At 71.8% G+C, this 56,987-nt stretch carries 50 protein-coding genes, 1 tRNA gene and 1 pseudogene (1 of these 52 running past the window's edge); 20 read left to right on the top strand and 32 right to left on the bottom strand.

Going from position 1 to position 56,987, the window contains the following annotated elements; translation table 11 throughout:
• Positions 1-1,111: the 5' portion of a protein kinase domain-containing protein gene (locus AC07AB_RS02815; RefSeq protein ID WP_478558906.1), read on the bottom strand. The gene continues 518 nt to the left of window position 1, outside the view; 1,111 of the gene's 1,629 nt are visible here — the first part of the coding sequence; it begins with the start codon at positions 1,109-1,111; the stop codon falls past the left edge of the window.
• Between the two features lie 268 nt (positions 1,112-1,379).
• Here AC07AB_RS02815 and AC07AB_RS02810 point away from each other — a divergent pair, with 268 nt between their 5' ends.
• Positions 1,380-3,200: a Stk1 family PASTA domain-containing Ser/Thr kinase gene (locus AC07AB_RS02810; RefSeq protein ID WP_478558903.1), complete on the top strand. Its 1,821-nt coding sequence runs from the start codon at positions 1,380-1,382 to the stop codon at positions 3,198-3,200.
• 192 nt (positions 3,201-3,392) lie between these two features.
• On the opposite strand, the gene AC07AB_RS02805 is transcribed toward AC07AB_RS02810, so the two are convergent.
• The 11 genes and pseudogenes from AC07AB_RS02805 to pdhA all read right to left on the bottom strand — a co-directional run bounded on the left by AC07AB_RS02805 (position 3,393) and on the right by pdhA (position 19,050).
• Entirely contained in the window at positions 3,393-3,959 is a 567-nt protein-coding gene (locus tag AC07AB_RS02805; protein ID WP_478558900.1) for a bacterial proteasome activator family protein, read from the bottom strand.
• A gap of 227 nt (positions 3,960-4,186) precedes the next feature.
• The gene (locus AC07AB_RS02800; RefSeq protein ID WP_478558897.1) at positions 4,187-7,162 is read right to left on the bottom strand and encodes an FtsX-like permease family protein; all 2,976 of its coding nucleotides are present in this window, start codon (positions 7,160-7,162) and stop codon (positions 4,187-4,189) included.
• Between the two features lie 215 nt (positions 7,163-7,377).
• A pseudogene (locus AC07AB_RS02795) lies at positions 7,378-8,019 on the bottom strand (ABC transporter ATP-binding protein); the annotation flags it as partial.
• Between the two features lie 473 nt (positions 8,020-8,492).
• Positions 8,493-9,437: a hypothetical protein gene (locus AC07AB_RS02790; RefSeq protein ID WP_478558894.1), complete on the bottom strand. Its 945-nt coding sequence runs from the start codon at positions 9,435-9,437 to the stop codon at positions 8,493-8,495.
• A 399-nt stretch (positions 9,438-9,836) separates the two neighbouring features.
• On the bottom strand, positions 9,837-10,814 hold the full coding sequence (locus tag AC07AB_RS02785; RefSeq protein WP_478558891.1) for an NAD(P)H-quinone oxidoreductase: 978 nt from the start codon (positions 10,812-10,814) through the stop codon (positions 9,837-9,839).
• 87 nt (positions 10,815-10,901) lie between these two features.
• Positions 10,902-11,993 carry a potassium channel family protein gene (locus AC07AB_RS02780; protein WP_478558888.1) on the bottom strand — a complete coding sequence of 364 codons (1,092 nt, stop codon included), beginning with the start codon at positions 11,991-11,993 and terminating at the stop codon, positions 10,902-10,904.
• A complete protein-coding gene (locus AC07AB_RS02775; protein ID WP_478558885.1) occupies positions 11,990-14,197 on the bottom strand; it encodes a molybdopterin molybdotransferase MoeA in 2,208 nt (735 codons plus the stop codon). The genes AC07AB_RS02780 and AC07AB_RS02775 overlap by 4 nt, the downstream gene beginning before the upstream one ends.
• The gene (locus tag AC07AB_RS02770; protein ID WP_478558882.1) at positions 14,194-15,018 is read right to left on the bottom strand and encodes an NTP transferase domain-containing protein; all 825 of its coding nucleotides are present in this window, start codon (positions 15,016-15,018) and stop codon (positions 14,194-14,196) included. The genes AC07AB_RS02775 and AC07AB_RS02770 overlap by 4 nt, the downstream gene beginning before the upstream one ends.
• Before the next feature lie 257 nt (positions 15,019-15,275).
• Positions 15,276-16,832 carry a dihydrolipoamide acetyltransferase family protein gene (locus AC07AB_RS02765; protein ID WP_478558879.1) on the bottom strand — a complete coding sequence of 519 codons (1,557 nt, stop codon included), beginning with the start codon at positions 16,830-16,832 and terminating at the stop codon, positions 15,276-15,278.
• On the bottom strand, positions 16,832-17,878 hold the full coding sequence (locus AC07AB_RS02760) for an alpha-ketoacid dehydrogenase subunit beta (RefSeq protein WP_478558877.1): 1,047 nt from the start codon (positions 17,876-17,878) through the stop codon (positions 16,832-16,834). The genes AC07AB_RS02765 and AC07AB_RS02760 overlap by 1 nt, the downstream gene beginning before the upstream one ends.
• On the bottom strand, positions 17,875-19,050 hold the full coding sequence (gene pdhA / locus AC07AB_RS02755; protein ID WP_478558874.1) for a pyruvate dehydrogenase (acetyl-transferring) E1 component subunit alpha: 1,176 nt from the start codon (positions 19,048-19,050) through the stop codon (positions 17,875-17,877). The genes AC07AB_RS02760 and pdhA overlap by 4 nt, the downstream gene beginning before the upstream one ends.
• Before the next feature lie 188 nt (positions 19,051-19,238).
• Between pdhA and AC07AB_RS02750 the strand changes: the two genes are divergently transcribed.
• On the top strand, positions 19,239-19,736 hold the full coding sequence (locus AC07AB_RS02750; protein WP_478559716.1) for an Lrp/AsnC family transcriptional regulator: 498 nt from the start codon (positions 19,239-19,241) through the stop codon (positions 19,734-19,736).
• A 25-nt stretch (positions 19,737-19,761) separates the two neighbouring features.
• Here the strand turns inward: AC07AB_RS02750 and AC07AB_RS02745 are convergent, their stop codons facing one another.
• Both AC07AB_RS02745 and AC07AB_RS02740 read right to left on the bottom strand, forming a co-directional pair.
• Positions 19,762-20,349 carry a TetR/AcrR family transcriptional regulator gene (locus AC07AB_RS02745; RefSeq protein ID WP_478558871.1) on the bottom strand — a complete coding sequence of 196 codons (588 nt, stop codon included), beginning with the start codon at positions 20,347-20,349 and terminating at the stop codon, positions 19,762-19,764.
• Between the two features lie 2 nt (positions 20,350-20,351).
• Positions 20,352-21,869 carry a 3-hydroxyacyl-CoA dehydrogenase gene (locus AC07AB_RS02740; protein WP_478558868.1) on the bottom strand — a complete coding sequence of 506 codons (1,518 nt, stop codon included), beginning with the start codon at positions 21,867-21,869 and terminating at the stop codon, positions 20,352-20,354.
• A 210-nt stretch (positions 21,870-22,079) separates the two neighbouring features.
• Between AC07AB_RS02740 and paaN the strand changes: the two genes are divergently transcribed.
• Positions 22,080-23,771 carry a phenylacetic acid degradation protein PaaN gene (paaN, locus tag AC07AB_RS02735; RefSeq protein ID WP_478558865.1) on the top strand — a complete coding sequence of 564 codons (1,692 nt, stop codon included), beginning with the start codon at positions 22,080-22,082 and terminating at the stop codon, positions 23,769-23,771.
• A 49-nt stretch (positions 23,772-23,820) separates the two neighbouring features.
• Here the strand turns inward: paaN and AC07AB_RS02730 are convergent, their stop codons facing one another.
• Genes AC07AB_RS02730 through AC07AB_RS02720 form a run of 3 tightly spaced genes read right to left on the bottom strand, consistent with a single transcriptional unit; the run spans position 23,821 to position 26,634 of the window.
• Positions 23,821-24,600 carry a TrmH family RNA methyltransferase gene (locus tag AC07AB_RS02730; RefSeq protein WP_478558862.1) on the bottom strand — a complete coding sequence of 260 codons (780 nt, stop codon included), beginning with the start codon at positions 24,598-24,600 and terminating at the stop codon, positions 23,821-23,823.
• Between the two features lie 55 nt (positions 24,601-24,655).
• Positions 24,656-26,032 carry an HTTM domain-containing protein gene (locus tag AC07AB_RS02725; RefSeq protein WP_478558860.1) on the bottom strand — a complete coding sequence of 459 codons (1,377 nt, stop codon included), beginning with the start codon at positions 26,030-26,032 and terminating at the stop codon, positions 24,656-24,658.
• On the bottom strand, positions 26,029-26,634 hold the full coding sequence (locus tag AC07AB_RS02720) for a DUF5819 family protein (RefSeq protein WP_478558857.1): 606 nt from the start codon (positions 26,632-26,634) through the stop codon (positions 26,029-26,031). Before AC07AB_RS02720 ends, AC07AB_RS02725 begins: the two co-directional genes overlap by 4 nt.
• 319 nt (positions 26,635-26,953) lie before the next feature.
• Here AC07AB_RS02720 and paaA point away from each other — a divergent pair, with 319 nt between their 5' ends.
• The 6 genes from paaA (at position 26,954) to AC07AB_RS02690 (ending at position 31,755) form a co-directional block, all read left to right on the top strand.
• Positions 26,954-27,919 carry a 1,2-phenylacetyl-CoA epoxidase subunit PaaA gene (gene paaA / locus AC07AB_RS02715; protein ID WP_478558854.1) on the top strand — a complete coding sequence of 322 codons (966 nt, stop codon included), beginning with the start codon at positions 26,954-26,956 and terminating at the stop codon, positions 27,917-27,919.
• A complete protein-coding gene (gene paaB / locus AC07AB_RS02710; RefSeq protein ID WP_478558851.1) occupies positions 27,916-28,209 on the top strand; it encodes a 1,2-phenylacetyl-CoA epoxidase subunit PaaB in 294 nt (97 codons plus the stop codon). Before paaA ends, paaB begins: the two co-directional genes overlap by 4 nt.
• Entirely contained in the window at positions 28,206-28,922 is a 717-nt protein-coding gene (gene paaC / locus AC07AB_RS02705) for a 1,2-phenylacetyl-CoA epoxidase subunit PaaC (RefSeq protein ID WP_478558848.1), read from the top strand. Before paaB ends, paaC begins: the two co-directional genes overlap by 4 nt.
• Entirely contained in the window at positions 28,916-29,407 is a 492-nt protein-coding gene (gene paaD, locus AC07AB_RS02700) for a 1,2-phenylacetyl-CoA epoxidase subunit PaaD (RefSeq protein ID WP_478558845.1), read from the top strand. Before paaC ends, paaD begins: the two co-directional genes overlap by 7 nt.
• Positions 29,408-30,541: a 2Fe-2S iron-sulfur cluster-binding protein gene (locus AC07AB_RS02695; protein WP_478558842.1), complete on the top strand. Its 1,134-nt coding sequence runs from the start codon at positions 29,408-29,410 to the stop codon at positions 30,539-30,541.
• A gap of 77 nt (positions 30,542-30,618) precedes the next feature.
• The gene (locus tag AC07AB_RS02690; protein ID WP_478558839.1) at positions 30,619-31,755 is read left to right on the top strand and encodes an acyl-CoA dehydrogenase family protein; all 1,137 of its coding nucleotides are present in this window, start codon (positions 30,619-30,621) and stop codon (positions 31,753-31,755) included.
• 153 nt (positions 31,756-31,908) lie between these two features.
• On the opposite strand, the gene AC07AB_RS02685 is transcribed toward AC07AB_RS02690, so the two are convergent.
• The 4 genes from AC07AB_RS02685 to AC07AB_RS02670 all read right to left on the bottom strand — a co-directional run bounded on the left by AC07AB_RS02685 (position 31,909) and on the right by AC07AB_RS02670 (position 36,235).
• Positions 31,909-32,253: a rhodanese-like domain-containing protein gene (locus tag AC07AB_RS02685; RefSeq protein ID WP_478558836.1), complete on the bottom strand. Its 345-nt coding sequence runs from the start codon at positions 32,251-32,253 to the stop codon at positions 31,909-31,911.
• Between the two features lie 122 nt (positions 32,254-32,375).
• Entirely contained in the window at positions 32,376-33,332 is a 957-nt protein-coding gene (locus tag AC07AB_RS02680) for a hypothetical protein (RefSeq protein ID WP_478558833.1), read from the bottom strand.
• A gap of 257 nt (positions 33,333-33,589) precedes the next feature.
• On the bottom strand, positions 33,590-34,993 hold the full coding sequence (locus AC07AB_RS02675) for a DUF2252 domain-containing protein (RefSeq protein ID WP_478558830.1): 1,404 nt from the start codon (positions 34,991-34,993) through the stop codon (positions 33,590-33,592).
• An 84-nt stretch (positions 34,994-35,077) separates the two neighbouring features.
• Entirely contained in the window at positions 35,078-36,235 is a 1,158-nt protein-coding gene (locus AC07AB_RS02670) for a YhgE/Pip domain-containing protein (RefSeq protein ID WP_478558827.1), read from the bottom strand.
• 91 nt (positions 36,236-36,326) lie between these two features.
• On the opposite strand from AC07AB_RS02670, the gene AC07AB_RS02665 reads away from it, so the two are divergent.
• Positions 36,327-36,761 carry a MarR family winged helix-turn-helix transcriptional regulator gene (locus AC07AB_RS02665; protein ID WP_478558824.1) on the top strand — a complete coding sequence of 145 codons (435 nt, stop codon included), beginning with the start codon at positions 36,327-36,329 and terminating at the stop codon, positions 36,759-36,761.
• Positions 36,762-36,788: 27 nt separating this feature from the next.
• Here AC07AB_RS02665 and AC07AB_RS02660 read toward each other — a convergent pair whose 3' ends face one another.
• Positions 36,789-37,148, bottom strand: coding sequence for a winged helix-turn-helix transcriptional regulator (locus AC07AB_RS02660; RefSeq protein WP_478558821.1), 360 nt, complete (start codon positions 37,146-37,148; stop codon positions 36,789-36,791).
• 120 nt (positions 37,149-37,268) lie between these two features.
• On the opposite strand from AC07AB_RS02660, the gene AC07AB_RS02655 reads away from it, so the two are divergent.
• Both AC07AB_RS02655 and AC07AB_RS02650 read left to right on the top strand, forming a co-directional pair.
• A complete protein-coding gene (locus AC07AB_RS02655; protein ID WP_478558819.1) occupies positions 37,269-37,940 on the top strand; it encodes an FMN-dependent NADH-azoreductase in 672 nt (223 codons plus the stop codon).
• A 175-nt stretch (positions 37,941-38,115) separates the two neighbouring features.
• Positions 38,116-38,442 carry a helix-turn-helix transcriptional regulator gene (locus tag AC07AB_RS02650; RefSeq protein WP_478558817.1) on the top strand — a complete coding sequence of 109 codons (327 nt, stop codon included), beginning with the start codon at positions 38,116-38,118 and terminating at the stop codon, positions 38,440-38,442.
• A 199-nt stretch (positions 38,443-38,641) separates the two neighbouring features.
• Here AC07AB_RS02650 and AC07AB_RS02645 read toward each other — a convergent pair whose 3' ends face one another.
• Positions 38,642-39,466: a hypothetical protein gene (locus tag AC07AB_RS02645; protein ID WP_478558814.1), complete on the bottom strand. Its 825-nt coding sequence runs from the start codon at positions 39,464-39,466 to the stop codon at positions 38,642-38,644.
• Positions 39,467-39,828: 362 nt separating this feature from the next.
• Positions 39,829-39,912, bottom strand: a tRNA-Leu gene (locus AC07AB_RS02640).
• A gap of 335 nt (positions 39,913-40,247) precedes the next feature.
• Here AC07AB_RS02640 and AC07AB_RS02635 point away from each other — a divergent pair.
• The 6 genes from AC07AB_RS02635 (at position 40,248) to pknB (ending at position 48,363) form a co-directional block, all read left to right on the top strand.
• Positions 40,248-41,108, top strand: coding sequence for an FhaA domain-containing protein (locus AC07AB_RS02635; RefSeq protein WP_478558812.1), 861 nt, complete (start codon positions 40,248-40,250; stop codon positions 41,106-41,108).
• 10 nt (positions 41,109-41,118) lie between these two features.
• The gene (locus AC07AB_RS02630; protein ID WP_478558809.1) at positions 41,119-41,655 is read left to right on the top strand and encodes an FHA domain-containing protein FhaB/FipA; all 537 of its coding nucleotides are present in this window, start codon (positions 41,119-41,121) and stop codon (positions 41,653-41,655) included.
• A gap of 75 nt (positions 41,656-41,730) precedes the next feature.
• Positions 41,731-43,287: a PP2C family protein-serine/threonine phosphatase gene (locus AC07AB_RS02625; protein ID WP_478559713.1), complete on the top strand. Its 1,557-nt coding sequence runs from the start codon at positions 41,731-41,733 to the stop codon at positions 43,285-43,287.
• Between the two features lie 22 nt (positions 43,288-43,309).
• Positions 43,310-44,731: an FtsW/RodA/SpoVE family cell cycle protein gene (locus AC07AB_RS02620; RefSeq protein WP_478558806.1), complete on the top strand. Its 1,422-nt coding sequence runs from the start codon at positions 43,310-43,312 to the stop codon at positions 44,729-44,731.
• Positions 44,728-46,194, top strand: a complete 1,467-nt coding sequence (locus tag AC07AB_RS02615; protein ID WP_478558803.1) for a peptidoglycan D,D-transpeptidase FtsI family protein — start codon at positions 44,728-44,730, stop codon at positions 46,192-46,194. Before AC07AB_RS02620 ends, AC07AB_RS02615 begins: the two co-directional genes overlap by 4 nt.
• A gap of 165 nt (positions 46,195-46,359) precedes the next feature.
• Positions 46,360-48,363, top strand: a complete 2,004-nt coding sequence (pknB, locus tag AC07AB_RS02610; RefSeq protein WP_478558800.1) for a Stk1 family PASTA domain-containing Ser/Thr kinase — start codon at positions 46,360-46,362, stop codon at positions 48,361-48,363.
• A gap of 142 nt (positions 48,364-48,505) precedes the next feature.
• Here the strand turns inward: pknB and AC07AB_RS02605 are convergent, their stop codons facing one another.
• The 6 genes from AC07AB_RS02605 to AC07AB_RS02580 form a co-directional block, all read right to left on the bottom strand.
• On the bottom strand, positions 48,506-49,216 hold the full coding sequence (locus AC07AB_RS02605; protein WP_478558797.1) for a class E sortase: 711 nt from the start codon (positions 49,214-49,216) through the stop codon (positions 48,506-48,508).
• A 94-nt stretch (positions 49,217-49,310) separates the two neighbouring features.
• Complete coding sequence (locus AC07AB_RS02600; protein ID WP_478558794.1) at positions 49,311-50,954, bottom strand: class E sortase; 1,644 nt, start codon at positions 50,952-50,954, stop codon at positions 49,311-49,313.
• Positions 50,951-51,589 carry an aminodeoxychorismate/anthranilate synthase component II gene (locus AC07AB_RS02595; protein WP_478558791.1) on the bottom strand — a complete coding sequence of 213 codons (639 nt, stop codon included), beginning with the start codon at positions 51,587-51,589 and terminating at the stop codon, positions 50,951-50,953. Before AC07AB_RS02595 ends, AC07AB_RS02600 begins: the two co-directional genes overlap by 4 nt.
• Positions 51,586-51,765, bottom strand: coding sequence for a hypothetical protein (locus AC07AB_RS02590; protein WP_478558788.1), 180 nt, complete (start codon positions 51,763-51,765; stop codon positions 51,586-51,588). The genes AC07AB_RS02595 and AC07AB_RS02590 overlap by 4 nt, the downstream gene beginning before the upstream one ends.
• 105 nt (positions 51,766-51,870) lie before the next feature.
• The gene (locus AC07AB_RS02585) at positions 51,871-52,593 is read right to left on the bottom strand and encodes a class E sortase (RefSeq protein WP_478559710.1); all 723 of its coding nucleotides are present in this window, start codon (positions 52,591-52,593) and stop codon (positions 51,871-51,873) included.
• Between the two features lie 52 nt (positions 52,594-52,645).
• A complete protein-coding gene (locus tag AC07AB_RS02580; protein ID WP_478558785.1) occupies positions 52,646-53,410 on the bottom strand; it encodes a DUF881 domain-containing protein in 765 nt (254 codons plus the stop codon).
• 143 nt (positions 53,411-53,553) lie between these two features.
• Between AC07AB_RS02580 and crgA the strand changes: the two genes are divergently transcribed.
• On the top strand, positions 53,554-53,811 hold the full coding sequence (gene crgA, locus AC07AB_RS02575; RefSeq protein WP_478558782.1) for a cell division protein CrgA: 258 nt from the start codon (positions 53,554-53,556) through the stop codon (positions 53,809-53,811).
• A gap of 401 nt (positions 53,812-54,212) precedes the next feature.
• Here crgA and AC07AB_RS02570 read toward each other — a convergent pair whose 3' ends face one another.
• Positions 54,213-55,076, bottom strand: a complete 864-nt coding sequence (locus tag AC07AB_RS02570) for a rhomboid family intramembrane serine protease (RefSeq protein WP_478558779.1) — start codon at positions 55,074-55,076, stop codon at positions 54,213-54,215.
• A gap of 128 nt (positions 55,077-55,204) precedes the next feature.
• Positions 55,205-55,738, bottom strand: a complete 534-nt coding sequence (locus AC07AB_RS02565; RefSeq protein ID WP_478558776.1) for a peptidylprolyl isomerase — start codon at positions 55,736-55,738, stop codon at positions 55,205-55,207.
• Positions 55,739-56,056: 318 nt separating this feature from the next.
• Here AC07AB_RS02565 and AC07AB_RS02560 point away from each other — a divergent pair, with 318 nt between their 5' ends.
• A complete protein-coding gene (locus AC07AB_RS02560; protein ID WP_478558773.1) occupies positions 56,057-56,710 on the top strand; it encodes a DUF5324 family protein in 654 nt (217 codons plus the stop codon).
• Positions 56,711-56,987 lie beyond the last annotated feature (277 nt).

Raw genomic sequence — 56,987 nt, 5'->3', positions numbered from 1 at the left:
CCCCGCCGCCCATGCCCGGCGGCAGGATCCGCTGCTGCGAGGTGTCGCCGTGCTGGGCGTGCGGCATGGCCGTGGTGCCCGCCATGCCCATACCGGGCGTCCCGGACGCCATGTGGGCGACGGGGCCGGTGTCCCAGGTGCCGGTGTGGCCGCCCGCGTCGTTCAGCATCTGGAGCCCGTACTGGACCAGCCCGCGCATCTCCTCCGCGCTCTGGAACCGGTCGTCCGGGTCCTTCGCGAGCGAGCGCATGACGAGCCCGTCGAGCTCCGGCGGCACATCGGCGGAGACCTGCGACGGCGGCACCGGGTTGTCCTGCACGTGCTGGTAGACCACCGACAGCGGCGTCTCGCCGGTGAAGGGCGGGCGCAGCGCGAGGAGTTCGTAGAGCAGGCAGCCGGTGGCGTAGAGGTCGGAACGGGCGTCGACGGTCTTGCCGAGCGCCTGCTCCGGGGAGAGGTACTGCGGCGTGCCCATCACCATGCCGGTCTGGGTCATCGTGGAGGCCGCGCCGTGCAGGGCACGGGCGATGCCGAAGTCCATCACCTTGACCGCGCCGCTGTGCGTGATGATCACGTTGGCGGGCTTGATGTCGCGGTGCACGATGCCGTGCTGGTGGCTGTAGGCGAGGGCTTCGAGCACGCCGGAGACGATGATCAGCGCCTGCTCCGGCGGCGGGGCCTCCGCGTTGAGCAGCAGCTCCCGGATGGTGCGGCCCTCGACCAGCTCCATGACGATGTACGGCACGACGCTGGGGCCGCCGGCGCCGTAGCCGCCCTGCGTGGTGACCGTGTCCTCGCCGGAGTCATAGACGGCGACGACGGCGTGATGGTTCAGTCCTGCTACGGACTGGGCCTCGCGTGTGAAGCGCGCTTTGGAGACCGGGTCCTCGGCGAGATCGGCGCGGAGCAGCTTGACGGCGACCGTACGGCCGAGCCGCACGTCCTCCGCGGCGAAGACCTCCGCCATGCCGCCGCGGCCGAGGCGGCCGGTCAGGCGGTACCGGCCGTCGCCTACGAGCCCACCGTTGCCCCACAACTCCGGCGAATCAGGCAGGCCCGCCCCGGTGGCGTCCGGGTCGGACGGCTCCTGGGCGTTATGCGTCTGTGCCATCAGTCCTCGCCGTCGATATCTGCCCGCTCGCGTGGGGGGCGGTACGGTCTTTCGTTAAGGCACGCTACAGGCTTCGCGCCGCCCGCCGATCCCTGATGGGCGGGTCATCCGACCTGTCGCGGCCCGGGCGAGGCAAATCTCGTGACGGCTTCTCGCACATCCGGTCACGGAACGGGCACGTGGCTTGACGTGTCGGTGGCCTGGGGCAGACTTGGCCGCGGTACAGAGGATCAGTACATCAGGCAGTGCGCCAAGGGGGAAGTCGACAATGAGCCAGGACGGCGCACGGGGCCGCTATACGCACCGCGCGATCGCGGGCGGCCGTTACCAGCTGCGCGACCTGCTCGGCGAAGGCGGCATGGCCTCTGTGCACCTGGCGCACGACACGGTGCTGGACCGGGATGTCGCGATCAAGACCCTCCACACCGAGTTGGGGCGCGAGGCGTCCTTCCGCGAGCGGTTCCGCCGCGAGGCGCAGTCGGTGGCCAAGCTCACGCACACCAACATCGTCTCGGTCTTCGACACCGGCGAGGACGAGTTGGACGGTTCGACGATGCCGTACATCGTCATGGAGTACGTCGAGGGCCGGCCGCTACGCTCCGTGCTCGACGCGGATGTCCGGCAGTACGGCGCGATGCCCACCGAAAAGGCGCTCAAGATCACAGCCGATGTGCTGGCCGCGCTTGAGGTCAGCCACGAAATGGGCCTGGTCCACCGGGACATCAAGCCCGGCAACGTGATGGTGAACAAGCGCGGCATCGTCAAGGTCATGGACTTCGGCATCGCGCGCGCCATGCAGTCCGGCGTCACCTCGATGACCCAGACCGGCATGGTCGTCGGCACCCCTCAGTACCTCTCCCCCGAACAGGCGCTGGGGCGCGGCGTCGACGCCCGTTCCGACCTCTACTCGGTCGGCATCATGCTCTTCGAGCTGCTGACCGGGCGGCTGCCCTTCGACGCGGACTCGCCGCTGGCCATCGCGTACGCGCATGTGCAGGAAGAAGCGGTGGCACCCTCCGCCATCAACCAGTCGGTCCCCCCGGCCGTGGACGCGCTGGTCGCCCGCGCCCTGAAGAAGAACCCGAACGAGCGCTTCCCGAGCGCCGAGGCGATGCGCGACGAGTGCGCCCGGGTGGTCGGCACGGCGCAGGCCGGCAACACCCCGCTGATCATCTCGGGCGGCCCGCCGGCGCACAGCGGCGCCGGTGTGGGCTCGGCGGTCTTCCCGCCGGTCGGCGGGCCGGTGCCGCCCGCGCACGGCGTGCAGACGCCGTACCAGCCCGCTCCGCCCACTCCGCCCGTACAGCACGGGCAGCACGGGCAGCCCGCGCAGCAGTACGGAGGCGGCTTCGGGCCCACCGCGCCGCCGCCCGCGCACCCGGCGCAGGCCGCGCACCCGCAGCAGGGCTACGGCTACCCCGGCCCGCCCACCCCGCCGCCGTACACGATGAGCCCGCAGCCCCCCGCGCCGATCCCGGCGGGCGGCGGGCGGCGCGGCGGGAGCCGGGGACTGATCGTCGCCGTGGCCGTGGTGGCGGCGCTGGCCGTCGGCGGCGTGTTCGTCGCGATGTCGATGAACAAGGAAGACGGCAAGGGGAACCAGGCCGGGCACAGTGACGGCGGTGGCAACGGCGGCAGCAACGGCAACAGCGGCGGCAACGGTGGCGGCGACAGCGACAGCGGTGGCAACGGTCCCGGGACGAACAATTCCGGCGCGAACGGAAACGCGAACGGGAACGGAAACGGGAACGGCGGGGGCTCCGACGCGGGCCCTGACGGGGCCGACACCGCGGTCAAGCAGGGCGACCAGACCAAGACCATCAACAAAGAGAAGTGCACAGCCGCGTACGGCTACTTCAACGACAAAAAGAAGAAGACCGCGCCCGACCTCAAGTTCGCCTACATCAACTCGGTGAAGGACTGTCTCACCGCCGCGGGCTGGCGCTACCGCGTCGAGTACACGGACGAGAACACCTGGGGCAAGGGCACCGTGATGAGCCAGACCCCCGCCAACGGCGACCCGTTCGACCCGAATTCACCCAGCGAGCGGTTCGTCCTCACGGTCTCCACGGGCAAGGCCGCGCAGTAGGGCGGAGGGGCGCGCGGCGGGGACGCGGCTGCGCCTGCGTGTGAGGCCCGGCGGGCCGGACATCACAGGCAGGCGCAGTACTGGCGGTAGCGGTCGTCGCTGGTCAGCTGATCGCAGTTGTTGAGCGTTGAGCTGCTGAGCTGCTGAGCTGCTGAGCTGCTGAGCTGCTGAGCTGCTGAGCTGCTGAGCTGCTTAAAGATACGGGCCGGAGCGCGCACCGCCGCCCTGCTGGAGGCCGCTCTCCTCTTCCTCACCGAGACTCACACCGGGCGGCAGCGCGCGGCGCATCTGCTCCAACTGGGCGCGCGCCGCCATCTGCTGGGCGAACAGCGCGGTCTGGATGCCGTGGAAGAGGCCCTCCAGCCAGCCCACCAGCTGGGCCTGGGCGATGCGCAGCTCCGCCTCGGTGGGGATCGTGTCGTCGGTGAAGGGCAGCGAGAGCCGCTCCAGCTCCTCGACGAGCTCGGGCGCGAGCCCGTCCTCCAGCTCCTTGACCGAGCTGGCGTGAATGTCCTTGAGCCGGACCCGGCTCGCCTCGTCCAGAGGTGCCGCCCGTACCTCCTCCAACAGCTGCTTGATCATGCTGCCGATGCGCATGACCTTCGCGGGTTGTTCCACCATTTCCGTCACCGGGACCTCGCGCGACTCGTCGTCGCCCTCCCCGCCGCCGGGGTTGGCGCTGCCGAGAGCCATCCCGTCCGGGCCTACCACCAGGACCTGCGGGCTCTCCTGCGACCGTTCACTCCTCGGCATATCCATGCCGCCATTCTCTCGCACCCGAACCTCCCCACATTGGTGCCCCCGAATGCGCCTGATCCACCACCGTGCGCCCCTCTATGTCAATTTTCGTCGCTGCTGCCCCAGGCCGCACGCCACGGCGCCTGTCCGAGGCCGCGCGCCGCGGCTGACTCCGGTCCTTCCCGGTCGCTTCCGGTCCTCCCCGGTCGTCCCACATCCCTCCCCGGCCGTCCCACATCACCGCCGTCTCAGGTCGCGCGCCGCGGCGCGAGCAGGCGTGAGCGCGTGCAGAGGGCCGCGAGCAGCCCGGCCAGCACCGGGACGCCCACCGCGAGGGCCGCGAGCGTCGGCCAGGGCAGTTCGATGGGGGTGTACGAGGAGGACATCGGGTTCTTGCGCAGGTGCGCGAGGGCGTGCTGTCCGTCGGCGAGCCGCAGCGCGACGGCGGGCAGCACCCCGGTGACCGTGCCCAGCAGTACGCCCATCCCGGCGACCACCGCGCACTGGAGCCCCGTATACAGCCGCCGTACCCGGGGCGGCGCCCCGACCGCGCCGAGCGTGGTCAGGTCGGCCTCGGCGTCGGCCTTGGCGAGCCCGGTGGCGATGGCGGCGGCGCCGATGGTGACGATGCCCGCGAAGACGGCGAGCATGAGCAGGGCCGCGTCGTCCTCGCCCGGGTAGCCGCGCTCGACGTAGAGGTTGGTGGCCGCGTCGCCGTGGGCCAGCTCGGTGTCGGCCCGCTGCTGCTCGGCCCTGGTCGGGGTGCGGCTGACGGGGTAGAAGGAGCCCGCGGGGGCGGTGTGCAGGCCCAGCCGGTGCGCGAGGGAGGCGGGCAGCACGAGCCGGATGCCGGGCGTGGCCGCGTAGGAGGCGGGGGCCGTGTACGTGGCCAGGGAGACGTGCGTCGGCTTCTGGCCCTCACGCGGCCCGGCCGGTCCGCTGTGCAGCCCGGTGATCTTCAGCGTGAGGCGGCCGTTCCGTGCGTACGCGGGGTTGAGCAGCACCGGCCGGCCCTCGGCCAGCGCCCGTTCGGCCACCGGGTCGCGCAGTCCGATGTAGTCGCGCAACAGGCGCGCGTCCCCCACGACCATGCGGTCGTCCATGTCGCCGACCATCGAATACGGACTGTCGGAGTCCACGCACCGCGGGGTCCGCATCAGCTCCCGGTGCTCCGCCGCGCTCAGCCCGGCGGCGATCCGCGCGCCGTCCGGGCCGCGCAGCGGACACTCGTTGCCCCTGGGCCGGACCAGCTCGATGGAACCGCACTCCACCCTCTCCCGCGCGTAGCAGTCGCCGCCCGCCCACACGCGCTCGACGTCGGCGCGCTCGCCGGAGACCGGAAGAAGGTGTTCCACGGTCCGTCGCAGCGCGGGCAGCGCCTTCTCCGGGTGACCGCCCTGATCGGCGTACGCGTCCACCATCAGCGCGACCGTGCGGGGCTTGAGGCTCGGCACATAGCCGAACCGTTCCTCCGCCTGCTGGCTCACCGAGTACGTGGCCACCGCGACCGTGCCCGCCACCGCGGCCATCACGGCGGACACGGCGGGCGCGGTACGGCCCCGGTTGCGGGCCGCGTCGCGCAGCGCCAGCCGCGGCGTCAGCGGCAGCCCGCGGCCGATCCGCCCGCAGGCCCCGACCAGCGTCGGCACCAGCGCCAGCATCCCCAGCTCGGCGATCACCGAGCCCGCCGCCACGACGAGCGAGTCCAGCCCGGTCAGCGCGGCTACGACGGCCAGCCCCGCGCCCAGCAGCAGCGCCGCGAGCCCGAGCACCGGGAGCGTACGAGAGGACCGGCGCACCCCGCGCCGGTCCGTCAGCGAGGCCAGCACGGACTGCCGGGCCGCGACGACCGCGGGTGCCAGCGCCGCGAGGACGCCCGTCAGCAGCCCGGTCGCGCCGATGGCCAGGAGCTCCAGCGGACGGATGTCGATCACCCCGAAGCGCCGCCCCGACCACTGCTCGATCACCGGTCGGCACAGCGCGGTCAGCCCGAGCCCGCCGGCCACCCCGAGCGCGGCCCCCACCGCGCCCAGCACCACGCCGCCGGCCAGCACCACCGCCCGTACCTGCCCGCGGTCCCCGCCGCACACCCCGACCAGCCCGAGCTGGCGGCGGGAACGGCGCGCGCCGACCGCGAAGGCCGGCCCCGCGAGCAGCACGATCTCCAGCAGGGCCAGCGCGCCGACCACGGCCAGGTACGCGTTGCGCCAGGTGACGATGCCCGTCTCCCCGTACGAACCGTCGTAACCGGAACCCGATCCGAGGTCCATGATCCGCGCCGCCGGGACCTCGGCCTCCGGCGGCGGGTCCAGGGCCACCTGGCGGGAGTAGACGACCGCGCCGCGCCGGTTGGCGGCGAGCACGTCGCCCCACGCCACGCCGTGCCCCTTGGCCGTGACGTAGTACTCCTTGTCCGAGGGGTGCGGCGGCGCGGCGACCGCGTCGCGCTTCGCCTGCGCCCGCCAGGGGGCGATGACGGCGCCCGGGTCGGCGAAGAGCAGTTCGTTCTTCAACCCGCCCGGCAGCTCCAGTTCCCCGGTGATCCGGAACACCCGGTTCAGTCCCTTGACCTTGGTCCGCGAACCCACATGCAGTCCCGACGCTTCGAGATAGGCGCCGGTGGCTGCCATCTCGTCCGGCCCGGAGGGGAAGGTCCCTCGGTTGAGACGGACTTTGCCGCGCATCATCGCGTCGGCGACGCGCAGCTCGCGGATGGTGGAGCGCTTGAGGCCGTGGGCGCTGTGGACCATCCCGTCGACGTCCTGCGAGGTGAGGACGCGGGCGCCGGGGGGCAACGCGGCGGGGACGTCGACGGGGCGGGGGTCTATGGGGGCGATGGTGCTGTCGGTGCCGTCGTCAGTGTCGTCGCCGGTGTATTCGTCGTCGCCGTCGTCGCTGCCGTCGTCGCTGCCTTGGTGGTGGTAGTCCGAGGGCCTGCCGTACCGCTGCGCGTTCGGCGTCTGGATCAGGGGGACGGGCCCGAGTCCTCCATCGGTGAACCGCGCGTCGGCCGCGCCCAGCGACCGGTCCACCGTCTCCGCACGCGTCGGGGTGCCGCTGCGGTAGACGACGTCGGCCGCGGTGACGGCGAGGACGGGCAGCGCGATCATCGCCACGACCAGGGCGCTACGGGCCTTGGCCCGCAGCGCGTCCCGGCGGGCGATGCGCAGGGCGGCGCGCCAGGCGGGGAGGTTGGGGAGGCGCAGGGCGGGGAGCCGGATCACCGGGCGGTCCTGCGGGTGGGCGGCTGGTCGGTCGGGGGCTGGCCGGTGGTGGGGTGGGCATCCGGCGACTGGTCGGCCGCGCGCTGGGCCTCTGCGGGCTGGGCCTCGCTCCGCTTCCCTTCGCCACGGCCGTATCCGCCGCGGTCGGCGCGGTCGGCGCGGTCGGCGCGGTCGGCGCGGTCGGCGCGGTCGGCGCGGTCGGCGCGGTCGGCGCGGTCGGCGCGGGCCGTCAGCGTCTGATCGACCATCGTGCCGTCGCGCAGATACACGACCCGGTCCGCCCAGGCCGCGTACCGCGGCTCATGCGTCACCATCACCCCCGCCGCGCCCGCGTCGCAGCGGGCCCGGAGCAGGGCGAGCACGGCCTCTCCGGTCTGGGAGTCCAGAGCGCCCGTCGGCTCGTCGGCCAGGACCAGCCGGCGGTCGCCCACCAGGGCGCGCGCGATGGCCACCCGCTGCTGCTGGCCGCCCGACATCTCGTCCGGGAAGCGGTTGGCGACCTCGGTGAGGTTCAGTTCCGCGAGCGACTCCATGGCCTCCCGCCGGGCCTTGCGCAGCGGCAGTCCGTCGAGCTCCCGGGGGAGGGAGATGTTCTCGGCGGCGGTGAGCGCCGGAATGAGGTTGTAGTCCTGGAAGACATAGCCGATGGAACGGCGCCGGGTGGCGGCCAGCGCACCCCGGCTGAGCTGCGCCAGGTCCTGCCCCTCGACGAACACCTGCCCGGTGGTCGGCGCGTCCAGCCCCCCGGCGAGGGTCAGCAGCGTCGACTTGCCGGAGCCGGACGGGCCCATGACGGCGACGAGTTCGCCGGGCATGACACTGAGGTCCACACCGCGTAGGGCGTGGACCTCGGTCATACCGGTGCCGTGGATTCGGGTGAGCTCCTTGAGCTCCAGAACGGCGTCGCGCGAGGAGCGCTCACGCCGCGCGGCCCGCGCGCCTCGGGAGAGCCGCGTGCCTCGGGAGAACCGCGCGCCTCGGGAGGGCTGCGGCCGGGCCGCCTGTCCCTTCCCTGGCTCTTGTCCCCGCCCTCTCTTCTTCCCCCCTCCGCTCTGCTCCCTCGCCTTCGGTGTCGCCTTCGATATCACCCTCGATATCGCGTTCGGCTCTGGTGGCTGAGCGGACATGGTGCGGTGTTCCCCTTGGGTGGGTCGGACCCGCCGCGCAGGCCACCTGGTCAGAGCGGCCGCGGCGGGTCGGTATACCACGCATGTATACCCGCTTTGCGCTGTTCGAGGTAGATCCGATCCACCGCCCCTCGGCCGGGCGCGGCCGCCGCCGGTCCGGCGCGGTCACCGCCGTCGCGAACGCTGCCCCGGCGGTCGCACGGTCAGTGCCGCCTGAGCCGCAGGCCGATGAAGGCCAGCCCGAGCCCGGTGAAGGCCATGCCCGTGCCGAGCGGCAGTACGCGCATCACACTGCCGGTGGGCGAGGGTGCGGCCGCCGTGTCCTGCGAGGCGTTGGCGGCGGGGCCGGGCGCGTACGGCGGGCGTACCGATGGCGACAGAGCAGGCGTCGACGGCCCGACCAGCGCGTACTGCTCCCGCGGCGGCCCATGCGGCCGCCACCCGGCCCCGGCGTGATCGTCCCTGGTGAGCGGGGGTGTGGGGCTGGGCGACGGCTTGTCGCGGGTGGGGGTGGGGGAGGGGGAGGCGGTCGGGGTACGGCTGGGGGTTGAGGTGGGGGTGGGGGGCGCGGACGTCGGCGAGGCCGTGGAGGCTGTGGTGACCGAGGACGTGGGAGTGCCGGGTGTACTGGGGGAGGCTGGAGTGCTCGGGGAGGTTGGAGCCTCCGGGGTGCGGCGGGCGTCGTCCGGCGAGGACGAGCGTCCCGGGTGCGTACGGCCCTCCCCGGCACGGCCTCCCGCGAACCGCCCGTCGCCGGGGGTGGGCACGGCGACGGGCGAGTTGGCGGAGGGGCCTGGTCCGTAAGGGCGTATCGCCGCGTCCGGAGGTGCCACCGCGTCTGGCCGTACCGTCACCGAGCGCCGGTCCCCCGCGCCCGTCGGCGCCGCCTCGCGGGGGCGTCCCGTCGCGCCCGTACGTACCGCCGTACTCGCCCGTACCGTCCGTACTGTCCGCACCGCCACGCTCGTACGTACCTCCGTACTCGTACGCACCGCCGTGCCCGTACGTACCGCGGCCGGGGTCGACGACCGTTCGGCGGCGGGCGCGGCGGAAGCGGCGAGTGCGGCGGGTCCGAGGAGCAGCGCGGCGCAGAGCCCTCCGACGTTCAACAGGCCGACCGCGGGGAGCGAACGAAGTGCTGGAGCCACGGCTGTACGCCTCCCGTGCCGGGCCGTCATGTCCGGTCTCAGAGTCACATGTCGCGACAGAACCGGCATCTCGGACGCACCGTCCGCCCCCCGGCAATCGACCGGTTCCCCACTGCCCGGCCACGCGTACCTCGTGGCTTCGGCGCGGTGTCTTCAGAACGGGCCCCAGCGCGAGTTCGGGCCGGCCGGCGGGCTCACGCGCAGGTCTTCGGCGCGAGTCCGGGCCGGCCGGCCCGGGTTCAGGTCGTCAACGCGAGCCCGGGCCGACGGGCCCGCGCTCAGGTCTCCAGCCGCGGGTTCAGGACGACCGGCCCGCGCTCAGGTCTTCAGCGCGAGCTCAGGCCGACCGGCGCCCGCGCTCAGATCGCCCGCCGCGAATTCCGGCCGACCGACCAGCGCTCAGGTCGTCAGCAACAGCTTGCCCACGTGCGAGCTGGCCTCCAGCACCTCGTGCGCCTGGGCCGCCTCGCTCATCGGAAGCGTGCGGTCCACCACCGGCTTCACGCGGCCACCGGCGATCAGCGGCCACACGTGTTCGCGGACGGCCGCGACGATCTCCGCCTTCTCCTCGTGCGGCCGGCCGCGCAGCGACGTCGCCGTGACCGAGGCCCGCTTGGTGAGGAGCGCGCCGAGGTTCAGCTCGCCCTTGCGGCCGCCCTGGAGGCCGATGATCACCAGTCGGCCGTTGACGGCGAGGGCCTGTACGTTCCGGTCGAGGTACTTCGCGCCGACGATGTCGAGGATGACGTCCGCGCCCGCGCCTCCGGTCGCCTTCGCCAGTTCCTCGACGAAGTCCTGCTCCCGGTAGTCGATGAGGATGTCCGCGCCCAGTTCCCGGCAGCGCTCCAGTTTCGCCGCCCCGCCCGCCGTGACGGCGACGCGCGCGCCGACCGCCTTGGCCAGCTGGATGGCCATCGTGCCGATGCCGCTGGAACCGCCGTGCACGAGGAGCGTCTCGCCGGGCCGCAGGTGGGCGGTGAGGAAGACGTTCGACCACACGGTGGAGGCGACCTCCGGCAGCCCGGCGGCCGTGACGGTGTCGACGCCCTCGGGCACGGGCAGCAGTTGCCCGGCGGGTACGCACACCTTCTCGGCATACCCGCCGCCCGCCAGCAGCGCGCACACCTCGTCGCCGACCGCCCAGCCGCCCACGCCGGGACCCAGCGCGGCGATCCGGCCCGAGCACTCCAGGCCCGGGTAGGGGGAGGCGCCGGGCGGCGGATCGTAGAAGCCCTGCCGCTGCATCACATCGGCGCGGTTGACCGCACTGGCCACGACCTCGACCAGCACTTCGCCCTCGCCGGGCACGGGGTCCGGAACCTCGGCCCAGACCAGGGCCTCGGGTCCACCGGGTTCAGGAATGGTGATCGCATACATGCTCGCGAGGCTACTCCGGGGCGGCGGGCGCGTCCTGGGACCCGCTCCACGCGCCCGCGACGCCCCGCGCCGACCCCCGGCCGGCGGCTACCGCAAGGCTCCCGGCCGGGCCCGTACGATCGTGATCAAGCGGTCCGTGGCCTTGAGCGGGCTCGCGTCCGGGTCGTCGTAGCCGAGCAGCCGGTGGCCGCGCAGTACGGACACGACGAGGTCGTCCATATCCCGTACGGACCTGCCGACCTCGGCCTTCACCACCGGCCGTTCCACTATGTCGAGGCCGCTGCCCTGCTGGATCAGGTCCTCCATGACCGTGCCCGCGCTCGGGCTCAGCACGGACAGCCCCAGCAGCCGCCCGGCCGCGCTCGCGCTCGTGATCACGGAGTCCGCCCCGGACTGGCGCAGCAGCGGCGCGTTCTCCTCTTCACGCACGGCGGCGACGATGTTCGCGGCGCGGTTGAGCTGACGCGCGGTGAGCGTGACGAGTACGGCCGTATCGTCGCGCTGCGTCGCGATGATGATCTGCCGCGCCTTCTCGACCTCGGCGCGCAACAGCACGTCGCTGCGCGTCGCGTCGCCGACGACGCCCGCGTAACCGTGCCCGATCGCCGACTCGATCGCCTTCGGACTCGGGTCGACGACCACGACCCGCTCCTTGGCCAGCCCGGTCGCGCATATGGTCTGCACGGCCGACCGGCCCTTGGTGCCGAAACCGACGACGACGGTGTGATCGCGCAAGGCGGACCTCCAACGGGTAAGACGCCACTGCTCACGGGTGCGCTCGGTGAGGACCTCAAGGGTGGTGCCGACCAGAATGATCAGGAAAAGGACCCGGAGCGGCGTCACGAGCAGCACGTTGGAAAGCCGGGCGCTGTCGCTGTACGGGACGATGTCGCCGTATCCGGTGGTGGAGAGGGTGACGGTGGAGTAGTAGACGGCGTCGAGGAAATCGACGCTGCCGTCGGCGTTGTCGTGGTAGCCGCCGCGGTCCGCGTAGACGATGAAGACCGTCGCGACCATCACGAGCAGCGCCATGAGCAGCCGGCGTACGACCTGCCGCAACGGCCCCACGGGCTGCCGGGGGAGTTGGACCCGGTAGCCCGTGTTCTGGGCATCGGGGTGCGCGGCGTGGGGCTCACTGGGGTCCTGCCGGGCGGCCGCGTCGTGGGCGGGCAACTTCACGAGAGGGCTCCGGAGTCGGGGCCGAACGACGGCGGGGCGTTCAGTCGGCCCGGGGCGTCCAGCCTGTTGCGTTCTTCGCTCGGCCGTTCATACGGCCGCTCGTACGGCTGTTCATGCGGCTGTTCATGCGGCTGTTCATGCGGCTGTTCCTGCGGTCGTTCGGTCGGCCGTTCACATTGCCGTTCCTGCGGGCGTCCACCTAGCCATTCTCGCGGCCGCTCCTGCGACCGTTGCCGCGGGTCCGGCTCGTACGCCCAGCCCAAGTCATCCGCAGCGTCCTGCCGCCCCTGCCCGCCCGGTTCCCCCGGGCCGCCCGACCCGCCCGGTCGCCCAGGTCTGCTCGTACCGCCCGCCCGATCCTGCCTGTCGGGACCGCCGGAAACGCCCTGCCTGTCGGGCCCGCCCAAAACGCCCTGCCTGTCGGGCCCGTCGAAGGTGCCCTGCCAGTCCGGCGCGCCCAGCCCGCCGGACCCGCTCGCCTCGCCCGCCTCGCCCGAACCACTGACAGCGAAATGGGCATCGACGACAGCCACAGTGCCGTCGCCCCCCACACCCCACGGCAGATCCAGCGTCTCGACCGCGGCACCGCGCTCCGCCCCGCCCGGCGGGATGACCGCGAGCGCGTCGGCGGCGGCGATGCCGCGGAGCATGGCGGGGCCGTGGAACCGCAGCGGCCGCACCTCGTCCTGCTGATAGACGACGGGGAGGAGGCGCGTGTCATCGGGGTGGCCGTGGACGGCTTCGGTGAGCGGCGCGCGGTACGGGGCCGGGGCCACGCGGCCCGCGAGCGTACGCAGCAAGGGGTCGGCGAGGGTCAGCAGGCCGGAGACGGCGGCAAGGGGGTTGCCGGGGAGGCCGATGAGGAGGCGGTGCGGTACGAGACGGGAGAGGAGCATGGGGTGCCCGGGACGTACCGCGACGCCGTCCACGAGGGGCTCGGCGAAGACGCGGCGCAGCGTCGGGTGAACGTAGTCGACCGGCCCGGAGGCGGTGCCCCCGGTGGTGACGATCACGTCGGCGCCGGAGGCCGCGACGGCCTCGTACAGCGCTTCGGAGTCGTCCTTGAGATGGCGGGTGGCGATGACCTCCGCGCCGAGCGACCGCAGCCAGGGGGCGAGCATCGGGCCGAGGGCGTCGCGGATGCGGCCCTCACGGGGCAGGCCCTCGTCCAGCAGTTCGTCACCCAGTACGAGCACCTCGACCCGAGGCCGCGATACGACGCGCAGCGCGTCGTACCCGGCCGCCGCCGCCATCCCCACTACGGCCGGCGTCACGAACGTATGCGCCGGCAGGAGATGGTCGCCCCTGCGGCACTCCTGGCCGCGCGGGCGGATGTCCTGACCGGTGGTCACGGACCCGGTCGCGTGGAGCCAGGCCGCCTCGCCCGCCGCGCCCGGCCCCGAGACGGTGCCGTGCTCGCTGCGCAGGACGGCGGTCGCGCCGGGCGGTACGCGGGCGCCGGTGGCGATACGGACCGCACGGCCGTCGGGGAGCGGTTCGGTACGGGCGTGACCGGCGAGGATGCCGGGGCCGTCGGCGGCGATCCGCCAGGGGCCGGGGCCCGCGACGGTCCAGCCGTCCATGGCGGAGGTGTCGAAGGAGGGCAGGTCGGTGAGGGCGGCGAGGGGTTCGGCCAGTACGTGGCCGAGCGCGTCGGCGAGGCCCTTCACCACTGGTTCCAGGACGTGCGCCGCCCGTACCGCACGGGTACGGGCTTCGGACCAGGGCAGGTTGGCGGGCGGAGCGGGGGTGTGCCGGTCGTCGGTGAGGTCGGTGAGGTCGGCGAGATGGGGGAGGTCGGTGAGGTCGGCATAGTCGGCGTGGTCGGCGCCGGGGTCGCCTCCTGACGCGGGGTCAGGTGCGGTATGCGGACGCGTACGGGCCTCGGAGCCGGTCTCCGTAGCTGTAGTAGCGCCCCCCTCCGTCCCACTGGTTCCGCTGATCTCACTGGCCTCACTGGCCTCACTGGCACCGTCTTCGGTGCTGGTGCCGGTGTTGAGGCCGCCCTGCCAGGGGCCGCCGGAACCGCCGGAACCGCCTGAGCTGTCGGAACCGCCTGAGCTGTCGCGAACTCCACAGGCGGGCCCTCGCTGGCCCTCCCCGCTCCCGCCCGCCGCCCTCCGGCCGTCCCGGTCGTCGGACAGCAGGGCCAGTGCCTCATCCGCGGCACGGTCCAGTGCGGCGTCGGCCTCCCGGTCGCTCATTCCGGCTCTTCGGCCCAGCGCGTCGCGAGCGCCGACGCCTTGCGCGTCGCCTCGGCGAGCGCTTCGGCCCCGCCGCCCTGCTGGGCGGCGGCGTAGCCGACGAGGAAGGTGGTCAGCGGCGCGGCGGGGCGGGCCACGCCGTGCGCGGCGTCACGCGCGAGATCGAGGAGGGCGACCGTGTCGACATCGAGTTCGATGCCCAGCTCGGCCTTGACTGCGGCAATCCATTCATCCAACACATTCCCATCGTCCCTGATCCGCGCGCGTGCTGCGGTGATGTCCTCCCAGGTGTCGCAGTCGAGTGAGGCCGTGGGGTGCGGCAGTCGGGTGAGCGCGAGCCCGGCGGTGAGCAGCCGCAGCGGCAGCCCGACGAGCGAGCCGTGCTCGGCGGCGAGCAGCGCGAGCCCCTTGCGCAGGGGTTCGGCACGGTAGGCGGCGACGAGCGGCTGATCACGCCCGTCCGGGTCGGCGAGCAGCGCGCCTTCGTGCCCGTCGACGGCGGCGAGCAGCCCGCGTACCGTCTCGCCGTCCAAGAACGGCAGATCGGCGGAGAGCACGACCACGGTCTCGGCCCGTACGCACCGCAGCCCGGCCGCGAGCGCCGCGACGGGCCCGCCGCCGGGCGGCTCTTCCCGCGTCCATGTCACCGCGGCGGGGGTGGGCCGCGGAGGACCCACGACGACGACGCTCCCGGCGTCCGCGCAGGCGCCGAGCACCCGGTCCAGCAGGGTCCGCCCGCCTACGCGCACCGAGGGCTTGTCGACCCCGCCCAACCTCCGCGCCGCGCCACCGGCCAGCACTACGGCGTCGTAACCACTCATACCCCGAGTATCGCCACCCCCGAGCCTCCCCCGGCCCCTGTCCCCCACCAACCCGGAACTTTCCCCCTTCCCCAGGCCGGAACGCCGCCCCGCCGCTTCACCGGAGGCCGGCGCCACCGGACGGCAGCGGCGCCGGAGGCCAGCGGCCGGAAGGAAAGTGCCGGACGGCAGCGGGGCCGAAGGGGAGCGGCGGAGGAAGGTGATGGAGGTGGAGGTGGAGGTGGAGGAAGGCGATGGAGGTAGAGGAAGGTGACGGCTCAGAGCGACCGCAGCAGCACCGCCGGACGTTCCACGCAGTCGGCCACGTACCGCAGGAAGCCCCCGGCGGTGCCCCCGTCGCAGACCCGGTGGTCGAAGGTGAAGGACAGCTGCACCACCCGCCGGACCGCCAACTCGCCGTCCGCCACCCACGGTTTGGCCGCTATCCGGCCCACGCCCAGCATCGCCGCCTCGGGGTGGTTGATGATCGGCGTGGAACCGTCCACCCCGAACACCCCGTAGTTGTTCAGCGTGAACGTCCCGCCCGTCAGCTCCGCCGGGCTCAGCGAACCGGACCGGGCCGCCTCCGTGAGCCGGGCGATCTCCTCGGACAGCGACACCGCGTCGCGCGCCTGCGCGTCCCGCACGACGGGTACGACCAGCCCTCGTTCCGTCTGCGCGGCGAACCCCAAGTGCACGTCCGGCAGCCGCACGATCTCCCGCGCGTCCGAGTCCACCCGGGCGTTGAGGTCGGGGTACCGCGCGAGCCCTGCCGTGCAGATACGGGCCAGAACGGCGAGCAGCGAGACCTTGGGGCCGTCGGCCGCGTTCATCGCGGCCCGCGCGGCCAGCAGTTCGGTCGCGTCCGCGTCGACCCAGCACGTCGCGTCGGGGATCTCCCGGCGGCTCCGCGCCAGCTTCTCCGCCACCGCTCCCCGCACCCCCCGAAGCGGTACGCGCTCCACATCCCTACGGGGCGCCGCACCCGAAGCACCCGGAGCAGCCGCAGCACTGCCCACCGGCCGCGCGCTCTCCCGCGCCGCCGTCTCCTGTTTCTCCTGAACCGCGCCCTCGACATCCGAGCGCAGGATCAGCCCCTCCGGCCCGGACCCGGCCACCTCCCGCAGGTCCACTCCGCGCTCCCGCGCGATGCGCCGCACCAACGGCGAGATCACCGCCACAGGACCGGTCGCCGAGACGGGGGCCAAGCCGGTAGCGGAACCAGACTCCGAGCCCGTAGCGGAACCCGCACCCGTACCCCCATCCGCACCCGCACCCACACCCGCACCCACGCCCGTATGGCTGATGGCGCGCTCAGGGCCACCGTCCGCCGGAAGTTGTCCGGCCGGGAGCTGACCGGCCGAGGACTGACCGGCCGAGGGCCGTCCGGCCGAGGGGCGGAGTCGGCGGCGACGTGCCGCCGGGGCCGCCGTGCCGTATCCGACGAGCACATTGCCCGACCCCTCACCGCCGCCCGGACGCCCACCGGCGTCCGCTCCGGCCGCTCCCACGGCCGCCCCCTTCGCCGCCCCCGCACCAGCGCCCGTACGAGCGGAACCGCCCCCGGAACCGCCCCCGCCCCCGGCCCGCTCCCCCACCGCGACCGTCAACAGGGGTGCGCCCACCGGCCGTTCCGTGCCCTCGTCGCCGAAGCGGGCCGTCACCACGCCGCCGTACGGACACGGCACCTCGACCATCGCCTTGGCCGTCTCCACCTCCACCACCGGCTGGTCCACGGCGACCACGTCGCCGACTTCGACGAGCCAACGGACGATCTCCGCCTCCGTGAGCCCCTCGCCGAGGTCCGGCAGGGTGAACTCGCGCACCACGGCCATCACCGAACACCGTCCTCGGTCCACTCGGACTCCCACTGCAACCGGGCGACGGCGTCCAGCACCCGGTCCACTCCCGGCAGATGGTGCCGCTCCAGCATCGGCGGCGGATACGGGATGTCGAACCCCGCCACCCGCAGCACCGGCGCGTCCAGATGGTGGAAGCACCGCTCCGTGATCCGCGCGGCGATCTCCCCGCCCGGCCCGCCGAATCCGGGCGACTCATGGACGACGACGGCCCGCCCGGTGCGCCGTACGGACGCGCACACCGTCTGCTCGTCGAAGGGCACCAGCGAGCGCAGGTCGACGACTTCCAGGTCCCAGCCCTCGGCGGTGGCCGCCTCGGCCGCCTCCAGGCACACGGGTACGGACGGGCCGTAGGTGATCAGCGTCGCGGACGTACCGGGCCGCCGTACGGCCGCCCGGCCGATCGGGTCCACCGGCTCCGGCCGGTCGGCGGACCAGTCGGCCTTGGACCAGTAGAGGCGCTTCGGCTCCAGGAAGACGACCGGGTCGTCGGAGGCGATAGCGGCTCTGAGCAGCCCGTACGCGTCGGCGACGGTGGCGGGGGCGACCACGTGGAGGCCCGGTGTGGCCATGTAGTACGCCTCGGAGGAGTCGCTGTGGTGCTCGACCCCGCCGATGCCGCCGCCGTACGGCACCCGAACGGTGATCGGCATCGGCAGCGCGCCGCGCGTCCGGTTGCGCATCCGGGAGACGTGGCTGACCAGCTGCTCGAACGCCGGGTAGGCGAAGGCGTCGAACTGCATCTCCACGACGGGCCGCAGCCCGTACATCGCCATGCCCACGGCGGCCCCGAGGATGCCCGCCTCCGCCAGCGGGGTGTCCGTACAGCGGTCCTCGCCGAACTCCTTGGCCAGTCCGTCCGTGACCCGGAAGACCCCGCCGAGCGTGCCGACGTCCTCGCCGAGCACATGGACGGTCGGGTCCTCGGCCATGGCGTCCCGCAGCGCCCGGGTAAGCGCCTGCCCCATCGTGGCGGGCTTGCGGGCGGTGCCGCGCGCTGTCTCCACTGCCGTGGTCGTCATCGTCGCTCCCCCTCTGACGGCTCCCCGGACGGCTGCTCCGCCGGATCGGACGGCTGCTCGGCTGCCAGCTCGTCCCGCAATTGGGCTGCCTGCTCGCGCAGTTGCGCGGTCTGTTCCGCATAGACGTCCGCGAAGAGGTCCATCGGGTCGAGCGCGGGGTCGTCGTTCATCCGGTCACGCAGGTCGGCGGCCATCCGCTCGGCGGCGTCCCGTTCGGCCTGTATCCCCTCGTCGTCGATCAGGCCGCGCCTGGTCAGCTCCCCCTCCAGCAGCGCGATCGGGTCGTGCGCGCGCCACGCCTCGACCTCGGAGTCGGCGCGGTAGCGGGTGGCGTCGTCCGCGTTGGTGTGGGCCTCCACGCGATAGGTGACGGCTTCCACCAGGGTCGGGCCGCCACCGCCGCGGGCCCGCTCGACGGCCTCGCCGAGCACCGCGTGGACGGCGGCCGCGTCGTTGCCGTCCACGAGCCGGCCGGGCATGCCGTAGCCGACCGCCTTGTGGGCGAGGGAGGGGGCCGCGGTCTGCTTGGCGAGGGGCACGGAGATCGCGAAGCCGTTGTTCTGCACGAAGAAGACGACCGGGGCCCGCCAGACCGCGGCGAAGTTCAGCGCCTCGTGGAAGTCGCCCTCGCTGGTGCCGCCGTCGCCGACCATGGCGAGCGCCACGACCTCGTCCCCCGCCAGCCGCGCGGCGTGCGCGAGCCCCACGGCGTGCGGCAGCTGGGTGGCCAGCGGCGTGGAGAGCGGGGCGACGCGCTGCTCGCGCGGGTCGTACCCGGTGTGCCAGTCGCCGCGCAGCAGCGTCAGCGCCGCCACGGGGTCCAGGCCCCGGGCGACGACGGCGAGGGTGTCGCGATAGCTGGGAAAGAGCCAGTCCTGGTCACGGAGCACGAGGGCCGCCGCGACCTCGGACGCCTCCTGGCCGGTGGAGGAGGGGTAGACCGCGAGCCGGCCCTGCCGGGTGAGGGCGGTGGCCTGGGTGTTGTAGCGGCGGCCGCGCACGAGCTGCCCGTACAGCCGGCGCAGCAGCTCCGGGTCCAGGCCCTCGGCGGCGTCGGTGCCCAGCAGGCGGTACGGCTCCGCGTCGGGCAGCAGGGGCGCGGGGTCGGTGCGAGGCTGCCAGGCGGGCGGCGGTGTGGGCCGGTAGGAGCCGGGCTGCTCAAGGACCGTCATGTCGAGCACCTCCTCGTATGGGCGGGCTGGGAGCACGCTGAGGGCCGGGCCGAGTAGCCGCCCCGCTCTCCCTACCGATTGTTCGGTCGTCGACGCATTTTGGCTACAGGCGACCCGAGCCTGTGGACAAACGGTTCTCCACAGCCTGAGATATGAGCAGTACGTCCATCGGCGGGAGGCGCGACGGCATGCGGGAGGAACAGATGGCCGGATCAGGCGGGAGGCCGCCCGCCCGGCCCCTCGACGGCATCGACCGCGACATCCTGCGCATGCTCCAGGCCGACGGCCGCGCCTCGATACGGTCGGTGGCCGAGCGGGTGCACATCTCGCGCGCCAACGCCTACGCGCGTATCAACCGGCTGATCGACGACGGGGTCATCCGGGGTTTCAGCGCCCGCGTCGACCAGGAGCGCGCCGGGCAGGGCGCGTCCGCGTACATCACCTTGAAGATCGTCCAGAACTCGTGGCGGAGCGTGCGCGAGAAGTTGCAGGCCCTGCCGGGCGCCACCCATATCGCGCTGGTCAGCGGGGATTTCGATGTGCTGCTCCTCGTCCACACCGAGGACAACCGGGCCCTGCGCGAGCTGGTCCTCACCCGCCTCCAGTCGATGGAGGAGGTCCTGAGCACCCGCACCCTGCTGGTCTTCGAGGAGACCGACCTCCAGGAGAACCAGGGCCTCCTGTAGGCGCGCGGAACACCGAGGAGCGGGTCTACCTGCGCAACCCCGCGAAGGCCATCCGTACCACCGCGTCCGCCACCTGCTCGCCGTCGGTCGTCACGCCGTTGTGCGGCCGGTACCACTCGACGATCGAATTGATCATCCCGAAGAGCAGCCGGGTCGCGAGCCGGACGTCCACGTCCGCCCGCAGATCGCCGTCGGCCGCGGACCGCTTCAGCAGCGCGGCGACCTCCTGGTCGTACTCGCGCCGCCGCTCCATCGCCCACCGCTCGGTGTCCGTGTTGCCCCGTACGCGCAGCAGCAGCGTGACGTAGGGCAGCTCGGCCATCAGCACCTCGGCGGTGCGCCGGGTCACGTACTCCAGCCGCTCGACCGCGCGCCCCTCGGCCGCGCCCGGCTCCTGGAGGATCCCGAAGAGGCCGTCCAGCGCGCGGGCTATGGCGAGGCGGAGCAGCTCCTCCTTGCCCTTGACGTGGTGGTAGATCGAGGATTTGGAGATTCCGGCCGCCTTGGAGAGGTGCTCCATGGAGGTGCCGTCGTAGCCGCGCTCGTTGAACACCTGGACGGCGACCGCGAGCAGCGATTCGGGCGTGTAGGTGTCGCGCTTGGCCATGGTCATGATTAGAGCACCTGTTCATCGGCGGACGCACGGCGGCGCAGCGCCGCGGACGGCGCGTAGCGGCCGGTCGGGATCTCCTCGTGCAGCGCGTCCAGGACGCACGACAGCCACGTCGCGCCGAGCCGCTCGGCCCACTCCAGCGGCCCGCCCGGGTAGTTCACGCCGAGCCGCATGGCGGTGTCGACGTCCGCGGGGCTCGCCACTCGGCGGGCGACCGCGTCGACCGCGAAGTCCACGATCATGGCGACCGTGCCGGCCACGATCATGCCGGGGATGTCGTCGATCACACTGACCTGCTTGCCGAGCGCCTGAAAGAGGCCGATCGCCTCGTCGAGGTCCTCGGGTGCGGCGGAGTCGGCGGGCGCGAGGACGATGCGGGTGGCGGCCCGGTAGTCGAGCGCGAGGTCGAAGTGGATGTACGTGCCGGACGTGTGGCCCGTGGCGGTCCCGCCGCCGGTCAGCCGCAGCAGCGCCCCGCCCGGAAGGACGATATGGCCCTCGTACCCCGTCGGGTCCCCAGCCGGCAGGACCTCGATCCCCGCCTCCTCCATCAGCTCGCGGAGCACGTCCGCGGGGCCCAGCGAGCCCTCGATCGCGACCTCGCGCGGGGCCTGGCGGGGTTCGGCGGTGTGTGGCGCGGGGCGGGTGGCGCCCGCGCTGTGGTCGTACCAGCCGCGGCCCGACTTGCGTCCGTGCAGGCCGGATTCGACGAGGCGGCGCTGGGCGAGGGACGGCGTGAACTTCGGATCGTGGAAGAAGGACTCCCATACGGACCGGGTGACGGCCTCGTTGACGTCCTGGCCGATGAGGTCGGTCAGTTCGAAGGGCCCCATCGTGAAGCCGCCGCTCTCGCGCAGCGCCGCGTCGATGGTGGCGGGGTCGGCGGCGTGCTCCTCGTAGGCGCGGAACGCCTCGGCGTAGAAGGGCCGGGCTATGCGGTTGACGATGAAGCCGGGGGTGTCCGCGCAGCGCACGGGGGTCTTGCCCCAGGCGGCGGCGGTCGCGTGCGCGCGGTCGGCGGCGGCTTCGTCGGTGGCGAATCCGCGGACCACCTCGACGAGCGGCAGCAGCGGCGCCGGGTTGAAGAAGTGCAGGCCGACGAAGCGGCCGGGCGCCCGCAGCGCTCCCGCGACGGCGGTCACGGAGAGGGAGGAGGTGTTGGTGGCGAGCAGGCAGGCGTCCGATACGACCTCTTCGAGGTCGGTGAACAGCTTCTGTTTGACAGCCAGTTGTTCCACTACCGCCTCGACCACCAGCTCGGCGTCGGCGAGCTCGGCGAGCGCCGCCGCCGGGTGGAGCCGCTCGCGGGCCGCGTCGCGGTGGGCGGCCCCGAGCCGGCCCTTCTCGACGAGGCGGTCGAGGCGCGCCGCGATGGACGCCGCCGCCTCCGCGGCGCGGCCGGGCACGGCGTCGTACAGCCGGACCGGGTGGCCGGCGACCAGCGCGACCTGGGCGATTCCCTGGCCCATGGTGCCGGTCCCGACGACGGCCACGGTGCTGCTGCGGTCGATTGCGATCATGCCGCTGATCCTCCCCGATGACTTGTCCACAGGTTTGCCAGGCCCCCTTGCCCCGACCGATCGTTCGGTTAATCTAGCGGTGTTGTCTCCGCTCCGCGTCCCCGCGGTCTTCCCACGGGGCCGCTGAACCGCCCGCCCGTCTCCACTACCGCCCGCTGAGGGGGCGTACCCACGCCCCTTACCACCGGCTCGACGAGGAGTTGGTCAGTCGTGACCGCCGAGCTCACCTCCGCGCAGTTGATCGAGAAGCACCGACCCACCCTCGACCAGGCTCTGGACGCGATCCGCAGCCGCGCCTACTGGTCGCCCCACCCCGAGCACCCGAAGGCTTACGGCGAGGGCGGCAGCCTGAGCGCGGCCGACGGGCAGGCGGCCTTCGACGCCCTGCGGGGCGCGCGCTTCGAGCTGGACCAGCCGGGCACCGACGGGTGGGCCGGCGCCGAGGTCTCGCCGTACGTGCTGGAGTTGGGCATCGAGTACCCGCACGCCGACCTGGACGCGCTGCTGCCCGCCATGCGCGCCGGCATGGCCGCCTGGCGGGACGCCGGGCCCGAGCTGCGCGCCGCGGTCTGCCTGGAGATCCTCGCGCGCATCAGCGCCCGTACGCACGAGTTCGCGCACGCGGTCATGCACACCAGCGGCCAGGCGTTCATGATGGCCTTCCAGGCGGGCGGGCCGCATGCCCAGGACCGCGGCCTGGAGGCCGTGACCTACGCGTACGAGGAGCAGACCCGCACACCGCACACGGCCGACTGGTCCAAGCCGCAGGGCAAGCGCGAGCCGCTCAACCTGCGCAAGGAGTTCACGGCCGTGCCGCGCGGCATCTCCCTGCTGGTCGGCTGCAACACCTTCCCCACCTGGAACGGCTACCCGGGTCTCTTCGCCTCGCTCGCCACCGGCAACCCGGTGCTCGTCAAGGCGCACCCGCGCGCGGTGCTGCCGCTCGCGCTCACCGTCCGCATCGCGCGCGAGGTGCTCGCCGAGGCGGGCTTCGACCCCAACCTGGTCGCCCTGGCCGCCGAGCGGGACGGCGAGGGCATCGCCAAGCCCCTGGCCCAGCGGCCCGAGATCCGCATCATCGACTACACCGGCTCCACCGCCTTCGGGGACTGGCTGGAGAGCCACGCTCCCCAGGCCCAGGTCTTCACCGAGAAGGCCGGCGTCAACACCGTCGTCATCGACTCCACCGACGACTACAAGGGAATGCTCGCCAACCTGGCCTTCTCCCTGTCGCTCTACAGCGGCCAGATGTGCACCACCCCGCAGAACCTCCTCATCCCCCGCGGCGGCATCGCTACGGACGCCGGGCCCAAGACGTACGACGAGGTGGTCACCGACCTCGCGTCCGCCGTCGACGGGCTGCTGGGCGACGACGCGCGGGCCAACGCCCTGCTGGGCGCGATCGTCAACCCCCAGGTCAAGGAGCGCGTCGAGGCGGCGGCCGGGCTGGGCGAGGTCGCGCTGGCCTCGCGGACGGTCACCAACCCCGACTTCCCGGGCGCCACGGTCCGTACGCCCGTCATCGTCAAGCTCGACGGTGCCAAGCCCGACGCCGAAGCCGCCTATCTCTCCGAGCACTTCGGCCCGGTGTCCTTCGCCGTCGCCGTCGACTCGGCGGCCGACGCGGTGGAGCTGCTGCGCCGCACGATCCGGGACCGGGGCACGATGACGGTGGGCGCGTACACCACCTCGCCGGACGTCGAGGGCCTGATCCAGGAGGCGTGTCTGGAGGAGTGCGCCCAGCTGTCGCTCAACCTGACCGGTGGGGTGTACGTCAACCAGACCGCGGCGTTCTCCGACTTCCACGGCTCGGGCGGCAACCCGTCGGCCAACGCGGCGCTGTGCGACGGGGCGTTCGTCGCCTCCCGGTTCCGTACGGTCGAGGTGCGCAAGCCCGCCTGAGCCGCCCGGAGCCCGGCGCGTTCCTCGCTCCGGGCCCCTGGTCCGGCCGCTACGCGGCGGCGGTCTCCGGGGCCCGGGGCGAGGTGCCGCCCCAGTGGAAGAGCGCCATGGCCACGCTGGTGGCGAGGTTGTAGCTGGAGACCTGCGGCCGCATCGGCAGCGCCACGAGGTGCTGGGCGCGATCACGCAGCTCCGGTGAGATCCCGTGCCGTTCGGAGCCGAAGGCGATGAGCGCGTCATCGGGGATGGCGAGGGACCGGATGTCGTCGCCCTCCGGGTCCAGTACGTACAGGGGGCCGGGGGGCAGGTCGTCGAGCGGCAGCTGTTCGACGGCGGTGGCGTAGTGGAGGCCCGCCCCCGCCCGTACGGCGTTGCCGTGCCAGGGGTCGAGGTCCCCGGTGGTCACGACACCGGTGGCACCGAAGCCCGCGGCGAGCCGGATCACGGCGCCGACGTTCCCCAGGTTCCGGGGGTTGTCCAGGACGACGACCGGCGAGGGCCGGGGCAGCGTGGCGAGCCGGTCCAGGTTGGCGCGGCGCTCGCGGCGGACCGCCAGCGCCGCCACCCCGGTGGGGTGGACCCTGGGCACCAGTTCGCGCAGGGTGGCGGCGGGCACCTCGATGACGGACCGGCGGATCACCTCGGTGAGGTCGTCGGCCAGCTCGTCCGCGAGGGCCAGGACGGAGTCCTTGTCGGCGGCGAGCGCCAGGGGCACGTCCGCGCCGAACCGCAGGGCGTGTTTGAGCGCGTGGAAGCCGTCGAGCAGCACGGCGCCGGGCGCGCTGGCCCGCCACTGCCCCGCGGCGGCGGGCGCCTCGTCTTCGATCATTCCCTCAGCCTACGGATGCGGCCTCATGAGGCGCCGGGCGACACTGCGCCCCCACTCAGCCCACGAGCGTACGGGGCGACGCCTCTCCGTCGCCCGCGCGCTGGGCGGGCAGCCCGGCACCGCGAACGGCGGGCAGCCGACCGCGGAGGCCGCCGATCCGGCGCCCCACCGCTCGCAGGAAGTTCGTCGGCAGGAAGACCGCGTCCGCCGTGATCATCGCGAGGGAGAAGAAGGGCAGCCCCAGGAAGAACGCGATGGAGAGGTGTTCGACGATCATCAGGGCCAGCAGCACGTTCTTGATCCGCCGGTTGAAGAGCGTGAAGGGGAAGGCGACCTGCACGATGACCGTCCCGTAGGTCACCGCCATGGTGATGGCTCCGCTGCTGGTCAGGGCGTCGGACAGGGCGGGCCACGGCGAGAAGTAGTCGAGGTGCATCGGGTAGAAGAGCGCGGTGCCGTCCTGCCAGCGGGAGCCCTGGACCTTGTACCAGCCGGCGGTCGCGTAGATCAGGCAGACCTGAACCATGATCACCAACAGCGCGCTGTTGTGCGCGAGATGGGCGAACGCGTCCAGTACGGTCCGCGGCTCCCCCGGCGCGTACCGCCGCACCAGCCACCACGCGCAGTGCACGAGCCACAGGCCCCACAGAACCGTCGCCCAGCCGAGGCCCGGGAACGGGCCGTTCGCCGTCCAGGACAGGTGAGAGCCGCCGAGGAGGTGGGCCGTCAGCAGGGCGAGGCCCGCGACCGCCCACAGCACGACGCCGGTCGCGTCCCGGGCCGGCCCCCGCTCGCCGCCGCGCCGGGCGCGCCGGGCGTCCAGCGACCACACCTGCCCGCAGCGGGTGAGGACCAGATACATCGACATCAGGTGGATGACGTTGTCGCCGCCGTCGCCCACGAAGACGCTGCGGTTCTGCATCGACAGCACGCCCAGCATGAACAGCACGGACATCGTGCGGGTGCGCCAGCCGAGCATCAGCAGCGCGCTGGAGGCGATGGCGAGGCAGTAGACGGCCTCGAACCAGAAGTGGCCGTCCGACCACATCAGAGCGGTGAAGGAGTGGTTGTCCTCGACCAGTTGCCGGGCCATGCCCCAGTCCCACGTCCCGTCCGGCCCGTACAGCTCATGGCGGTTCGGCCACTCGCGGAGCAGGAAGAACAGCCAGGTGAAGGCGTAGCCGATCCGCAGGACGGCGGTCTGGTACGGGCCGATGGAGGTTTTGGTGGCGCGGGCGAGGCCGCTGGTCAGCGCACGGTCGAGACGGGCGGCGAGCGTCGCGGCAGCCGCCTTCTCGGGGGCGGACGGCTGGGATGCCGACTTCTTGGCGGCGGACGGTTGGAGCGGGGGCTTCTCGGCGGCGGATGTCTGGAGCGGGGGCTTCTCGGCGGCGGACGGCTGGGGGGCCGGTTTCTCGGGGGAGTCGGTCACCGGTTCTTCGCCTCCGGGAGGTCGGCGGTGGTCACCGGCCACCAGCGCAGTTCGTGATAGGCGGTCTTGAGGTCGGTCTTCTCATCGCTCCAGGGCGGCGGAGCGACGTTCGACGTCGCCGACCGCAACTGGACGCGCTGCACCTTGCCGCCGTCGCGCTCGCCGCCGAAGCGGAACATCACCACGCGCCGGAGGTACTGCTCGGACAGCCGTCCCCGCAACCCGTTCGGCCGATCCTCCTCATCATGGTTGGCGACGTAGGAGTCCCAGGCCCGGCGGAGTTCGTTCTGCTGCGTGTGGCTGGGGAGCGGGTTGTGCCGGATGGCCGCGCTGTCCTGGGCGGTGAGGTCGATCCAGCCGCCGGTCGCCAGGCGGCCGTCCGCGCGGCGCACCTCGGCCCGTGCCTGCACCGCGATGTTCTGCTGGAGGGGGTTGGGCGCGAACAGCTTCCAGTTCTGCTCGAATTCCGGGTACACGTAGTCGTCGATCGCCGCGCCGTGCTTCTTGGTGACCGTGTTCGGGGGTGTGACCTGCAAGAACATCATCGCGATATGGATGGCGACGGCAACGGCCGCGACCGCGACGCCGAGGGCCACGGCCATGCGAGAAGGCAGGGAGAGCGCGGCGATTCCGCGTGATCGCTCATCGTCGTCCGGCTCCACACCCGCCCCGATCCCGCGTACGGCCCGCTTCTCGTGTCTTCTCGCGTCTTTCGCGTCTCCCCGTGCCACGGAACCGTACCCACGCCACTCTGCCGAGCACAGCGCTCCTCCAGTTATCCACAGGCTTGACACCTTACGAGCGCTCGGCACACCATTGAACCGAACGATCGGTCGGTTGGCTGAAAGCGCGGACGCGCGAATTTCCGCCCGCCGCCCAGTGACCCGACGACACAGCCAGTGGAGAGCCAGGGGGCACCGCATGACGACGATGGCGCCGGACACCGAAGCGGCGTACGACCCGGCCCTGGAAGCGGCATTCGACGCCACCGTGGCCGCGGAAGAGCGCGTCGAGCCGCGCGACTGGATGCCCGACGCCTACCGCGCCTCGCTGGTGCGGCAGATCGCGCAGCACGCCCACTCCGAGATCATCGGCATGCAGCCGGAGGCCAACTGGATCACCCGCGCGCCGTCCCTGCGGCGCAAGGCGATCCTGATGGCCAAGGTCCAGGACGAGGCCGGCCACGGCCTCTATCTCTACAGCGCGGCGGAGACCCTCGGCACCAGCCGCGACGAGCTGCTCGACAAGCTCCACGCCGGCCGCCAGCGCTACTCCTCGATCTTCAACTACCCCACCCTGACCTGGGCCGACGTCGGAGCCATCGGCTGGCTCGTGGACGGCGCCGCGATCACCAACCAAGTGCCGCTGTGCCGCTGCTCGTACGGGCCGTACGCCCGCGCGATGGTGCGGATCTGCAAGGAGGAGTCCTTTCACCAGCGCCAGGGGTATGAGCTCCTCCTCGCCCTGAGCCGGGGCACCCCGGCCCAGCACGCCATGGCGCAGGACGCCGTGGACCGCTGGTGGTGGCCGTCCCTGATGATGTTCGGCCCACCGGACGACGAGTCCGCGCACTCCTCCCAGTCCATGGCCTGGAAGATCAAGCGGCACTCCAACGACGAGCTGCGCCAGCGCTTCGTGGACATCTGCGTCCCGCAGGCCGAAGCGCTCGGGCTCACTCTCCCCGACCCGGACCTCGTGTGGAACGAGGAGCGCGGGGCGCATGACTTCGGCGCCATCGACTGGGCCGAATTCCACGAGGTGCTGCGCGGCAACGGGCCGTGCAACGAACAGCGCATCGCACAGCGGCGGCGCGCCCACGACGAGGGTGGCTGGGTCCGTGAGGCAGCGAGCGCGTACGCCGCCAAGCACGGGAAGGCACGGGCATGACGACATCCGAATCGAGCTGGCCGCTGTGGGAGGTGTTCGTGCGCAGCCGCCGCGGGCTGTCCCACACCCACGCCGGCAGCCTGCACGCACCGGACGCCGAGATGGCCCTGCGCAACGCGCGCGATCTGTACACCCGTCGCTCGGAGGGCATCTCGATCTGGGTGGTGCCGTCCACCGAGATCACCGCCTCCTCGCCGGACGAGAAGGACCCGTTCTTCGCCCCGTCCGCCGACAAGCCCTACCGCCACCCGACGTTCTACGAGATCCCCGAGGGGGTGCGGCACCTGTGAGCAGCCCACCCACGGCGGCCGCGCTCGCCCTCGGCGACGACGCCCTCGTCCTCTCGCACCGGCTGGGGGAGTGGGCCGGGCACGCACCCGTGCTGGAGGAGGACGTGGCGCTGGCCAACATCGCGCTGGACCTGCTGGGCCAGGCGCGGCTGCTGCTCTCCCTCGTCGGCGACGAGGACGAGCTGGCCTACCTCCGCGAGGAGCGCGCCTTCCGCAACACCCAGTTGGTCGAGCAGGAGCGCGGCGACTTCGCGCACACCATCGCCCGGCAGCTGTACTTCTCCACCTACCAGGCACTGCTGTACGGGCAGTTGACGGACGGCGAGGGGCCGCTCGCGCCGATCGCGGCGAAGGCCGTCAAGGAGGTCGCCTACCACCGGGACCACGCCGAGCACTGGACGCTGCGGCTCGGCGACGGCACGGCCGAGAGCCGCGAGCGGATGCAGCGCGGCCTGGACTCCCTGTGGCGGTTCACCGGCGAACTCTTCGAGCCCGTGGAGGGGTTGGAGGTGGATGCCGACGCGCTGCGGGACGGCTGGCAGGCGGGCGTCACCGATGTCGTGGAGCGCGCGACGCTGACGGTGCCGACGGGTCCGCGGCGGGGAGGCTGGAGCGCGGGCGCCGGACGGCAGGGCATCCACACCGAGGCGTTCGGCCGGATGCTCGCCGAGATGCAGCATCTGCACCGCAGCCACCCGGGGGCGACATGGTGACCGCCACCGCCCTCGAAGCCGAGCTGCGCGAGCTCGCCGGCTCGGTGCCGGACCCCGAGCTGCCCGTGGTCACCCTCGCCGAGCTGGGCGTGCTGCGCGATCTGCATGTGCTCGGCCCCGGGCGGGTCGAGGTGGAGCTGACCCCCACCTACAGCGGCTGCCCGGCCATAGAGACGATGTCGTCGGACATCGAGCGCGTGCTGCACGACCACGGCATACCGGAGGTCGAGGTCCGTACGGTGCTCTCCCCGCCCTGGACCACGGACGCGATCAGCGCCGAGGGCCGCCGCAAGCTCGCGGAGTTCGGCATAGCGCCGCCGAGGCCGGACGCGAGCGGACCCGTCGCACTCCGGCTGGCCATCCGGTGCCCGCACTGCGGCTCGACGGACACCACCCTGCTGAGCCGCTTCTCGTCCACGGCCTGCAAGGCGCTGCGCCGCTGCGAGTCGTGCCGCGAACCCTTCGACCACTTCAAGGAGTTGTAGATGGCCGGGGCCCGCCACGGCGCCTTCCACCCGCTGCGCGTGACAGCGGTCGACCGCCTCACCGATGACGCGGTCGCCCTCACCTTCGCCGTGCCCGAAGCGCTTCGCGCCACGTTCCGCTACACCCCGGGGCAGCACGTCGCGGTGCGTCTGTTCGTCGACGACGCGGAGGTCCGGCGCACGTATTCGATCTGCGCGCCCGTCACCGACCCGGACGGGCCGCGGACGCTGCGGGTGGGGGTGCGGCGGGTCGAGGGGGGCGAGTTCTCGACGTACGTGCTCAAGGAGCTGGCCGTCGGGGACACGGTGGACGTGATGGCACCGGCCGGGCGCTTCGTCCTGGAGCCGAGGGCGGGCCGTTTCGCGGCCCTGGTCGGCGGCAGCGGCATCACGCCCGTGCTGTCCATCGCCGCGACCCTGCTCGCGCGCCGCACCGACGCGAGCTTCTGCCTGATCCGCAGCGACCGTACGGCCGCGTCGACGATGTTCCTGGAGGAGGTGGCCGACCTCAAGGACCGCTACCCCGACCGCTTCCACCTGGTGCACGCGCTCTCCCGCGAGGAGCAGCAGGCCGGTCTGGCGTCCGGGCGGCTGGACGAGGAGCGGCTGTCGTCGCTCCTTCCCGCGCTGCTGCCGGTGGGCGAGGTGGACGGCTGGTTCCTGTGCGGTCCGTACGGGCTGGTGCAAGCGGCCGAACGGTCGCTGCGCGGGCTCGGGGTCGACCGGCACCGGGTGCACCAGGAGATCTTCCACGTGGACGACGGGACGGTCGCGGTGCCGCTGGACGCCACGGCCGCGACCGCTCGGGCCGCCGCAGCCGCCGGGGCCGCCGGGGCCGCCGGGGCGCGGTCGCCCGCGCGCAGTTCGGTCACCGCGACGCTGGACGGCCGCAGCGGCGACTGGCCGGTGCGGGACGGGGAGTCGCTGCTGGACGCGGTGTTGCGCAACCGCGCGGACGCTCCGTACGCGTGCAAGGGCGGGGTGTGCGGCACCTGCCGGGCGTTCCTGGTCTCGGGAGAGGTGCGGATGGACCGGAATTTCGCGCTGGAGCCGGAGGAGGTCGAGTCGGGGTATGTGCTGGCCTGCCAGTCGCATCCGGCGACGGAGAGGGTGGAGTTGGACTTCGACCGCTGAACCCCATTCCCAATTCCTGCAACCTGTTCTACCTTGACGACCCATCAGGTCAGTCAGGGTGTGCGGGAGGACAGGCAGTGGACTTCACCTTCACCGAGGAGCAGCAAGCGGCCGTCGAAGCGGCGCAAGCGGTCTTCTCCGGCGTCGCCCCCGACAGCGTGCCCAGCCCCGCGCTCACCGCGGGCGCCGTCGCCGACGACTTCGACCGGCCGCTGTGGCGCCGCCTCGCCGAAGCCGACCTGCTGAGCCTTCTCCTCACGCCCGAGCACGGCGGGGCGGGGCTCGACGCCATCGCGCTCTGTCTTGTGCTGCGCGAATCCGCCAAGGTGCTCGCCCGAGTGCCGTTGCTGGAGACGAGCGCCGCGGCGCTGGCCCTGGAGACCTACGGCAGTGACGTGACGCGCTCCGAACTCCTGCCCCGGGTCGGCCGCGGGGAGGTCGTCATCACCGTCGCGTCCAACGGCCGTTCCGGCCACGACCCGGCCGAACTCTCCGTGGAGGCGCGCCAGGAGGGTGACAGCTGGGTTCTCGACGGCGTGCACACCGCCGTCCCCTGGGCCCAGGCAGCGGATCTGGTGCTACTGCCCGCTCACACCGGCGAGGGCCGCGCCGTCCTCGCCCTCGTCCCCCGCGCCCACGAAGACCTCACACTCGCCGACCAGGTCTCCACCAGCGGCGAGCGGTACGCGCGACTGCGCCTCGACGCCCTACGCGTCCCGGCCCAGAACATGATCACAGCCGATGGCTGCTGGGAGTTCCTGCGCCGCCTCCTAGCCACCGGCACCTGCGCGCTGGCGCTCGGGCTCGGCGAGGCCGTGCTGGCCATGACGAGCGACTACGCGGGCAAGCGCGAGCAGTTCGGCTTCCCCATCGCCACGTTCCAGGCCGTCGCCGTCCAGACCGCCGACCGCTACATCGACCTGCGCGCCATGGAGGCCACCCTCTGGCAGGCCGCCTGGCGCATCGGCAACCCCTCGGCCGGCGGCCCGCTGCCGGCCGCCGCGGACATCGCCGTCGCCAAGATCTGGGCAGCGGAGGGCGTGCGCCGCGTCGTGCAGAGCGCGCAGCACCTGCACGGCGGATTCGGCGCGGACACCGACTACGCGCTGCACCGCTACCACGCCTGGGCCAAGCAGCTGGAGCTCTCGCTCGGCCCGGCCGCCGCCCACGAGGAGGCGCTCGGCGACCTCATCGCGGCCCACCCCCTCGGGTAGCCGCCGCGGGCCGACGCCCCTCGGGAGCCGCCGCGGGCCGACAGCTCGGCGGAGAACCGGCCGCCGTGCGGCACGACGCCCCGCGGCCCTCCCGGGCCCCGGCCGGTCGCAGCCGGTCGCAGCCGGTCGCAGCCGGTCGCAGCCGCCCGAAGGCTAGATGACGGTGCCGGGGCCGCCCGTGCCGTCCGCGACCGGGCGGCCGGCGGACTCCCAGAGCTGCATGCCACCGGCGACGTTCACGGCGTCCAGCCCTTGTTGCAGCAGGTACTGCGCGACCTGGGCGGACCGGCCGCCGGAGCGGCAGATCACATACACCTTGCCGCCGTCCGGCGCCCGCTCGGTCAGCTCGCCGTAGCGGCCCACGAAGTCGCTCATGGGGATGTGCAGCGCGCCCTCGGCGTGACCGGCGGCCCACTCGTCGTCCTCCCGGACATCCAGCAGGAAGCCGTCGGACGGCACGGCCGCCGCGTCCACCTCGGGGACCTGGGCGAAGTTCATGAAAGCCTCTCTCGGTTCGCGTATCGGGCACCGCGGATCGCATCTCGCGGACCGCGTGTCGGGAATCGCGTGTCGGGAATCGCGTGTCAGGGGTCGGGGTTCGTGTGTCGGGCCGAACGAAGCTACCCGACCAGCGAGGCCAGATACGCCTCCCGCTCGGCGACCTGCGCCGAGAGCCGCTCCGCGATCTCCTCCAGCAGCCGGTCCGGGTCCTCCGGCGCCATCTTGATCATCGCGCCGATCGCGCTGTTCTCCAGCTCCGCCGCCACCGCCGCCAGCAGCTCCTTGCGCTGGGCGAGCCACTCCAGCCGCGCGTACAGCTCCTCGCTCCGGCTCGGCCGCCGCTCCTCGGCCACCGGTCCGGCCGCCCACTCCTCGGCGAGCGTGCGCAGCACCTTCTCGTCGCCGTCCCCGTACGCGGCGTTGACCCGCACGATGAACGCCTCGCGCCGCTCCCGGTCCGCCTCGTCCCGCGCCAGGTCCGGGTGCGCCTTGCGGACGAGCTCCCGGAAGACGCGCCGCGCCTCCTCGCTCGGCCGCACCCGCTTGGGCGGCTGCACCGGCCGCTCCGTGAGCATCGAGGACGCCTCGGGCGACAGCCCCTCGGAGTCCATCCAGCCCCCGAAGAGCTCGTCCACTCCGGGCATCGGCTGCACCAGTGACCGCGCCTCCCGCGCGCGGCGGATGTCCTCCGCGTCGCCCGTACGGGCCGCGACGGCCTCGGCGACCAGCGCGTCCAGCTCATCGAGGCGGGAGTACATCGGACCGAGCCGCTGGTGGTGCAGACGGGAGAAGTTCTCCACCTCCACCCGGAACGTCTCCACCGCGATCTCGAACTCGATCAGCGCCTGCTCGGCCGTCCGCACCGCCTGCTCCAGCCGGTCCGTCGCCCGCTCCCCTGCACCATCACCCGAGCCGCCGGCACCATCGGCGCTACCGCCCGGGCCGTCGGCACCGTCGGCCGGGCCGCCGACGCCAGGAGCCGGGCCGCCCCCCGCACCGTCCGCCGGCCCGGCGGACGAATCTGCGGAGTGGTCTTCGGTTCGTGGCCGTGTCTGTTCGGCTTCCGGGTTCGTCACCCGTACAGCGTCTCAAACGAGGCGGGGTTTTCCCGGGCCGGGCCGATTTTCCGGACGCCGGGCCCCGCGGTCCGGTCCCCACCAGGCCCGTACCCACCCGCAGACGACAGCCCCGTCCCCAGCCACAGCCCCGTAGCAACCCCGAACCCCGGCCCGTACCGGCTCGCACCAGCCCGTACCGCCCCGGCCCGGCCCACCGTTCCGGCGACGCCGCCCCGGAACCAACCCCGTCGCGCGCCCCCTCGCACCCCCTCCCCTCACACCCCCGTCTCGGCCGCGATACGGCCGTCCCGTACCGCCTCCACCAGCTCCGCGTGGTCCGCCTCCGCACGGTCCGCGTACGCCACCGCGAACGCGGCCAGCGCCTCGTCCAGCTCCTCGCTCTTGCCGCAGTAGCCGCCGATCAGCCGCGGGTCCACGCTGTGCGCGTGCGCCCGCGCCAGCAACGCGCCCGTCATCCGTCCGTAGTCGTCGACCTGGCCCGGTTCCAGCGCGGACGGGTCCACGCTCCCCTTGCGATTGCGGAACTGCCGGACCTGGTACGGCCGCCCCTCGACCGTCGTCCACCCCAGCAGAATGTCGCTGACGGCCTGCATCCGCTGCTGCCCCCGCACGATGCGCCGCCCCTCGTGCGCGGCCTCGGGTATCACGAACCCGGCCTTCTCCACATGCGGCAGCAGCGCCGACGGCCTGGCCTCCTTCACCTGGAGCACCATCGCCTCGCCCCGGTGGTCCAGGAGCAGCACCACGTACGAGCGCAGCCCGACGCTCCCCGTCCCCACCAGCCGGAACGCCACGTCGTGCACCGCGTACCGGCCCAGCAGCGGCAGCCGGTCCTCCGGCAGCGACCGCAGATACCCGCCGAGCGCCCCGGCCACGGACGCCGCCTCGGCGTCCGCCACCCGCCGCAGCACCGGCGGCGCGTCCACGAACCGGCGCGCGCCGTCCGGCAGCCGCCGCGTCGACTTCTCGGCGAAGCGCGCCCCGGTGTTGCGCCGCGCCTTGTCGGCCACCCGTTCCAGCGTGCCCAGCAGGTCCCGCGCGTCGGCGTGCGAGACGAACTCCTCGTCGGCGACGGCGTTCCACGCGTCGGCGACGGGCAGCTTGGCCAGCAGCCGCATCGTGTGCCGGTACGCGCCGACCGCGTCCCGCGCGGCGTCCCGGCAGGCGTCCTCGTCCGCGCCCGCCTCCCGGCCGGCGAGCACCAGCGAGGCCGCGAGCCGCTTGAGGTCCCACTCCCACGGGCCGTGCACCGTGTCATCGAAGTCGTTGAGGTCGATGACGAGTCGGCCCTGCGCGTCCCCGTACAGACCGAAGTTGGCGGCGTGCGCGTCCCCGCATATCTGCGCTCCGGCGCCCGTGACGGGCGTGGTCGACAGGTCGTACGCCATCAGCCCGGACGTGCCGCGCAGGAAGGCGAACGGGGAGGCGGCCATTCGCCCGACCCGTATCGCCACGAGCTCCGGCAGCCGCCCCGCGTTCGACTCCTGGACCGCGTCGACCGCACCCGGGCGGCCGGCCCCGATCTCCAGAGCGGCGTGGTCGCGACGCGCCACGCGCCCCCGCAGCGCCTTCCCGGCCGCCTTCGGCGACCCGGCGCCGCCATCGCGGCCCTTGGCTCCCAGCCTGGCGAACCCCGGTACGTACGGCAGTCGCGACACCGCGGCCACCTCCCCCTTCACCCCATGGCACAACGTCACGCAACGTCAACTGCCCATGACCGTACCGCTCCCCACCGACAACGGTCAGACCCCGACCGCCTCCTCCATTTCCTCTTCCTGCTCCCGATGCTCCCGCGCCCCCTCGGCTCCGTCCCGTACCCGCTCCAGCGGCTCCTCGGCCGGTCCCGCCGGGGAACCGGACCCGGCGGCGGCAGGCGCGGCGGAGGCCGCGGCCCGCCCGGCGCGCCGGGACTCGACCGACCCGGCCGCGCCGAGCACCGCCAGCGCGGCGACGAACCACAGCGCCAGCGTCCACACGTGACCGCCCAGCCCGGCGCCGTCGAAGTAGACGAGGCCGCGCGTGCCCTCCACGAAGCCGGCGCCGTTCCAGAAGGAGTGCAGCGCGGCGAAGAACCCGTTCTGCAGCTCGGGCCGGAACACCCCGCCGGAGCTGGTGAAGTTGAGCATCACGAACAGCGCCATCACCCCGAGCGTGGTCCACCGCTTGAGGAAGACGTGCAGGCCGGTGCCGATGAGCAGGATCCCCGCCGAGTAGAGCCAGGCCATGCCCCACACCCCCCACAGCCCGCGGTCGACGAGGTGGAAGACCGGGCCCGCGAACAGCGCGCCGATGACGCTGACCACGAGCGACATGCCGGCCGCCAGCAGCGCCCGCAGCCGCATCGGCAGCGCGGCGCCCGCCCCGCCGATCACGGCGACCGAGGCGTACGAGCCGATGCTGACCGCGACGAGCAGGAAGAAGACGCCCTGCCCGGTCGGGTCGCCGGGAGCCGACGGCACGACGTCCGTGACCTTGAGCGGCTCGCCCTGGCCTGCGGCGATGGGTGTGAAAACCTTCTCCACGACGGAGGCGGTGGTGTCCGACCCGGCCGTGGCGACCAGCAGCTCCGGCGCCGCGCCCGCGACATACGCGCCGAAGACGTCCTGCCCCTTGAGCTGCCGCTCCGCCTCGCCCCGGTCGGCGACCGTACGGACCGTGAGGTCGCCGCCCGACTTGTCGTTGATCGTCTGCGCCAGCACCTGGGCGCTCGGCCCGGAACCGACGACCGCCACGGGCAGCTGGTGCGGTTGCGGATGCGCGAAGGCGCCCAGATAGGCGAATCCCATCCCCACGCACATCAGCAGCGGGGTGATCAGGTGGGTGAGGACGTGGCGCAGGGCGGCGGCGTCGCCGGAACGGCGGGCAGGACCGGCCGGATCGGCACGGTGGGCGGAACTCATGGGCGGCCTTCTCGGACTTCTCTGATGGTTGGCTTCTACAACTCTCACTTCAGGTTGTACTATACAACCAGTTGAACGGAAAGGCAGCACCGTGTCCCATCGAGACGACTCCGTCGAGACGATCCAGCGCGAGATGACCGCGTTCGCCCGCCGGGCCCGCGCCACGGCCGCCCGGATGCACCCCGAGCTCTCGCTCGTCTCCTTCACGCTCCTGGCCCACCTGGAGGACCGGCGAGGATGCCGCGCGACCGACCTCGCCGCGCACTATCTGCTCGACAAGTCCACGGTCAGCCGCCAGGTCTCGGCGCTGGAGCGGCTCGGCTTCGTCGAGCGCCGCGTCGACCCGGACGACCACCGCGTCCAGGTGCTGCATCTCACCGCGGCCGGCGCCGAGATGCTCGGCAACGTCACCGCCAGCCGCCGCGTCGCCTTCCATGAGCGCCTGGCCGACTGGGACGAGGACGATCTCGACCGCTTCGCCTCCTACCTGCTGCGCTACAACGCCGCACAGGAGGCCATGGAGTGAGCGGCGGACCGGAGCGCCCGCACGGCGCTACCGCGGTCCCCCCGGACACCCGCCCCCATCGGCCAGGTACTGCTCCGCCCACCGCCCCAGCTCCTTGAGCGCGGGCTCCATCGCCTCGCCCGCGGCGGTCAGCCGGTAGGCGACGCGCAGCGGCGGACCCGCATCGACCTCCCGCAACACCAGACCGGCCCCGGCCAGCTGCGTGAGCCGGTCCGACAGCATGCGCTCGCTGATCCCCGGGATCGCCCGCCGCAACTCGGCGAAGTGCACCGCCCCCGGCATCAGCGTGGCCACGATCAACCCCGTCCAGCGCTTGCCGAACAGCTCGAAGACGCGCGTCATCCCCGCGTCGACGCTCTTGCACCCCTGCTCATCGTGGTCCGCCATACGGCCAGGGTACTGCTTTCCCGTGTGGAACTATAAAAAAGTAAGCTGCTGTGCTAACAATAGCTACGTACGTAAAGCCACGTAAGCGCCGCCATCATCGACGTCCACTCTGGAGCCACCATGGCCACACTGCTGCACCTCGACTCGTCCGTCTTCCCCGCCGAGTCCTCGGCTTCCCGCGCCGTCACCGCCGCCTTCCGTGACGCCTGGCTGGCCCAGCACCCCGAGGGCACCGTCGTCTACCGCGACCTCGACGCCGACCCGCTGCCGCACTTCGACGCCATCGCCGCGTCCGCCCGCTTCGGCGACCCGGCCGCGCAGACCCCCGCCCAGCAGGCCGCCGCGGCCCTGCGCGCGGAGCTCGCCGACGAACTCGAAGCCGCCGACGCGGTCCTCATAGGCGCGCCCATGTACAACCTCTCGATCCCCTCCACGCTCAAGACCTGGCTGGACCAGGTGATCATCATGGGCCGCACCGCCGGCCAGGAGCCGTCCGTCGCGGGCACCCCGGTCACCGTCGTCACCAGCCGCGGCGGCGCGTACGGCCCCGGAACCCCGCGCGAGGGCTTCGACTTCGTGCAGAACTACCTGGAGAAGGTGTTCACCGTGCTGCTCGGCGCCGAGGTCGACTTCATCGTCCCGGAGCTGACCATGGCCGCCGTCAACCCGGCGATGGCCGAACTCGTACCGCTCGCAGAGGCCTCCCGCGCCGCGGCCCTCGAAGCCGCCGCCGCGAAGGGCAAGGAGCTCGCCGCCCGCCACGCCGACTCCGCTGCGCTGTCGCAGAGTTGAGATTGACCGAAAACCGTCGGTCACCCCGTAGCCGCTGGTCAGCCCGGGGTGGCAGACGGTGTTCGGTGACGATGGCTCAATCTTTAGCTGAAACTAAGCTTTTAGCCATGCCTAAAGGTGGCATCCTTCTAGAGGTAAGGACGCCAGAGTCCACCTAGCCTCTTGGGGGTACGCCATGGCCTGGCGAAACAGTGCCGAGCACGGTCGTACCGCGGAGTTGGCGGGTGCCCGGCTGGCAAGACAAGCGACAGCGTCCCTTGCCGGACTGCTCGCGGAGCGCGGCATGACCCGCAAGGACCTGGCCGACTGCCTGGGAGTATCCCCCGGACGGGTCAGTCAGATCCTGTCCGGCGACGAGAACCTCACGCTGCGGTCACTGGCCGCGGTCGCGGAGTCTCTCGATGCCCGCGTGGAGATATCGTTCGGCGATCCTTCCGCGGCCGATCCCCCGGAGACCGCCGAGGCCGATTCGGCACGGCACTTCGCGCCGACCTACCGCTGACCGCCTGCCGCTGACCGCACCGGCGCGGCCGTACGGATTCGCTCAAACTCCAGCTCACGCCCCCTGCGGCCGCAACGCGCCGCGAGCTCCCCCGGACCGCCCGTACGAGCCCAGGACAGCGGTCCCACACCCGTACGGGCGACCCGAGGCGCGTGGCCACACGGCCGTAGGCATCCGTTCGAGTCTCCCGCGCGCTGGTCTAGCGACGGTGCCACAGCAGACCGGCCAGGCTCCGTCTGCGGGGCGCCGGGATGCCGGGGGCGGCCGCCGGGCGCCGCAGCGGCAGATGCTGCGCCCTGAGTTCGGCGATCTTTCTGTCGCTGCTGCGCTTCCCGTGCATGTGCGCGAGTTCCAGCAGGTGCCGGCAGTACTGCTCCGCCTCCCCGAACGCCCGCTTCGCGCGCCGGTCCTCCTCGCGGGTGCGCGGCCGGCACTGCTGAAGACAGGACTTGCCGATGTCCGTCTCGGCCTTGGCCCACTTCTGCGCCGCCGTCTGCACGTCCTTGTAGCGGTCGGTGATCTCGCGCCGGATGCTGCTGCGGCTCCGGCTCGTACGCCCGGGCACATCGACCCGCATCAACAGATGCCGCTTGACCTCTTCGGAGAAGACGTCGATGTCCCACCAGTCGTGGAAGCCGCCGACCAGGCGGTCGCACCACTCGGCCCGGTCCTCCTGCAGCCGGCGCGCGAGGCTGGCGAGCAGCAGCGAGTCGCCCAGCGTCAGTACGGCCATCAGGGCGCGCCCGCTCGTCTGCTCCCCCCGGCCCCTGGGGACCACCCCGGAACCGGCCACCGCGCCCACCGCGATCGGTGGCACGCTCGACGCGTGCGGCAGCAGAAAACCGCTGGCCAGCGCCGCCACTCCGGAGGTCCACAACACGACGGAGACCGCCAACGCCGCCGACCGGACCGTACCGAGCAGGCGCCCGTCCTCCCGGAAGCGGTAGACCAGACCCACCCACGCCACCCCCGCGCACACCGCGGCGGGCAGGGCCCACTCAGTCAGCCAAGACGCCTGGCCCAACGCCACATCGTCCCCCACTCCGGTACTCCGGTCACAGACGACGAGGCTCTCCACGCACCCGAATCGGCGAAGTCCGAATCAGCGGCGCCCCAACCGCACACCCAACGCGACGTGGCGCCTCGGCACGCAGCGCCTCAGTGCGACTACAGCACGATGCTCCCATCGCGGCCCCGCCGACGTGCGGCGATCCGGCCAAGCCCCCGCAGGAGAGAAAGATTCCCGCCAACAATGAAAGCGATACGGTCGCGAGCGCCCCCGCCCCCGCCGCGGCGGGTCAGCGGCGCCACCGCCTGCCCCCGGACAACGAGAAACGGGCCCCACCGGCGACTTTCGTCACCGGTGAGACCCGTCTCACTGATACGTGCGCGAGGGGGGAGTTGAACCCCCACGCCCTTTCGGGCACTGGAACCTGAATCCAGCGCGTCTGCCTATTCCGCCACCCGCGCATGGGTGCTGTCCTCCGACTCTCCCACAGCTTCCGAACTGGCCTGTTCGGGTCTGGTGCGAGCGCCTTCCGACATCCAGAAGATTAGCACGCCGGTGGGGGTGGGTTCACACCCCTTGTCGAGCGCCCACCCCGTCGGCGACCACCCCGGTTGCGGGACACTGACTTGGGACCGCCTCTACGATCCGTAGTGGAACCTCGCGGAGACGCCCCCGGAACGCGACACTCGTCACTCCTGGCTCCAAAGGGGAACCAGCCGTTTCCACGACGCGTGGATACGATCAGTAAGCAGTATCAGGACGACACTCGGCACGACACCGAGGAAGGAGGTGCCCGGTGGGAGTTATGAAGCGCTTCGAGCAGCGTCTCGAAGGTCTCGTGAACGGCACCTTCGCCAAAGTATTCAAGTCCGAGGTGCAGCCCGTCGAGATCGCGGGCGCGCTTCAGCGTGAGTGCGACAACAACGCCACCATCTGGAACCGCGACCGCACCGTCGTACCCAACGACTTCATCGTCGAGCTCAGCACCCCGGACTTCGACCGGCTGAGCCCGTACTCCGGCCAGCTCGGCGACGAGCTCTCCGGGATGGTGCGCGACTACGCCAAGCAGCAGCGCTACACCTTCATGGGCACCATCAAGGTGCACCTGGAGAAGGCCGACGATCTCGACACCGGCCTCTACCGCGTCCGCAGCCGCACCCTCGCCTCCAGCGAGAGCCAGCAGCCGTCGACCGACAACAACCACCACGCGGAGCGCTCCACGGCCCCGCGTTCCGGACCCGGCCCGGGCCCTGGCGGCGGATACCCCGCGCAGCCCGCCGGTCCGCCCCCCATGCCCTCGGCACCGCCCCCCGGAGCCGCCCGCCCCGTGCCCCGTACGGGCGCACCCGGCACCGGTGGCCCCCTGCCGAGCGCGCAGACCCGCCGCTGGATCGAGATCAACGGCACCCGCCACCAGATCTCCCGGCCCACCCTCGTACTGGGCCGCAGCACCGAGGCGGACGTACGTATCGACGACCCGGGCGTCTCCCGCAGGCACTGCGAGATCCGGGTCGGCACCCCCGCGACAATTCAGGACCTGGGGTCCACAAACGGCATCGTGGTGGACGGGCAGCACACCACCCGCGCTACGCTCCGCGACGGCTCGCGGATCGTCGTGGGCAGTACCACCATCGTTTACCGGCAAGCCGAAGGGTGAAGCGGGGGCAATGTCAGAGCTGACCCTCACGGTCATGCGGTTGGGTTTCCTCGCCGTACTGTGGCTGTTCGTCATCGTGGCCGTACAGGTCATTCGCAGCGATTTGTTCGGCACGCGGGTGACCCAGCGCGGTTCGCGCCGCGGCGGCCAGGAACGGCCGCCGCAGCGAGGGGCCGCGGCGCAAGCCGCCGCCACGCCGCCGCAGCAGCGCCAGCAGTCCGGCGGCCGACGGGCCAAGGGGGGCGGCCGTGGTGCCCCCAGCAAGCTCGTCGTCTCCGAAGGGACCCTGGCCGGCACCACCGTCGCGCTCCAGGGCCAGACCATCTCGCTGGGCCGCGCCCACGACTCCACGATCGTCCTCGACGACGACTACGCCTCCAGCAGGCATGCCAGGATCTATCCGGACCGGGACGGCAAGTGGATCGTCGAGGACCTCGGCTCCACCAACGGCACGTACCTGGACCGGACCCGATTGACCACCCCGACCCCGATCCCGCTCGGCGCGCCGATCCGTATCGGCAAAACCGTCATCGAGCTGCGGAAGTAGTAGGACCATGACGACCGGAGGGTGGGCAGCGTGGCAGCAAAGGGGCTGTTCCCGGAGCCGACGGGCGAGGTGCGCATGAGTCTGTCACTGCGTTTCGCCGCCGGGTCGCACAAGGGAATGATCCGGGAGGGCAACGAGGACTCCGGTTACGCCGGCCCCCGCCTGCTCGCCGTCGCCGACGGCATGGGCGGCCAGGCGGCCGGCGAGGTCGCGAGCTCCGAGGTGATCTCCACCCTCGTCTCGCTCGACGACGACGTCCCGGGTTCCGACATCCTCACCTCGCTCGCCACCGCCGTGCAGCGCGCCAACGACCAGCTGCGCGTCATGGTCGAGGAGGACCCCCAGCTCGAAGGCATGGGCACCACGCTCACCGCCCTCCTGTGGACCGGCCAGCGCCTCGGCCTCGTACACGTCGGCGACTCGCGCGCGTACCTGCTGCGCGACGGCATCCTCACCCAGATCACCCAGGACCACACCTGGGTGCAGCGCCTCGTCGACGAGGGCCGCATCACCGAGGAAGAGGCCACCACCCACCCGCAGCGCTCCCTGCTGATGCGCGCGCTGGGCAGCGGCGACCACGTCGAGCCCGACCTGTCCATCAGGGAGGTACGGGCCGGGGACCGCTACCTCATCTGCTCCGACGGCCTCTGCGGCGTCGTCAGCCACCAGACCATCGAAGAGACCCTCGCCAGCTACCAGGGCCCGCACGAGACCGTGCAGATGCTCATCGAGCTGGCCCTGCGCGGCGGCGGTCCCGACAACATCACCTGCATCGTCGCCGACGTCCTCGACGTCGACGGCGGCGAGGCGCACGCGAGCCAGTTCAACGACACCCCCGTCATCGTGGGCGCGGTCGCCGAGAACCAGCTCCAGATGGGCGACGGCGGCGCCGCCATGCAGACCCCCGCCGGCCGCGCGGCCGAGCTCGGGCGCGCCAACCGGGCCGTACCGCCCCAGTCGGCCGGCGGCTTCGGCCCGCCCGGCAGCGGCGACCCGTCCGCCGAGCAGTCGTCCGACGGCGCCTACGGCGACTACGCCGACGACTACATCAAACCCTCCGCCGGCCGGAAGTGGCTCAAGCGGTCGCTGATCACCCTGGTGGTGCTCGGCATCGTCGGCGGCGGCCTCTACGGCGGCTACCGCTGGACCCAGTCCCAGTACTACGTGGGCGCCAAGGACGAGCACCTCGCCGTCTACCAGGGCATCAGCCAGGACCTCGCCTGGCTCAAGCTCAACAAGGTCTACCAGGACCACCCCGAGATCGAACTCAAGTACCTTCCCGTCGACCAGCGCAGCCGCGTCCAGGACACCATCACGGTCGCCGACCGCGACCAGGCCGTGCAGAAGGCCAAGGACCTCGGCACCCTCGCCGGCGCCTGCAAGAAGCTCGACGAGCGCAAGAAGGCCGAGGCCGAGGCGAAGAAGCAGAAGCAGAAGTCCGACAAGGAAAAGTCAGACAAGGCGGACAAGACAGACAAGGAAAAGGCCGGCCAGGGCGGGGCCCCCGGCTCCAAGCCGCTGCACGGGACGGACCCGCACAGCACCCATCTCGACGCCACGTCACCCAGTCCCGGTCCCACCCTGAGCGAGGAAGAGCAGAAGTTGGTCCCACAGTGCAGCAGCCAGCAGTAAAGGCATAGGGGGCCAACCACCGATGAGCAGCGCCACCACCACCGCGACCACCACCATCAGCACGGTCGGACCGCCCAGCAGGCGCAACACCGAACTGGCCCTGCTGGTCTTCGCCGTCGTCATCCCGTGCTTCGCCTACGCCAACGTCGGCCTCGCGCTCAGCAACGAGATGCCCTCCGGCATGCTCGGTTACGGAGTCGGGCTCGGCCTGCTCGCGGGCGTCGGCCACGTCGTGGTCCGCAAGTTCGCCCCGTACGCCGACCCGCTGCTGCTGCCGCTGGCCACCCTGCTCAACGGGCTCGGCCTCGTACTGATCTGGCGGCTCGACCAGTCCCAGCGGCTCGCGCGCACCGCCAAGGCCCAGGGGTTCACCTTCCAGCCGTCGGCCCCCAACCAGCTGCTCTTCTCGGCCATCGCCATCGCCCTGTTCGTGGCCGTCCTGATCTTCCTCAAGGACCACCGGATCCTCCAGCGCTACACCTACATCTCCATGGTGGTCGCGCTGATCCTGCTGGTCGCCCCGATCTTCTTCCCCGGCAAGAACGGCGCGAAGATCTGGATCACGCTCCCCGGTCTCGGCTCCATCCAGCCCGGCGAGTTCGCGAAGATCATCCTCGCGGTCTTCTTCGCGGGCTATCTCATGGTCAAGCGCGACGCCCTCGCCCTGGCCAGCCGGCGCTTCATGGGCCTGTACCTGCCGCGCGGCCGCGACCTCGGACCGATCATCGTGATCTGGGGGCTGTCGCTGCTCATCCTGGTCTTCGAGACCGACCTGGGCACCTCGCTGCTCTTCTTCGGCATGTTCGTCGTCATGCTGTACGTCGCCACCGAGCGCACCAGCTGGATCGTCTTCGGCCTGCTGATGTCCATCGGCGGCGCCGCGGTCATCGGCACCTTCGAGCCGCATGTGCACGTCCGCGTGATGGCCTGGCTGCACCCCTTCGACGTCTTCAAGACCGGCCAGGGCACCGAGCAGATCGCCCAGTCCCTCTTCGCCTTCGGCTCCGGCGGCGTCTTCGGCACCGGCTGGGGCCAGGGCCACTCCGACCTCATCAGCTTCGCCGCCAACTCCGACTTCATCTTCGCCACCGTCGGCGAGGAGCTCGGGCTGGCCGGCACGATGGCGATGCTGCTGATCTACGGCCTGATCGTGGAGCGCGGCGTACGCACCGCCCTCGCCGCCCGCGACCCCTTCGGCAAGCTGCTGGCCGTCGGCCTCTCCGCCGCCTTCGCCATCCAGGTCTTCGTCGTCGCCGGCGGTGTCATGGGGCTCATCCCCATGACCGGTATGACGATGCCGTTCCTCGCCCAGGGCGGTTCGTCCGTGATCGCCAACTGGGCCCTGATCGCCATCCTCATGAAGATCAGTGACACCGCCCGCCGACCTGCTCCGGCCCCCGCCCCGTCCCCCGACGCCGAGATGACCCAGGTGGTCCGACCGTGAACAAACCCCTGCGCCGTATCGCGATCTTCTGTGGGCTGCTGGTCCTCGCGCTGCTGGTCCGTGACAACTGGGTGCAGTTCGTCCAGGCCGACGAGCTCAAGAACCACAAGCAGAACCGCCGCGTCACGATCGCCACGTACAGCAAGCCGCGCGGCGACATCATCGTCGACGGGCAACGCGTCACCGGCTCCGCGAAGACCGACAGCATCGACTTCAAGTACAAGCGGACGTACAAGAACGGCCCGATGTGGGCGCCCGTCACGGGCTACGCCTCGCAGGTCTACGGCGCCCGGGGGATCGAGAAGCTGGACGACAAGATCCTCACCGGTGAGGACGACCGGCTCTTCTTCAACCGCACCATCGACATGGTCACCGGCAAGGGCAAGAAGGGCGGCGACGTCGTCACCACCCTCAACGCCAAGGCGCAGGAGGCCGCGTTCAAGGGCCTCGGCAAGAACAAGGGCGCCGTCGCCGCCCTCGACCCGCGCACCGGCAAGATCCTCGCGCTGGCCTCCACCCCCTCGTACGACCCGTCCGTGATCGCGGGCAGCGGCAAGGAGGACGAGGAGGCGTGGAAGAAGCTGTCGCCGGACACGGGCGACAAGCCGATGCTCAACCGGGCGCTGCAGGAGACCTATCCGCCCGGCTCCACCTTCAAGCTGGTCACCGCGTCCGCGGCCCTGGAGAACGGCCTCTACACCGACATCGACGAGCCCACGAAGTCGCCGCTGCCGTACTACCTGCCCGACACGAACAAGCAGAAGCTGCCCAACGAGGGCAACATCCCCTGTGAGAACGCCACGATGAAGGTGGCGCTCCAATGGTCCTGCAACACCGTCTTCGGCAAGATCAGCGCCGACCTGGGCAACGAGAAGATGATGAAGGAAGCCGAGAAGTTCGGCTTCAACGACCCCAAGGTCGACACGCCGACGCGCGCCGCCGAGTCCAAGTACCCCAAGGACAACCGGCCGCAGAACGCCATGGCCGGCATCGGCCAGGCGTCCAACACGGCCTCCCCGCTCCAGATGGCCATGGTCACCGCGGCGATCGCCAACAACGGCAAGCTCATGCAGCCGTACATGGTCGACAAGCTGCGGGCGCCGAACCTCAACGTCATCGAGCAGACCGAGCCCAAGGAGAGGAGCCAGCCCCTCTCCAGCTCCAACGCCCAGAAGCTGCAGGAGATGATGGAAAACGTCGTCGAGAAGGGCACCGGCACCGCCGGCAAGATCGACGGCGTCAAGGTGGGCGGCAAGACCGGTACCGCCCAGCACGGCGAGAACAACAAGGCCAACCCGTACGCCTGGTTCGTCTCGTACGCCAAGACGGACAAGGGCTCCCCGGTCGCCGTCGCGTGCGTCATCGAGAGCTCCGACACGCTGCGCGACGACATCGCCGGCGGCAAGCTCGCCGCGCCCGTCGCGAAGGCGGTCATGGAGGCGGTACTCAAGACAGCGAAGTGACCCCGGTCACCCCCGCAACCGAGCGCCGCAAATGGCGGTACCGGTCTGATATCGGGTGACGGTCGCGCCCGGATCACCGAAGGCGCGCCGGGTACGGTATGCCCGGACAGCACACCGCCGGACCCCACACCGGTGCGGTCAGGATTGACGGAGAGGGCTGGATCTATGGAAGAGCCGCGTCGCCTCGGCGGCCGGTACGAGCTGGGCTCGGTGCTCGGCCGCGGTGGCATGGCGGAGGTCTACCTCGCCCATGACACCCGGCTCGGCCGCACCGTGGCTGTGAAGACCCTGCGGGTGGATCTGGCCCGCGACCCGTCCTTCCAGGCCCGGTTCCGCCGAGAGGCACAGTCCGCCGCCTCGCTCAACCACCCGTCGATCGTCGCCGTCTACGACACCGGCGAGGACTATGTCGACAACGTCTCCATCCCCTACATCGTCATGGAGTACGTCGACGGTTCGACCCTGCGCGAGCTCCTGCACTCCGGCCGCAAACTGCTGCCCGAGCGCTCCCTGGAGATGACCATCGGGGTCCTCCAGGCCCTGGAGTACTCGCACCGCGCCGGCATCGTCCACCGCGACATCAAGCCCGCCAACGTCATGCTGACGCGCACCGGGCAGGTCAAGGTCATGGACTTCGGCATCGCCCGCGCCATGGGCGACTCCGGCATGACCATGACACAGACCGCCGCCGTCATCGGCACCGCCCAGTACCTCTCCCCCGAGCAGGCCAAGGGCGAGCAGGTCGACGCGCGCAGCGACCTGTACTCCACGGGCTGCCTGCTGTACGAGCTGCTGACGGTGCGGCCGCCGTTCGTCGGCGACTCGCCGGTGGCCGTCGCCTACCAGCACGTACGGGAAGAGCCGCAGCCGCCGAGCAACTTCGACCCCGAGATCACGCCCGAGATGGACGCGATCGTGCTGAAGGCGCTCACCAAGGACCCGGCCTACCGCTACCAGTCGGCCGACGAGATGCGCGCCGACATCGAGGCAGCCCTCGACGGCCAGCCCGTCGCCGCCACCGCGGCCATGGGCTCGGTCGGCTACGGCCAGGACCAGCCGACCGCCATGCTCCGCGCCCAGGACCCGGCCGCCGGCCAGACCTCCATGCTGCCGCCGATGCGCGACGACGACGGCGGCTACGGCGGCCACGACGACCGCCCGGACCGCCGGCGCGGCGGCGGTGGCGGCAAGAAGAGCCGCGTCTCGACGATCCTGCTGGTCATCGCGGGCATCCTGGTGCTCATCGGCGCCATCTTCATCGGCAAGGCCCTCATGGGCAACAAGCACAACGACGCCAAGGTGCCGGTTCCGGCGCTCGCGGGCGAGACGCTCGCGAAGGCCAAGCAGATGGGCGACAACGGCAGCTTCAAGGTCGTCGAGGACGGCTCGAAGTTCTGCGAGGACCAGAAGAAGAACACGGTCTGCACCCAGACCCCGGCGGCCGGTTCCGAGGTCGCGCGCGACGGCACGGTCAAGGTCGTCATGTCCAAGGGCGTCGAGAAGGTCTCGGTACCGCCGGTCACCGGGCTCTCCCTGGACGACGCGACGTCCACCCTGAAGGACAAGGGCTTCAAGGTCGAGCAGAAGCAGGAGGAGTCCGAGAAGACTCCCAACTCGGTCATCGAACAGAACCCGTCCTCCGGTGCCAAGGCGGAGAAGGGCGCGACGATCACCCTGACCGTCGCCCAGGCCCCGCAGACCAAGACGGTCCCGCCGGTGGTCGGCAAGAGCTGGGACGAGGCCAGCAAGCAGCTCAGCGACGTCGGCTTCACCCCGCAGAAGCAGGAACAGGAATCGAGCCAGCCCGCGGGCACCGTCCTCAAGCAGAGCCCGGACGGCAGCACCCAGGCGCAGCCGAACTCGACGGTCACCCTGACCGTCGCCAAGGCGGCCGAGAAGTTCTCGATGCCGCCGCTGGCGGGCAAGAAGCTCAAGGACGCCAAGAAGGAGATCAGCGACGCGCAGCTGAGCCTCGGCGGCGTCTCCGGTCCCCAGGACGACGACGCGACCGTCATCCTGTCCAACCCGCTCCCCGGCTCCCAGGTCAGCAAGGGCCAGTCGGTCTCCCTGACCACCATGGGCGGCGGCTCGGGCGACGGGGACAGCGACGGGGACGGCACGCAGCTCTTCGGCGACCTCATAGGGAAGGGCCACCACCACCATCACTGACCGCGCTCGACGCCTGAGAGCCGGTGCTTGAGAAGCGCCTGAGAGCCGGCGCTTGAGAAAGGCCCCGGCGCCCTCCCCTAACTTCGGTGGAGGGCGCCGGGGCCTTTCGCCGTACGGGCGGCAGGCTCTTGGAGCCAGGCCCCTACCGAAGCTCCGGCGGTGGCGTGCGCTGGGCGTCGACCTTCTCCGTCCGCTCCAGCTTCGCCCAGACGATATAGCGGTAGTCGGAGGTGTAGACGGGGGTGCAGGTCGTCAGGGTCAGGAAGCGGCCGGGCTTCTTCACGCCGGATTCCTTGGGGACCTGGTCGATGACCTCGACGTTGTACTTCGAGGTCTCGCGCAGCTCGGAGTAGACCTTGTAGACGTACCAGACATCGCGCGTCTCGAAGACGACCGCGTCGCCGTCCTTGAGCTTGTCGATGTTGTGGAACTTCGCGCCGTGGCCGTCGCGGTGCGCGGCCAGCGTGAAGTTGCCCTTCTTCTCCCAGGGCATCGCGGCCTTCACCGGAGAGGTGTAGAACCCGGCGACCCCCTTATTGAGCGTGCCGGTATTCGTGCCCTTCTTTACGAGGACCTCGCCGTTCCTCATGGCCGGTACGTGCAGGAAGCCGATGCCGTCCTTGGTGTTCAGCGCGCCCGGGCCCTTCGCCCAGTTGTCGCGGACGTGGTGGCCCTGCCGCGACGCCTCGCGGTCGGCGAGCACGTTCGTCCACCACAGCGAGTAGACGACGAACAGGGCCAGCAGCAGGCCCGCCGTGATCAGCAGCTCGCCGATGAAGCTGACGGCGGCGGCGATCCGCCCTCGGCCGCGGCGGGCCGGCCGCCGCGGCTCGTCGTGATCGGTCGGTGCCACCGCGCTCGTACCCCTTGTTCACTGATTCGCTGGTCTGTCGGCCCCGTTGGAGGCGGATCGCCCGGCCCGCCGAACGGCCTGCCCGCTGCCGGGCTCACTCGACGAGCGCGTCCGGCTTGCCCTTGCCGCGCGGCCGTTCGTCGACCATCTTGCCCCACACGATCATTCGATACGTACTGGTGAATTCCGGCGTGCACGTCGTGAGCGTGATGTACCGGCCGGGCTTCGTGAAGCCGGAGCCGGTCGGCACCGGGCGGATGACGCTGGTGTTGGACGGCGAGGTCTGCGGAAGCGCGCTCGCCATCTCGTACGTGTAGTACGCGCTCTTCGTCTCCACGACGATCTTGTCACCCGGCTTGAGCTGATTGATGTAACGGAACGGCTCGCCATGGGTGTTGCGGTGCCCGGCGAGCGAGAAGTTGCCCTTCTTGTCCCAGGGCATCGCGGTCTTCAGCGCGCCGTCGGCGTAGTGGCCGACCATGCCGTGGTCGAGGACCTTGGGCTTGCTGATGCCCTCCGCGATCGGCGCCTTCACGTCCAGCTTCGGGATGTAGATGATCGCGAACCCCTGGCCGGGCGAGAACGCCCCCGCGCTCCGGTCCTCGCCGTCGCCCTTGTCCCACTTGTGCTGAAGGCTGTTCGCGGCGCCGCCCGCCTGCTGGTGGGCTATCACGTTCGTCCACCACAGCTGGTACGTCACGAAGAGCAGCATCAGCACGCCGAGCGTGATGAAACCCTCGCCGAGCAGCCGGCTGGCGATCACACCGGGGCTGTCCTTACGGGCCCGCTGCGCGCGGCGGGCCTCCAGCCTGGTGCGCGGCGCGGCCGCCGCGCTCTCGGGCGCGGTGGCGGGGGGAGGCGTCCGGCGGCCTCTGCCGCCGCGCCTGGCGGCGTCCTGAGCGGCCTTTCGGCGCGCGGCCCGGCCATCGGGCCGCGGCGCGGCCGCCGCGGCCGTACCGGCCGCTCTGAGGGGCGTAGCGGGATCGATCCTGCGCAGCGCGACCGTCCTGTCGTCCACCTCACCTTCCTCGCCCTTGTCCTTGATGCCCGGGTTGCCGGGTATCGCGGCGAAATCGGGGCCGAGGTCGAGGGTCAGGGTCCCGCCGTCGGGGGGCGGGGGCGGGGGCGGAGGGGGCTGCGGGGCCCGGTTCTGTACGGGGCTCGGCGGCGCTGGTTCCGGCTGCTCGTGGGGGCGGAACCAGGGCGAGCCCTGGGTCTGCGACGGCCGCTCGGGCGGCAGCGGCTGCGCGGCCCGCTGCCCGGGCGGAGGCACCTGCGAGCGTACGGGCTGGGGCTGGGGCGCCGGCTGGGGCTGGGGCTGGGGCTGGGGCTGGGGCTGGGGCTGGGGCTGGGGCTCGTGTGCTCGTACGGGCTCGTGTGCTCGTACGTCATGCGGCTGCGGCCGTACGGGCTGACGCGCCTGGGCGGACTCGTGTGGCTGTGCGGGCTCCTGGGGCTGTGCGGGTTCCTGCGCCCGCTGATGCCGAGGCCGGGCCTCCCGCTCCCGCGCGGCTCCCCGCGCGCCCTCGCCTCCCCGGTCCGGTTCCCGGTCCGATCCCCGTTGCGGTTCCCGGTCCGGCGTCGGTGCCGTCCGCCCCGGCAGCGGGTCGTTCAGCGGATCGTCGAGCAGTTCGACGGCCGCCGCGAACGCGCCGGTGTCCTCGTACGGGTCGTACGGCGACACCGGCTCCTGGGCGCTCTGCGCGGCGCCCTCGCGCTCGGGGCGGAGTGCGGTCACGCGCCGACCTTGCCGACCACCGGGGCGAGGCCCTCCGACCGGTCCACGGCGGCCGCGTCGCCGCACGTCACCAGCCAGTTGGCGAGCATCAGGTGCCCCCACTCCGTGAGCACCGACTCGGGGTGGAACTGCACACCCTCCACCGGCAGGTCGCGGTGTCTGAGCCCCATCACGATCCCCGTGTCCGTCCAGGCCGTGACCTGCAACTCGTCCGGCACGGTGCCCTGTTCGAGCGCCAGCGAGTGGTAGCGGGTGGCGGTGAACGGCGACGGCAGGCCGTGGAAGACTCCGACGCCCTCGTGGGTGACGGACGAGGTCTTGCCGTGCAGCAGCTCGGGGGCGCGCCCGACGACACCGCCGTAGGCGACCGCCATGGACTGCATGCCCAGGCACACGCCGAAGACCGGAATCCCGTTGTCCGCGCAGTGCCGGACCATGTCGACGCAGACGCCGGCGTGCTCGGGCGTGCCCGGGCCGGGGGAGAGCAGCACGCCGTCGAAGCCGTCCTGCGCGTGCGCGAGTTCGACCTCGTCGTTCCGGACCACCTCGCACTCCGCGCCGAGCTGGTAGAGGTACTGGACGAGGTTGAAGACGAAGCTGTCGTAGTTGTCCACGACCAGGATGCGAGCGCTCACCGGACCGTCCCCGCCATTCCGTTGTCGACCGTCACATCGTTGAACGGAAGCAGTGGCTCAGCCCACGGGAAGACGTACTGGAACAGCACGTAGACGATCGCCAGCACCAGTACGAGCGAGATCAGCGCCCGCACCCACGCGTTGCCCGGCAGATGCCGCCAGATCCAGCCGTACATGCTGTCCCTACTTGCCGATGACTAAGACGGAATTGCCGCTGCCGCAACGGGTCGCGGCGGCGCGGTGCAGCACCAGGGTAAGGCTCCGAGCCTGGGGCGGGTGGGTCAGCTGGGCAAAGCCGCGGGCTTGCCCCGCTCGACGGGCTGGGTCGCGTCGAGGTGCGCCCAGGCGATCAGCCGGTGGCTGTGGCCCCACTCGGGCTCGCAGGTCGTGAGGGTGAGATAGCGGCCGGGCCCCTTGAACCCCGACTTCCGCGGAACCGGGTCGATGACGGCGGTGTCGGCGGGCAGCGTCTTGTACGGCCTGCGGTCGACGCGGTACGTGAACCAGGTCGCCCCGTCCCGCACCACCACCGCGTCCCCGGGGCGCAGCTCGGGGAAGTCCTTGAACGGGTCGCCGTACGTACGGCGGTGCCCGGCCACCGCGAAGTTGCCCGTCTCCCCGAGGCGCGCGGTGCCGGAGTAGTGGCCGAGCCCCTTCTTCAGTACGGAGGTGCCGGTGCCCTCCAGGACGGGCTTGGACCAGCCGGACCCGAACCTGGGGATGTACATGACCGCGAACGACTCGCCCTCTTCATAAGGCGTCTGCGGCGGCGGCTTCGGCGCCCCCGCGGTCCGGCCGGGCTCCGGGGACCGCCCCGGCCGCGCGCTGCCGGACGCGACGGAGCCGGTGGACCACTTGTCCTGGAGGTGGTCGAGCTCGCCGTTCATGGCGCTGTCGGCCCGTACCCCGGTCCAGTACAGGACGTAGGCGACGAACAGGACGATCAGGGTGCCGACGGTGACGCACAGCTCGCTGAACGTCCGGACGATCACGCGCGCGTTCACCTTCACGGGCCGCTCCCGTCGTCGGCTGGGGCCTGGCGCCCGCCGCCTCCGACTACGACGCGGGCTTCGCGTAGTGGAGATCCACTGTGCCCGAGTAGCCGGGAAGAGTCACCGCATCGTGCTGGTCGACTTTCCAGCCGAGCCCGTACGCGTTCACGTACTGCTTGTAGTTCTGGATCGAGGGCGTGGAGTCCAGCGCCTTGCGCAGTACGTTCCGGTCGCCGACCGCGGTCACCTTGTACGGCGGGGAGTAGACGCGGCCCTGCAGGATGAGGGTGTTGCCCACGCAGCGCACAGCACTGGTGGAGATCAGCCGCTGGTCCATGATCCGGATGCCCTTGGCGCCGCCCCGCCACAGGGCGTTGACGACGCCCTGGAGGTCCTGCTGGTGGATGACCAGGTCGTTGGGGTGCGGCTCCGGGACGCCGGGGATACGGGCGGTGGCCCCCTGCGGGGCGTCGGTGAGGGTGACGCTCAGCCCGGCTCCCTTGAGCGGCTTGGTGCCGGCGCTCTTCTCCAGGCCGGCGATGCGCTTGTCCTCGGCCTTGGTGCTGCCGTTGTCGCGCCGGGCCAGCGCGTCGACCTCGTCGCGTACGCCCGCGGCGCTGTCGTCGAGGCCGGCGTTCTTGTGGCTGCGCTCCTGGATGAGGTCGGAGAGGCGGAGCATGGAATCGTCGGTGCGCAGGTCAGTGCCCTGGGCGGTATTGAAGCTCATCCAGAAGATGAGGCCGGCGAGCGCGAATACTCCGGCGGTGAGCAGCCGGACCGGCCGGAAACGCCGGGGTACGGTGCTGGTGGAGTCGGCAGAATTGCTCAACGTACCCTTATCCTCTCCGACGCCGCGGAAGCACTACGCTAACGGACGGCCGGGGCACGGCAGCGACCCCCGCCGCCACCCGTCCCGGCTGACAGCTTTGTATCCCCGCGCGGTCACGCAGCGCATCGACAGGAGAGTTCCTCGTGCCGAAGTCACGTATCCGCAAGAAGGACGACTTCACCCCGCCGCCGGCGGCTAAGCAGCAGAACATCAGGCTCAACAGCGGGCGCCGGTGGGTCGCCCCGCTGATGCTGGCGATGTTCGCCCTCGGCCTGGCATGGATCGTCGTCTTCTACGTGACGCGCGGAGATCTGCCGATCTCGGCTCTGCACAACTGGAACATCGTGATCGGTTTCGGCTTCATCGCCGCGGGGTTCGTGGTCTCCACGCAGTGGAAGTAGCCACGCCGGCGCCGCACCACCCGTCCCGCGGGCCCTCGGGTCCGCTTCGAAGCGGCTCTTGAGACGACCCTTGAGGCGGTCCTTGAGGTGCCCCTTGAACGGCCCGTGAACCGGCCCTTCGAGGCGGCTCTGCCCTGAGCCTGTCGCCGAGTTATCCACACCTTCATCCACACTGGGGAAAAACTCAGAAGATCTGTGGATAACTTCCCTGGCGTTGACGCCGGTGTGACTGGCGGCTGCGCTCCGTGCTCACGATCACACCGCCGCCTTCCTGGGCAAACACGGATCGGGGCCGACACGAACAGCAGTTCCCACAGCGTGCACAAGATCCGTGATTCTCTGTGGACAACTCGGGGATCAGGCCCCTGACCGGGGCCGAAAGCCCCTCCCCGCAGGGCGGGTCAGCCGTTGAGCTGCACAGTCCGCACCGCCACCACGGCGACGATCACGAGCAGCACCAGCCCACAGGTGGCCCGCTGCACGAGGACCCGCTTGTCGCGGGGCGCGTGCACCATGCCGTACGCCACCGCCGTGCCGACCGCCAGGCCGCCGAGGTGCGCCTGCCAGGAGATGTTGGCCCAGGTGAAGGTGATGAGCAGGTTCAGCGCGAGCAGCGCGATGACCGGCCGCATGTCGTAGTTGAGGCGCCGCATCAGGACCGCGGTGGCGCCCAGCAGCCCGAAGATCGCACCGGAGGCGCCGAGCGTCCCCTGGTTCTGGGCTGCCAGCAGATAGGCCAGCGCACTGCCGCCCAGCCCCGCCAGCAGATACAGCACCAGGAACCGGACGCGGCCCAGGGCCGCCTCCAGCGGCGGGCCCAGCCACCACAGCGAGAGCATGTTGAAGCCGATGTGGAAGATCTGCTGATGCAGGAACATCGAGGTCAGCAGTCGGTACCACTGGCCGTCGGCGACGCCGACCCAGCCGGGGACGCTCGGGTCGAACGCCTTCCCGATCAGTTCGAGGTCTACGACGAGGGTGTCCCCCAAGGAGAGCACCGCGATGAACACCGCGAGGTTGATCCCCAGCAGGATCTTGGTGACCAGGCGCCGGTCAGCCGCTACGGCGCCGCCCGCGACGGTGCGCGGTTCGTTCGCCCGCGGTGCCTGCCCGGTGCCCGAGCCGCTGCCCACGCACTCGGGGCACTGGAAGCCGACCGAGGCGCTGACCATGCAGTCGGGGCAGATGGGCCGTTCGCAGCGCACACAGCGCACGCCCGTCTCCCGGTCCGGGTGCCGGTAGCAGCAGACCGCCTGGTCCTCCATCATCTCCCCTTGCCCCCTGCCGGTCGGCCGAGCGCCGTCGGAGCCCCAGCGGGCTCCCGGCCTTCGCGTACGTACACAGGCCCCGCCCCTCTCTACGGACGGGCGGGGCGCTGGGTTCCCGTACGGGCTCAGCCCTGGCGGCGCTCGATCACAACCGACTCGATCACGACGTCGTTGACCGGGCGGTCCGTGCGCGAGTTGGTCTCGGCGGCCGCGATGGTGTCGATGACCTTCTGGCTCGCCGGGTCGACGACCTCACCGAAGATGGTGTGCTTGCCGGTCAGCCACGTGGTCGGGGAGACCGTGAGGAAGAACTGCGAGCCGTTGGTGCCGGGGCCCGCGTTGGCCATGGCCAGCAGGTACGGCTTGTTGAACGAGAGGTCGGGGTGGAACTCGTCCGCGAACTTGTAACCCGGGCCGCCGGTGCCATTGCCCAGCGGGTCACCGCCCTGGATCATGAATCCGCTGATGACACGGTGGAAAATGGTGCCGTCGTACAGCTTGTCCGTGGAGGTCACGCCGGTCTCGGGGTTGGTCCACTGGCGAGCCCCCTCGGCGAGCTCGACGAAGTTCGCGACCGTCTTGGGCGTGTGGTCCGGCAGCAGCCGGATCACGATGTCGCCGTTGTTGGTCTTCAGGGTGGCGTAGAGCTGCTCAGCCACGATCTACCTTCCATAGACTTCACTGACGTTCACCGATCCTCGCACGGACGCGCGTGGACGTCGCCCGACTGCCGCTTCCGGGCGCCTTCGGACACCTTCTCGCCGCCGGTACTTGTCGCCAGTAGTCGCCGAACGGGCGCGCCCGGCCGCCAACCGTGGCATTGTCAGCCGAAGCTCCTTATGCCCCGGATGCCCGCCCGCACATGCCATCAGGCCGCTGGACAGGCATGATCTTCAATCGCGGGGACAGGCGACAAATACTGCATTCATTGGGGACAAACGCCAAGCCCCCGGACACGCCACCGAGGAGGAGGAACCGTGACCCGCAAGGACAGCGTGCGAGCCGCGACCGACACGGCCAAGGACAGCGTGCGGCACGCCGCGGAAGTGGTGGCGCCCTACGCCGGAACGGCCAAGGACACCGCCACACACTTTGCGCACGAGGCGCGCGTACGGCTCGCGCCCAAGGTGTCGACCGCCGCACACCAGGCCCGCTCCACCGCGGGCGAGCAGTACCGCGCCCACCTCGCCCCCCGGTTCGAGCACGCCCGCGAGGCGCTGCCGCCCAAGGTCGACCAGGCGGCACTGCGGGCCCGCGCCGCCGCCGAGCCCGTACGGGACGAGGCGGTGGCCCGCGGCAGCGCGGCGCTCGCGGCGCTGCGCGGCCAGGTCTCGGCCGCCGAGATCGAGAAGCTCACCAAGAAGCGCACCCGCCGGGCCCGCACCGGTAAGTTCGCGAAGCGGCTGGTAGTCCTCGGAGTACTGGCGGGCGGCGCGGTGGCCGTCTGGAAGTGGTGGGACAAGCAGGCCAACCCGGACTGGCTGGTGGAGCCCCCGGCCCCCACCGAGGTCTCCGACCGCACGCCGCTCACCGCGGTCGACGGCAGCGCCGGCGCCTCACTCGACCCCGAGGTCCAGGCCAAACAGGCCGAGGCGGAGGCCGACGCCCCGAACCGCGACGACAAGCGCTGACGGCCGTACGGGCACGTACGCGCTCACGTACGCGCGTACGCACTGCGGACCAGAAAGCCGGCCCGAGCCAGGAAGCCGGCCCGAGACCGAAAACCGGCTCAAGCCAGGAAGCCGGCCGACGCGGGCCGGAGCCCACCGGCCTGTACACACCGTCGAACGCTGTGGGGGGGGGGGGGGGGAGGGGGAGGGGGGGGGGGGGGTGCCCTAGACACAGGAAGTGATTTTGTCTCTCGCGCTCAGGGAGAGAGCAAGGAGATTTTGGTTGCGGGGGCCACAT

Source organism: Streptomyces sp. NPDC044033, assembly GCF_056434425.1.
This window is presented reverse-complemented; position numbering and strand designations above follow the sequence as displayed.

What these genes read in the sequence shown, in the direction of transcription:
- AC07AB_RS02730 (WP_478558862.1), bottom strand. Translation starts at nt 24,600, where the DNA reads ATGATCGAAGACGAGGCGCCCGCCGCCGCGGGGCAGTGGCGGGCCAGC.
- AC07AB_RS02695 (WP_478558842.1), top strand. Translation starts at nt 29,408, where the DNA reads ATGGCCGGGGCCCGCCACGGCGCCTTCCACCCGCTGCGCGTGACAGCG.
- AC07AB_RS02650 (WP_478558817.1), top strand. Translation starts at nt 38,116, where the DNA reads ATGGCCTGGCGAAACAGTGCCGAGCACGGTCGTACCGCGGAGTTGGCG.
- pknB (WP_478558800.1), top strand. Translation starts at nt 46,360, where the DNA reads ATGGAAGAGCCGCGTCGCCTCGGCGGCCGGTACGAGCTGGGCTCGGTG.
- paaD (WP_478558845.1), top strand. Translation starts at nt 28,916, where the DNA reads ATGGTGACCGCCACCGCCCTCGAAGCCGAGCTGCGCGAGCTCGCCGGC.
- AC07AB_RS02630 (WP_478558809.1), top strand. Translation starts at nt 41,119, where the DNA reads ATGTCAGAGCTGACCCTCACGGTCATGCGGTTGGGTTTCCTCGCCGTA.
- AC07AB_RS02785 (WP_478558891.1), bottom strand. Translation starts at nt 10,814, where the DNA reads ATGTATGCGATCACCATTCCTGAACCCGGTGGACCCGAGGCCCTGGTC.
- AC07AB_RS02720 (WP_478558857.1), bottom strand. Translation starts at nt 26,634, where the DNA reads ATGGCCGTGGCCCTCGGCGTCGCGGTCGCGGCCGTTGCCGTCGCCATC.
- paaB (WP_478558851.1), top strand. Translation starts at nt 27,916, where the DNA reads ATGACGACATCCGAATCGAGCTGGCCGCTGTGGGAGGTGTTCGTGCGC.
- AC07AB_RS02775 (WP_478558885.1), bottom strand. Translation starts at nt 14,197, where the DNA reads ATGAGCGACCGGGAGGCCGACGCCGCACTGGACCGTGCCGCGGATGAG.
- AC07AB_RS02570 (WP_478558779.1), bottom strand. Translation starts at nt 55,076, where the DNA reads ATGGAGGACCAGGCGGTCTGCTGCTACCGGCACCCGGACCGGGAGACG.
- AC07AB_RS02765 (WP_478558879.1), bottom strand. Translation starts at nt 16,832, where the DNA reads ATGGCCGTGGTGCGCGAGTTCACCCTGCCGGACCTCGGCGAGGGGCTC.
- AC07AB_RS02760 (WP_478558877.1), bottom strand. Translation starts at nt 17,878, where the DNA reads ATGACGACCACGGCAGTGGAGACAGCGCGCGGCACCGCCCGCAAGCCC.
- AC07AB_RS02685 (WP_478558836.1), bottom strand. Translation starts at nt 32,253, where the DNA reads ATGAACTTCGCCCAGGTCCCCGAGGTGGACGCGGCGGCCGTGCCGTCC.
- AC07AB_RS02745 (WP_478558871.1), bottom strand. Translation starts at nt 20,349, where the DNA reads ATGACCATGGCCAAGCGCGACACCTACACGCCCGAATCGCTGCTCGCG.
- AC07AB_RS02740 (WP_478558868.1), bottom strand. Translation starts at nt 21,869, where the DNA reads ATGATCGCAATCGACCGCAGCAGCACCGTGGCCGTCGTCGGGACCGGC.
- AC07AB_RS02655 (WP_478558819.1), top strand. Translation starts at nt 37,269, where the DNA reads ATGGCCACACTGCTGCACCTCGACTCGTCCGTCTTCCCCGCCGAGTCC.
- AC07AB_RS02625 (WP_478559713.1), top strand. Translation starts at nt 41,731, where the DNA reads ATGAGTCTGTCACTGCGTTTCGCCGCCGGGTCGCACAAGGGAATGATC.
- pdhA (WP_478558874.1), bottom strand. Translation starts at nt 19,050, where the DNA reads ATGACGGTCCTTGAGCAGCCCGGCTCCTACCGGCCCACACCGCCGCCC.
- AC07AB_RS02590 (WP_478558788.1), bottom strand. Translation starts at nt 51,765, where the DNA reads ATGTACGGCTGGATCTGGCGGCATCTGCCGGGCAACGCGTGGGTGCGG.
- AC07AB_RS02810 (WP_478558903.1), top strand. Translation starts at nt 1,380, where the DNA reads ATGAGCCAGGACGGCGCACGGGGCCGCTATACGCACCGCGCGATCGCG.
- AC07AB_RS02805 (WP_478558900.1), bottom strand. Translation starts at nt 3,959, where the DNA reads ATGGATATGCCGAGGAGTGAACGGTCGCAGGAGAGCCCGCAGGTCCTG.
- AC07AB_RS02770 (WP_478558882.1), bottom strand. Translation starts at nt 15,018, where the DNA reads ATGAGTGGTTACGACGCCGTAGTGCTGGCCGGTGGCGCGGCGCGGAGG.
- AC07AB_RS02660 (WP_478558821.1), bottom strand. Translation starts at nt 37,148, where the DNA reads ATGGCGGACCACGATGAGCAGGGGTGCAAGAGCGTCGACGCGGGGATG.
- AC07AB_RS02750 (WP_478559716.1), top strand. Translation starts at nt 19,239, where the DNA reads ATGCGGGAGGAACAGATGGCCGGATCAGGCGGGAGGCCGCCCGCCCGG.
- AC07AB_RS02620 (WP_478558806.1), top strand. Translation starts at nt 43,310, where the DNA reads ATGAGCAGCGCCACCACCACCGCGACCACCACCATCAGCACGGTCGGA.
- AC07AB_RS02670 (WP_478558827.1), bottom strand. Translation starts at nt 36,235, where the DNA reads ATGAGTTCCGCCCACCGTGCCGATCCGGCCGGTCCTGCCCGCCGTTCC.
- paaA (WP_478558854.1), top strand. Translation starts at nt 26,954, where the DNA reads ATGACGACGATGGCGCCGGACACCGAAGCGGCGTACGACCCGGCCCTG.